The sequence below is a fragment of the Streptomyces sp. NPDC085524 genome (assembly GCF_044541755.1).
GTDB lineage: Bacteria > Actinomycetota > Actinomycetes > Streptomycetales > Streptomycetaceae > Streptomyces.
The window spans coordinates 1-57,010 of sequence record NZ_JBITTH010000009.1; the positions used below are offsets into that span (position 1 = coordinate 1).

Genomic DNA, 57,010 nt, shown 5'->3' on the forward strand with positions numbered 1-57,010 from the left:
CTTCGGCCAGGGCGAGGTCGCCCCCGTCACCCGCGAAGTCATCCGCGAGGCCGAACCCGACCGCTCCCGCCGCCCCCACGTGCACGCCGGCTGACCGCCACTCGGGAAAACCGGCCGGTCCTCCGCCGTGGCGGAGGACCGGCCGTGAACACGGACGCCACGGGCGCTGCCGCGCTATGCGCCGATGTCGCGCCGCCGCAGGTCCTCCAGGGTTTCGCGGCGGACCAGGAGCCGCGCACCACCCTCGTGGACCGCGACCACGGGCGGCCGGCCCACCATGTTGTAGCCGGAGGCCATGGACAGCTGGTACGCCCCCGACACCGGTACGGCGATCACATCGCCCGGGCGGACGTCACCGGGCAGCTCCACCCCGGCCGCGAGGACGTCCCCGGCCTCGCAGTGCCGGCCGACGACCGTCGCCGTCCGCGGGGCGGCCGCCGGGGCGCGGCCGATCAGACGGGGCGCGTAGCGCGCCCCGTACAGGGCGGGCCGGGGGTTGTCGCTCATACCGCCGTCGACGGCGACGAACAGCGTGTCCCCGGTGTGCTTGACGGCCAGGATCCGGTAGAGGGCGACCCCGGCCGGCCCCACGACGGCCCGGCCCGGTTCGACGGCCAGCCGCGGGACGGGCATCCCGGCGGCGGAACAGCTCACGGCGAGCTCGCTCCGCAGCCTGCGGGCGAGCGCGGTGACGTCCAGGGCCGCGTCGCCCGGCCGGTACGCGATGCCGTGGCCGCCGCCCATGTCCAGCTCGGGCAGGACGCGGCCGTGCGCGTCGCGGATGCGGGCCATCAGCCCGACCATGCGGCGCAGGGCGGTGAGGTAGGGCTTCACCTCGGTGATCTGCGAGCCGATGTGGCAGTGCAGGCCGGTCAGCTCCAGCCGGGGCTGGGCCAGGATGCGGGCCACGGCGTGCTGTGCGGAGCCGTCGGTCACGGACAGCCCGAACTTCTGGCCGTCGGTGCCCGTGCGGATCTTGTCGTGGCCGCCGGCGGAGATGCCCGGCACCACCCGCACCATCACCTTCTGACGCCCGTCGGGCCCGATGGCAGCGGCGATGCGGGCGATCTCCGAGGGGCTGTCGATCACGATCCGCCCGACTCCCAGCCGCATCGCGCTCTCGAGGTCGTAAGGCGATTTGGCGTTGCCGTGCAGCACGATCCGCTCGGGCGGGAACCCGGCCGCCACGGCCAGCTCCAGCTCTCCCGCCGAGCACACGTCCAGGCCCAGCCCCTCCTCCTGCACCCACCGCACCATCGCGCGGGAGAGGAACGCCTTGGCCGCGTAGAGGACCTCGGCCTCGGGGAACGCGTCCCGGTACGTCCGGCAGCGCTCGCGCACCTCTCCCTCGTCCAGGACGTAGACGGGCGTGCCGAACCGTTCCGCCACCTCTGCGAGCTCCACCCCGCCGACGGTCAGGCCGCCGTGCACGTGGCGGGCCGTCGACGCGGGCCAGACGGAGAGGTCCTCCGTGCCCGACTCGGGCGCGGGTATGACCGCAGTGGTCATGGTGTGCGTCCCCTCCCTCAGGCGGCCCGGGCCGCGGGGGCCGACGCCACGGCCGGTGGCACGGCCGAGGTGGGACGGGAGCCCGGGGCGCCGGCCGTCACGGACCCGGAGACCGCGGGAGCGGTGAGGGTCGGGTCGACGGTCAGCAGCTCCGCCCCGAGCGGCTCGGCCATGGCCCGCAGGGCCGTCGCCGAGAGCCGGATCCACGGCTGCTGCGCGCCGAACGTGGCGGCCAGCCTGCCGGGGTCGGTGAAACCGACGGCGGTGCGCGCGCCCAGCGGGGTGCGGAACATCCGCACCACCACCTGCGCCGTTCCCGGCCGGACGGGGACGTAGAGGAGCCCGGCCGGGACGCGTTCCTCGGGCTCGGGGTCGTCTTCGTACTGGAACAGGCACATGGGGTCCTCCTGGAGGAGCCGTGAATGCAAGACGGGGCCCCGGATGCGGGGAGGCGTTCCGGGGCGGTCCTCGAAAGCTATCCCCGGCCCGACGCCCCGGAGGACCACCCTTGACGGGACCTTGACGAGGACCGGCCGAGTCCATACGCATCGCTGACGACAGGCGCCTCCACGGTGCGGGGCACAGCCGACGCGGCCCGCCCCGTCCTGACCCGGCCCCGTCCCCACTGCAGGCCGTGCACGACACGGCCTGCAGTGGGTGAGCATCCTCGGCGAGCGCCACTGGGTCCACAAGCGCTTCCACGACCAGATCGCTGCCGAGGGCAGGGAGGCCGGCCCCACCCGATGAGCACGGCAGACCCTCCGGCCCGCCGTGCCCGGTGTCGGGTCGTACGGCCTCCGGGCCGCCGATCCGTCAATTGCCGGACGTCTGCCCTTCGGACTGTGCCGTGCGGCGCGACTGCCGGTGCGGCGGCGACGGCAGGTCGTGAGACGGCTCCGGGTCGGTGAGGAGGGCGGCGAGTTGGGTGACGGGTACCCGAGGGTTGCGTGCCAGCGCCCGGTCGATGAGGGCCAGGCGCATGGAACGATCGGGGTCGCGATGACGGCGGGCGGTTCGGGCCAGTGACCTCTCCGCGATGTACTCGGGCGTGCGGTGGCACCGGATCTCGTACAGCTTGGTCAGGCCGGTGAGTACGGCGAGGGCGCCGCTGATGCCGTACAGCAGCATCACCGGCATGAGGCCGGCCTCGGCCGGGAACTGGGCGGCGACGCCGCCGACCGCGGTGAGCACCGAGGTGCCGCCGGTCGCGGCCATCGCGCCGCGGAGGTTTGCGGTGTTCGGGTTCGCACGTGCCATGACCTGCTCTTCTCCTTCGAAGCCGGGGCTTGACGAACTCCATGCTGGAACGCGGGTATTGAATTGAGGAGTGCGTGGAATCCTGAATCCGGACAGGCCGCCGTACGACGCTTCACGGTTCGGTTCACGGTGTCGGGCGACCGCCCTCTCGAGGCGCCCGCCGGCCCCTACTGTTGACGCGTGAGCGATGTCGCCGAAGAGTCCCGTCTCGCCGTCAACGTGCTGGGCGAGCTGGAGTTCGTACCGAGCACACCGGCATTGGCCGAACTGAAGGGGAGGGCGCGACAGGTCCTGATCCTGCTGGTCGTCGCCATGACCGCGGAACGCACCGCGGAGGAGTTGTCGCGGCGGCTGCGTGCCGATCCTCCGCTCGACAAATCGACCGTTCACCAGTACCTGGGAGAGCTGCGGGCCGCCGGGATTCCCTTGAGACGGAGCGGCACCAAACCGGAGCGGTATTCATTGGATCCCGGAAGGGTGACGGTGGACGCCTGGCGATTGATCGAGGGGGTGGCCGCCGACCCCACCCCCGACGACATCGACCGGCTGGCGCAGCTGTGGCGCGGCGATCCCGAGACGGCGCACCAGGTCGAACCCTGGTCGTGGAGGCGGGTCCAGCGGGCTCGTGACGAACTGGTCCGCCTCATCGCCGGGCTCGCCCGTGCAGATCGTCCCCGCGACGCGGTACTCGGGCGGCTCGCGCCCGAACTCGTGGACAGCGCCTCGCCGGATGCACGCCGCACCGCCCTGCCTCGCGTCCTCGTCATCGACGATCTGCATGCCGAGACCGTCGCCCACCAGGTACTGGCATCCCGTTGTGAATGCCGGTGCGATGCGATCACCTCGTTCGGGGAATGGATCGAATTCAAGAACGAGGTCGATGTCGGCGCGGAGTACCAGGCGGCCCTCGTGGACCTGCACCTGAACAACGATCCCGCCGTGGACGACAAACTCGGCCTGCGGATCATCGCATGGCTGCGGGACCACACGGAGATTCCGGTGGCTGCGGTGAGTTCCGCACCCGGTTCGGGGCTGGACCGGGAACGCGACCAGCTGCGGGCCGAGTACCGGCTGGTCGCGATCGTGGACAAGGGGCGTGAGAACCGGTACCTCAACGACATCCCGGCCGTCGTCACCCTGTTGCTCGGCAAGCGTGATCCCAGTCGACGGGCGCGTCTGGAAACCTGGCTGATGCACGCCGAGCGGCACTGGCGGCGCGTCGCGTTCGAACAGCGCCTTCCCGGCGCAGAGTTGGACCGCATGAAGGACGAGTACCAGGCCGCCGACATGGCCGTACGGCACGGGGCGGTGGACGAGGCCGCCGAGCTCGTCGAGGCGTTCTGCCGGAAGTGGAAGACCGGCGAGGACGACGACTGTTCGTGAACTGCAGTCAGTCGCTGAACGACTCGCAGAGCGGCAGCCTCACTCGGAACCACGCGCCACCGAGGTCGCTGTTCCCGGCGGGGATCTCCAGATCCCCGCCGTAGCTCTCGAACCAACCGCGCGAGTGGAGCAGGCCGATGCCACGGCCGCGGGTGCTCGGTACCTGCTGCCTCGCCTCCAGGAGACGGCGACGCTCCTGGGGCAGGCCGCCTCCCGAATCGGCGATGTCGACCGTGCAGTGCGAGCCGTCCGAAGTGACGGTCACCCGCATCAGGCCGAGGTCCGCCCCCGTTTCCTGGATGGCCAGACGCCCGTTGTCGAGCATGTTGGCGAACGCCTGCCCGAGCAGCCACCTGTTGGCCATCACATGGAGGTTCGGCGGGCAGTTCAGCACGACCCTGACGACTCCGTGACTGCGCCAGCTCTGCGTTTCTCCCATGCCGGTCAGTAAGGGGCGCAGTGCGCACGGCTCCAGTGGCCGCATCGCGCGTTCGAACTGCTCGTCGAGATTCTGCCCGGTGTCGGCGTAGCGGCGCACCCGCGCCACGGCGGCCTGCAACTCCGGGTCCTGGGTCCGCTCGATCAGGGTGAGTTCGGTTTTGATCGCCGACATGGTCCCGCTCACCATGTGGCTGATCACCCGGATGACCTGGGCACCGATCTCGGCACGCTGTTCGGCGGTATCGGCGAGGTGCCGGCGGTGGGCTGCCACAGCGGCGTCCTCGGCATGCCGCCGTACCCCGCGGCCGTCGGGTCCCTGGGGCAGCAGGTGCCGCACCCCGTCGTCGGACAGCGCATATCCGGTCTCGGAACGGCGCTGGAAGAAGCCGTCACGGACCAGCCGCTCGGCGGCCGCGGGCAGGCCCGGGAGGCTCCTCAGCTGTGCGGCGGCCTCCCTGCTGGCGGCGACGGCGGCGATTCCCTCGCGTAGTTCGTCCACCGTGAAGCCGGCTTCCTGGTCGGCGTGGAACATGACGGCCACCAGGAGCAGCAGCCCGGCATGGTCGTCGCGGTAGGGCTCCAGGAGGGCCTCGAACGTGCGGGGCCACGAGGTGCGACGCGCTTCCTGGAGGGCCGCCGGGCCCATGCCTGCGCGTCCGCCGGGCTGGCACAGTGCTTCTGTCAGGAGATCGACGATGAGGCGGGGACGCCCACCGCTTTCGTAGTGGAGGACGGCCGTCATGTCCGGGGGTGCCGGAAGGCCGAGGAGATCGAGCAGTTCGGCGACCTCCGACAGGGAGAGGGCGCTTCCCTGATCCTTCACCACCTCGGGCACGGGAAGTTGTGAGCAGATGAGCCTGAGCAGTCCGTACAGGCGGGCGTCCGACCCCGTTTCGGTGAGGGCGAGGTCCAGCAGCTGCTCGCGAGTGATGCGTGCCAAGCCCGGCAGGGAGGGGGCGCTCACGTCGGCATCGGTGACGAACCAGGCAGCGGGAGCCGACCGAGCCGAGGGAGGACGGTTGCCCGGTGCGACCCACAGGTCCAGGCCCTCGCCGTCGGGAACGGCGAGCCATCGCGGCAGGCCCGGCCACTGGCAGCGAAGGCTGACGAGGACACCGTCCGAGGCGCCGCGCACCTGGTAGAGGGGGGCAGCCGCCCCGATCAGCCGGCCCAGAGCGCGCACGAAGTCGAAGGCCGTGTGTTCGGTGAGCCGATCCGCCATCGCGCTGAGTGCGATCGCCAGGGCGGTGCCCTGCTCGTCGAGGCCGGAGACGGGATCGCTGTTGTCGGGGTGCGGCTCCGGTCGGCCGGGACCCGCCGCCACCAGCCGACGGGACGTGGCCAGGTCTCCGGTGGCGAGGCTGGAGCGGATCTCGGCCAGCCAGAGGGTCGCCGCGCCGCCCGGGCCGGCGGCCGCGGTGGCAGTGGCCGCCGCCCACAGTTCACGTCGGACGTTGTTCTCCACCTCGCCGACCCGGCGCTCGGCGTCGGTCAGCTCGGCGGCAACGGGCGGGTAGGACCGCCTGGCCTGTTCCTCCAGCCGTGCCGCGTCGAGGCTGATGGGCCGGCCGGTGAGCTCCGCGCGCCGCCGCAGGGAGGCGAGCTCGTAGCGGAGGTCGGTGATGCCGCGCATCACGGCGCGGTCGAGGTCGAACGTCAGCTCGGCACGGTCGGCGGGCTCGATGGACTCCTCGGACAGCAACTGCCGCACCGTCTCGAATTCGCCCCGGCCGATCAGTCTTCGACAGGCCGTGACCGGAGTGTCCAACCGGCTCAGGTCCGTCAGGAACGCGTGGACCAGATCGCCGGACCGGGGAACGCCCCGGTCCTCGGCCACCGCCAGCATGGTCGCGGGGTGTCGCCACCGGGCCGGCCACGTGCGCAGTGCGGTCGCGAGGATCTCGGTCTGCAGGTCGGTCGTCATGGCACCTCTGGCTCGGTCATGCGGAACACCTGCTGGAGCGCGTGTACGGCGAGAGTGGTTTCCGGGTGGCCGAGACCGCAGGCGGCGGTGTTCAAACCGGCCGACAGGCCCTGCATGCGGGTCGCGAGCTCGTGCACCGCCTCCTGGTGCGCCGAGGCTGCGACGATCCCCGGCCGGCGGGAAAGGCTCTCCTCGGCGTCGAGCACCTCCCGGGCCGCTGCCACGATCGCCACGAGCCGCGCGCTGAATGCCTTGCGCGGGGATCCCTTCAGGGTGACCGGGCCGGCTGCCACCCCGAACCAGGCCTCGTCGATGATCGAATCGACGGTCAGGTCGTCGGAGTGGTCGAGCGCCGAGTGGGAGGTCAGGAACATCCGAACGGCGTCGCCGTCCCGCTTCGCGGCCGCCTCTTCCAGGGCGCCGAAGGGCCCCGACCTCTTGAACAGGGCCACCTGGAGACGTCTGAGGTCCACGAAGGCGGAATGCGTGCGCTGGGCGCGGTCGACGGCACGGGCCAGTTCGGTCCACGCGGAGCTCAGGCGCCGGGCACGGCCGGCGCGGTCGACGGCCGGTCGCAGCAGCAGCTCGGGGGGAAGGCCGCGTGCCACGGCGTGATAGCCCAGCACCGCGTCTCCCAGGTTCCCCCAGGGCGCCGGCACACGCGGGACCAGCCTCTTGAGGATGTCCATGTGGTCGTCATCGGCCGTACGCAAGGATTCGGCCGCGGCCACGCAGAGCAGGGCGGCGTCCTCGGCGGGGGAGCGGTCCGGGTCGTCCAACGCTGTCAGCAGGGCCAGCGTGGAGACTTCGGTGCCGAGCGCCGCCGCGACCACGGTGAGGGACGGGCGTGGCGAGGCGTCGGAGGGGTGACCGAGGCGGAGCAGAGCGGCCTCGGTGAAGCGGCCGGACAGCCACAGGTGCTGGATGAGCCAATTCCGCCAGCGGTCGAGGGTCGCGGTGTCGGTCCGGTCGGCACCGTGTGTCAGACACCACGCGACGCACGAGCAGAGCAAGTCGTCCGCGGAACCATGGGTGTGGAACGCGACGGCAGGGTCCGCAGCGGCCCCGTCCGTGAGCTCGTGTTCGGCATCGCCGCCGGGAGCGGACTCGGACGAGCCGGGTTGGAGCAGCGGCCCGCCGGGGACGGAGCTCCCCGCGAGGCAGTCCAGCACGGGCCATGGATTGTCTTCGGCTACCAGTGGCGCGAGAGCCTCCTCGGTCGTGCGGCCTTCGTGCCACCGGTTACGGATGCGCTGCGCGACGTTGAACGCCCTGATCCGGGTGAGCGGTTGCGGCGGGCCGGAGTGTGCGGACGGCCGGCCCGTGACGCGATCGGTCACGACGGACGGTTCACCCGTGGCCGCGGCGATCCGGTCGGCGATGGCCGCTCCGGTCAGCCACAGGCCGAGCGAAGACCGTCGGGGCCTGGCGGCCGATGCCGGAAGGGCCGGGGCCAGTGGGTCGGACGCAGGCAGTACGGAGTCATCGTCCCAGACGACGGCTCGAGCACCCCGTGGGGCCTCGATCAGGAGCAGCGTCTCCGGGAACTCGGCGGACAGCGCGTCGAGACCGGGTGGCCGTGGGTGGCGGGGCATGCTCGGGTGCGCCACGGTCACGATCACGCCGCGTTCCAGCCGGCCGCGCAACAGGGCGAGGAAGCGGTCGTCGACCACGCGGTCGGAGATCCGGTTCGAGGCGATCACCAGGCGCCGTTCGGCAGTGCGCAGAGCGTGCCACAGGAGGTTGTCGAGATGCACGCCGGTGACCCAGCGGATGTGGGGAAGCGAACGGGACCTCAGGACTTCCCCGTGCCCCTCCGAGTAGGCCCGCCATGCCGCCTCCCAGGCCGCGGTGGCCGCCCCGTCCGCATCGTCGGGCGGCGGCTCCGGGAGCCGGTCGAAGCCCGTGGCCCCGGCCGGGGCGCTGTCAGGAGCCTGCCAGGAAGGGCGGGGCAGGATCGCCTTGGCGGTGGTCCAGTCGGGGGCTTCCGTACGCACCCAGGACAGCAGCGCGCGGACGGCGGGGCAGACGCCGCCGCCAGGCGCACTCAGCCGCAGCCCGAGGCTGCAGTCTCCTCGCAACACGGTTCCGGCGAGGACCAGTGCCTCCTCGTCGTCCCGGATGACCAGCCCTGCGTGGGCGGCGGCGGGCTGCCGGGGCAGCAGCAGGGAAGCCCGGCGCTCCGGATCTGCCAGGGCCCACAGACGGGCCGATACGGGCACGTCGTTCTCGAGCAGCAGTACCACCTGAACGCCCCGGCGCACGGCCCTCGCCAGATGCGGTTCGAGCATCCGTGACGAGGGCGGGGCAAGCCGGGAGGCGACGATGACCACCTGGGCTCGGGCTTCGCCGATCAGTCGCGCCGCGGCGTCCACGAGGCCGTCACCAGGAACCGGTTCGACCGACGCCTCGTGCTCCATGTACGCCGCGACGCTTTCGTCGAGCTGGAGAGCGGCTTCGGTGAGCTGTTCGTGGTGCCTGGCCAGCTGACCGGCCGGCAGCCCGGCGAGCCGGCCGGTTCGCCGGGCCAGGGCATCGGCCAGCCCCTTGACGGTCGGCGCCGCAAGGGACTGGCTCACCGCTTGTGCGCGCAGGTGCCGCGTGAACGGTGCCTCGGGCCGGTCGGCCACCAGCTGGGTCAGCCGGGCCGAACCCGCTTCGCGGGCGGCCGGCGGCACCCGGGGATCGACGACGGTCACACCGAGCGTACCGGGGGACTGCCCGAGCCAGGGCCGCACCAGGACGGGGCGCCAGTACCGTCCCACCGGGCCCTCTGGGACGTGCACCTCCAGCACGCGGTGTTCCCGCACCGCCCGCTGAGCAGCCCTCCCCGAACCTGGTTCCGGATCCGTGCGCAGCGCCGCTGACGCCGCCCGGCGCAGATCGGCGGCGGAGATCTCGGCCAGATCGGCACCTCCGCGCAGCGGCTCCACGCGCTGGTCCTGCGGCGCTCGTCGGCCGGTCCCGGGCGGCAGTACCTGTCCCAACAGGGCGTCGACCACCAGCTTGAGCGTGCGTTCTTCGCGCACGGGTCCGCTCAGCACGCCCATGCGCCCGGTCACCACGGCGTCAGCGGTGTCGGGGGAGACGACCAGGACACCGCTGTCCGGTACGACCGTCAGATGGCCGAGGCGCCAGAGGGCGTGGACGACGTCCGCGACCACCGGCCGCGGGAGCCCGAGCAGCGTCGTGAGCTCCTCGACCGGCATCGGCTGGACGGTGAGCGCCCTGAGGACGATCTCTTCGACGGCGGAGACACCTGGGCCGAAGTCGAGCGTCGCGCGCGCGTGGACGACGGCGCAGGGGAGGTACAGCGTGACGGTGCCGTCGGACATTCACCCCTCCTCGGCCGGGAACAGCGCATCGGCCGGGATCACGGCCTGTTGCTCCACGACCGTGTGGCAGATCTGCCCCCAGACGGTCGTCCCGTGGGCCGCGAAATGCTCGAAGTCGCCGACGAGAACGAGCAGGCTGCGTGCCCGGCTCAGCAGCACGTTGACGAGCTGGGGCCGGCCCAGGTGGCCGAGGCTCTGCCACGGGCGGGTCTCCTCGGCCCCCTCGGTTCCCCGCCTGGTGTCGCGTACCAGCGACACGATCACCGTCTCGGCCTCCCGGCCCTGGAACGAGTGAGCGGTCCAGACGCGGCCCGCCAGCGCCGGCCAGCGCAGCAGCAGCTCCTGCTGTCTGCGGTACGGGGTCAGGACCGCCAGCCGGTCGAGTCCCTGTCCCGGTGCTGCGGAGGACTGCATGACCTGCTCGGCCAGGCGTGCGGTCAGGGCGGCCTCTCCGGGGTTGGCCCATGCGGGCATGTCCCGGCAGTCGGGGCGCCCGTGCGTGTTCACCCACACCACCGAGCGTCCCGCCAGCACGGCGGGGAGGCCGGGCGGCGAGCTCCGGGGCGGTCCGCCGTACAGCAGCCCGCTGCTGGCCGGCTCGCCGGCCGCGGCAGGAATGGGGTAGAACGCCTCGCCGACCAGCTGGGAGATGGGCCCTGCCATGCGGTACTGCACCGTCAGGCGCCGTACGGGACGGTCTGGCGAGGCAGGGCCGAATCCCGAGTCGAAGAGATTCCGGAAGAGATCGAACACCCGCCTGTAGGAATCACGGTCCTCCGGGGGGATTCCCACCTCTGCCAGCGACTTTGAGCCGAGGCTGCAGAGGAAGCGGTCCAATTCTTCTCTGCCGTGGGCGGGCAACTGGTGGTGGTCGCCGAGCAGGGTCCAGCGCGACGCCCGGGTGAGTGGCAGCGCCAGCTCGGTGGGCCAGGCCCTGGCCGCTTCCTCGACGATCACCCAGTCGAACGTGTCCCGCTCCCGGTACGGGTTCAGCACCGAGGGCCGTGACATGGCGCAGGTGGCGAACACCAGGTTGGCCGAATGCGCCAGACGGCCGGTCAGCTCGAGCACGGTACGGGGATCGGACGACAGCTCCTGCCAGCGCTGCAGAACCTCCTGCATGCCGGGTCGGACGCCGGCGGCGAGCGCCGAGGCGACCGTGGCCCGGCTGCGGCGGATCACGCGCTCGGTGAGTTCGGAACTGCTCCACGCACGCGTCGACGGACTGACCCGGTTGTCGTCGGCCACTGCCGGACGCCAGGCCAGAACAGTGTCGTCTCCCGTCGGGCGACCGCCCCGCTCCAGCGCGCCGACCTCGGTCAGTATGCGTTCGGCGAGGGTGTCCACCGCGGCGTTGGACTGCGCGGAGACGAGAACCCGGCTGTTGGGGAAAGCCCTCAGCCACGCGGCCACCGCCTTGGCGGTGACGGTGGTCTTGCCGGATCCGGGCGGGCCTTGAAGGGCATAGAAGGGCGAGGTGGCGAGTATCTCCCGGACCGCCACGGCGGCCTCGCCCGGCAGGGTCCCATCGGCGGAAGCCCATCGGTCACCGCCCAGGCGCTGGGACGTGGGCGCGCGCAGTTGGGACCGTAGCTGCGGCATCCGTCGGAGCTCCTCCACGGCAAGAGCCTGTGCCTTGAGCTGCGCCGCCGTCGCGGCGTCGTCGGCGGGGCGGATCCAGCAGTGCGCGGGGGGCGGCAGGTTCTCCGGATCCGCGGGGCGCAGCGTGACCCGGTCGGGACCGGTGGGCGCGGCGAACCAGCGGGATCTGTGACCGGATGTTGCGGGACGCCCGTTCAGGTCACCCACCAGTTCCACGACGGTCGGGCCGTCGGCTTGCAGGCGTGCCAGCAGGTCGCCGAGTTCCGGCCGGTTTCCCGGGAACCGCGAGTAGTGGAACAGCAGCGGGTTCTCGAAGAGCCGCGCGCGGTCGCGCTCCCGGTCGAGGCGCACTTCCATGGCCGGCCCGTCCCGGAACGCGATGCAGGCGTAGGACCGGGCCTGCGGGACCACCGCCTGATAGCGCATGAGCCAGGTGACGGCCTCCGTGAAGAGGGCGTCCTCGGGCGGGACACCGTCCCCGGGCATGCGCAAGAGCCGCGCCCAGGACGGCCGGTTGGCCAGAGTGGGCTCGTGCAACGGCTGTAGGGGGTGAAACGGCATGACATCGACCGCCGGGATCTTCACCCGGGGACTCCCGCGGAGCAGCGCGTCCAGCGCCTCGGAGGGGAGTTTCACGAGGTGCTTCAGCACAAGAGCGTCATCGCGGGGTGCAGCTTTCAGGCCGAAGGGCCCGTGATTCCAGAGCGGCCTGCAGAACCAGGCCACCGACTCGCCGATGAGGACGTACCGGGCCTCGCTTGCCCAGCGCGAACCGCCGGGCAGGAACGGGGCGGCCCCCCGCGGGGAGTACACGAGATGTCCCCGCCGCAGATCGGCAGCGATCAGGGTCAGCATGTCGTGACGCCCTTGCGGCGTTCGGGAAGTGCCTTCGATCAGACCCAGCTCGCCGTCCGGACCGCTCATCTCCTCCCACGGACAGAACAGCAGGTACGGGCTCCCGGTGCGAGGGACGTCGGCCACTGCGACCACGTGCTCCACTTCGCGGAGCCGCCCGGCCACCTCGGTCGCGGGAGGCCGCGTGGCAGCAGGGCCGAGCATCCGCGTCAGAAGCTCCTGGAGCACCGCCGGGACCACCCGCTCCGACGGCCCCGGCCGATCATGACGTGGAGTGGAGGCGGCAGACGATTCCTCCTGCGCCCCGCCGAGCCATTCCCGCGCGATCGCGGCCAGGCTGTAGACGTCGCTCCGGGCGACTTGCTCCGGCGGCAACGCTGTCGTGGCGGTGCGCATCTCGGGCGCCGCGTACGGGACGGCCTGTGCGGGAAGAGGAAGCGGACTCCCTGTGAGGCGTGCATGATTGGCGAGGAGGGAGGTCATCTCGAAGTGGGCCAGCCGGCATTGGACATGCGTAGCCTCCCAGCCCGTCGAGGCCACGTGTACGGCTCCCGGCCAGAGTGAGCCGTGCACCATCCCTTGGCCGTGCAGTTCGGCCAGCGCCTCGGCGAGCTGGGTGAACACCTGGACGGCACTGGTGCGATCACGTGCCATGTGGTCGGCGAGAGTCCAGTCGGCGGCGCGGGTGGCCACCACGGCCAGACCGTCGGCACCCGGCACGATCCGGCGGGTGTCCTCCGCGTCGACGAATCCGCCCTCCAGTACGTGCGGCAGACCGGGCGATCCGCGTCCGAGCTGCAGCAGCCTCCGCACCTCGAGATCCCACAGAGTGCGGGCGCCAGGACCAAGCCCGGCGCAGACATGCAGATCGATGGGCAGTCCGGCCTCATCGGCGACCCGGTACCGCCATGCACTGCCCGGCAGCAGCTCCGTCCTGAGGTCGTCATCCACCGGACCCCCGGGCGTGGCGTAGGGGCCGAACCAACTGCCTTGAGGCGCGCAACAGAAGAAGCGGACCAGAGCGTCGACGTCGGTCCGTGATGCCGTCATGACAGGGCGCCTCCAGGCTCGTACGTGCCGAGTCAACTCTTCCGCATCAAGAACACGGGCGAGCAGGAATCCGGACGATTCCCCGGACCTGGCCCCCGCCTCGGCGGCGGTCCCCACACCGGCAGGCGTGTTCCCCAGGTAGCCGCACACCTCACGGACGGCGCGTGCCACCACGCGGGTGCGTCGCGAGGCTGCCGCGCCGGCGATTGCTTCAGTGACGGTCCGGGCGACGGCCGCCATCGGCCACGGGCAGGTCCAGACCTGCCGGGCCGGCGGGTATCACGACATCGCGGACACGTGTCCGGTCCGCACCGGACAGCGGAGCGCCGTCCGTCCCGGCAGGGGTGAAGAGCTGCGGGGAGGCGCGCCGACCGCCCCCCGGCACCGAGGGAGGGGATGCCGAGGGGCGTGGCAGGTCGATGCGAACGGACCGGCTGGTGTGCCGCGGCGGGCCGCCCATCGTGGGCCCGTGGCCCCGGTCTCCGTCCGCTCGGTGCGGAAGCGCGGCACATCCGGCGTCTGTCCGCTCCTGCCGGTCTCAAACTCCGTCGCTGCGGGCCTCCGGAGCCAGTTCAGTTCAGTTCCTCCGCGAGGAGGTCCATGAGCAGGCCGTCGTGCCAGGTTCCGTCGGCGCCCCGTTCGTACTGCCGCATGATGCCGACGGGCCGGAAGCCGACTTTGGCGTAGCAGCGGATGGCGGCAGCGTTGTCGGCGGCCGGATCGATGACGAGCCGGTGGAAGCCCGCATCGCGGACGAGGTGCCGGGCGAGGGTTCTGACGGCGTCGGTGCCCAGACCCCGGCCGTGCACCGCAGGGTCCAGGAAGAGGTCGATTCCGGCGTGCCGGTAGTCGGGCTCCTCCTCGGCGTGCCACTGGATCATGCCGATGATCCGGTCCTGCTGGTGGATCGTCAGGCAGTGGGTGTCGGGATCCGTCAGGTCCTCTGCGATTTCGGCCTCGAAGTCGGGGCCGCCGCGCCAGCGGGCACGCACCTCGGGGGTGGCGCGGATCGCGGCCAGTCCGGGGACGTCGTGGGGCTCGGAAGGCCGGAGTTCGAGGGCGTCGCCGCGCAGCACGGTCATGTCGGGGAGCCTACGGTTTCCAGCCCGGCAGGACCGATGCGGAGCGTCGCCGTCGGCCGGGGTGGGCGTCAGGCTCCGGTCAGGTGGGTGCCGGTGACGGCCATGCCCTTGGCCGTGTAACGCCGTCCCGTTGGGCGTGTAACGCCGTCCCGCAGTGATCCCATCCGGCAAAAGTTGAGGATTGTTCACTTTCCATTGACAGGGCGGGCCCCGGGACCCGAGAGTTCCGTGAGCAGCACGTCCGGCAGCACCTCCCCGCACCCGAGCCGGGGATCCGCGCATCCCGACCGAAGCGAGTCCGCATGACAGTGCCCGTACCCCAGTTCCCGGCCGGCTTCCTCTGGGGAGTCTCCGCCTCCGCCTTCCAGATCGAGGGCTCGCCCGCGGCCGACGGCCGGGGCCCCTCCTCCTGGGACGCCTTCACGGCGGAGCAGGGACGCGTCAAGGACGGCTCGAACGCGGAGGTGGCGACCGACCACTACCGCCGCTACCGGGAGGACGTGGCGCTGATGGCCGAACTCGGCGTGGACGCCTACCGGTTCTCGGTCTCCTGGTCCCGCGTCCTGCCCGACGGGCGCGGTCCGGTCAACCGCGCCGGCCTGGACTTCTACGACCGGCTCGCCGACGAGCTGTGCGCCGCCGGCGTCGCCCCGGTGCCCACGCTCTTCCACTGGGACACCCCGCTCGCCCTGGAGGAGCGGGGCGGCTGGCTGGAGCGCGACACCGCCGAGCGGTTCGCCGCGTACGCCTCGGTGGTCGCGGAGCGCCTTGCCGACCGCGTGCCCATGTGGATCACCATCAACGAGCCCGCCGAGGTCACCCTCCTCGGATACGGACTGGGCGAACACGCCCCCGGCCGACAGCTCGTCTTCGACGCCCTGCCCGCCGCCCACCACCAGCTCCTGGCCCACGGGTTGGGCGTACAGGCCCTGCGCGCGGCGGGTGCCGGCCGGATCGGCATAGCCGCCTCGCACAGTCCCGTCTGGGCCGCGAGCGAGAGTGACGAAGACCGCGCCGCCGCCGAGCTGTACGACACGCTCACCAACCGCCTCTTCGCGGACCCGATCCTGACCGGCGCCTACCCGGACGGCCTGGACGCCCTCCTGCCCGGCCCGGTGGCGGAGGACCTCAAGGCGATCTCGGCCCCGCTGGACTGGTACGGGGTCAACTACTACAACCCGATGCTCGTCGGCGCGCCGACCCCGGCCGGCGCCTCCGCCTTCGGCGGCATCGAAATCCCCTCCGGACTCCCCTTCGCCATCCGGGAGATCGAGGGGTACGAACGCACCGACTTCGACTGGCCGGTGGTCCCGGACGGGCTGCGCGAGCTGCTCGCCACCCTGCGCGAGCGCTACGGCGACCGGCTGCCGCCCCTGTACATCACCGAGAACGGCTGCTCGTACGGCGACGGACCGGACCCCGGCACCGGCAGGATCGAGGACGCCCGCCGGATCGCCTACCACGACGGCCACCTGCGCGCCCTGCACCGGGCGATGGCCGAGGGGGTCGACGTACGCGGCTACTTCATCTGGTCGATCCTCGACAACTTCGAATGGGCGGAGGGCTACCGGCAGCGGTTCGGGCTCGTCCACGTCGACTACGAGACGCTGGTGCGGACGCCCAAGGAGTCGTACGCCTGGTACCGCGACCTGATCAAGAGCGGCAGATGACCGCCGAGCCGAAGCCCGCCGACGCCGGGGCAACGGGCGCTGCGGGAAAGGGGCCTTGGGGAGCGGACGCCGAGGGGACCGGCACTGCGCCCGGCGGCCGGTGGGTGGGTGCGCTGTCCCTCGCCAACATCGGGGTGTGGGTCGGCTGGTTCGGCCCTCTGCAACTTCTCCTGGCGCGCCAGGCCGAGCAGCTCACCCCCGAACACAAGGCATCCACCCTCGCCCTGGTGACGGGATTGGGCGCGGCCGTCTCGATGGTCGCCAACCCGGTCTTCGGAGCGCTGTCCGACCGCACGACGGCGCGTGTGGGCCGCCGGATCCCCTGGGTGGTCGCCGGGGTGGCGGGCGGCGCCGCCGGCCTCGTGCTCCTCTCCCTGGCGGTGAGCGTACCGGCCGTGATCGCGGGCTGGTGCCTGGTCCAGCTCGCCCTCAACGCGGCGTTCGCCGCACTCACCGCCGCCGTCCCCGACCAGGTACCGCCCCGGCAGCGCGGCCTGGTCGGCGGCTGGCTCGGGGTCTCCCAGGTCGTCGGCATCCTGGCCGGCACGGCGCTGGCCACGGTCGCGGGCGGGATCACCGCCGGCTACCTGGCCTGCGCGGGCTTCTCGGTGCTCGCGGCCGTGCCCTACGTGCTGATGCGGCGCGACTCGACGCTCGCCCCCGCCGCCCGGCCCGCCTTCCGGTGGCGGACCTTCCTCACCGGCTTCTGGATCGACCCCCGCCGCCACCCCGACTTCGGCTGGGCCTGGCTCACCCGGTTCCTGATGAACCTGTCGTACTCCATCAGCACGATGTACCTGCTCTACTACCTGACCGACGCGGTGCGCTACGGGGGCGACGCGGACACCGGCGTACTGATCCTCACGGCGCTCAACGCGCTCACCCTGCTCTCCACGGTGGTGATCAGCGGCATCCGCTCGGACCGCAGCGGCCGCCGGAAGTCCTACGTGATCCGGTCGGGGCTGGTCATCGCCGCGGCCACCCTGCTGCTCGCCGTCTGGCAGACGTGGACCGGTGCGATCGTCGCTTCGCTCGTTCTCGGCCTCGGCTTCGGTGTGTACACGGCGGTGGACTTCGCCCTGCTCACGGACGTGCTGCCGAGTGCGGAGGACCGAGGCCGGGACCTGGGCGTGATCAACATCGCCAATGCCCTGCCCCAGGTCCTGGCCCCGGTGATCGCGGCTCCGGTCGTCACCCACCTCGGCGGATACACGGCCCTCTACGCCCTCGCGGGCGGCCTGGCCCTCGCGGGCTCGGTCCTGGTGCGCCGTATCCGCTCGGTGCTCTGACCGGGCCTGCGGTGCCCGGCCGCCCCGGGTGACCGCCACCCGCCGTCATGGCGGGACGGCGGCCGGCGCGGCTTTCGGGCGGGTGTCAGGCGAGGGTGAGGAAGAGCTTTTCGAGTTCTTCCTCGGTCATGGGTGCCTGGCTCTCGTCGGAGTTGTTCATGCACTGGCGCATGCCGCTGGCGACGATCTTGAATCCGGCGCGGTCGAGTGCCTTGGAGACGGCTGCGAGCTGGGTGACGACGTCCTTGCAGTCGCGGCCGGCTTCGATCATGGCGATGACGCCCGCGAGCTGTCCCTGGGCGCGGCGCAGTCGGTTGAGGACTGAGCTGACCGCGTCGTCGTCGACCTTCACCGGGTACCTCCTGCTGGGTGTGCTGTCCTTCCATGGTACCCCAGGGGGTATCCGTCCTCGGGGTCAGCGGTCGAGCAGCGCCGCGAGCGCGGCATCGATGTCGGCGCGCCGCGGACGGTTGTGGGGGAGCCGGGCGAGGACGGCCGCCATGCCGCAGCTGTCGGTGAGGGCCGAGTAGGCCAGGCCGGCGGCGACGGCGGCGGAGACGAGCCGGAAGGCGGGGCGGACCAGGCCGAGCCCGAGGCTCGCGAGGACGAGGGTGCCGGCGGTCAGGCGGACCTGGCGCTCCATGCCCCAAGTGGTGCGCGGGGCCTGCTCGGCGCGGCGGAGTTCGTGGCCCGCCGCGGCCCAGGCGCCGGTGCCCCCGGCGAGGGAAGCGGTGTCGATGCCGTGCTCGGCGAGCGTCCTGCGGGCGCTGTCGGAGCGTGCTCCGGAGGCGCAGACGACCAGGACGTCGCCGCGGTCGGCGGCGTGGCGGATGGCGGGGAGGGCGCGTGCGATCCGATCGAGCGGGATGTTCAGGGCGCCGGGCAGATGACCTGCGGCGTATTCGCCGGGAGTCCGGACGTCGAGGACCGTGAGCTCGTGCAGGCGGGGGAGGGCTTGTTCGGTGGTGAGGGCGTGGGGGGCGGTCATGGCGGAATGTCTCCTGGTGGGTGTCGGTGGTGTCCGGGCGCGGAGATCGCCCGGGCTGTGGGGTGTGGGGCTGTGGTCGTCGGGCGGATCCGCCGTCAGCGGATCGCATCGGTGAGCATGAAGGCCGCGACGCACAGCAGCACGACTGCGAAGATCCGTTGCAGGGTCGGGCCCTCGATCGCGGCGGACAGGCGCTTCCCGTCCCACGCGCCGAGGACCGCCGCCCCGGTGAAGGGCGCGACGACGGCCCAGTCCAGAGGCGTGGCGCCGCCGGTGCGGACGGTGAGCGCGGCGAGCGAGTTGACGGTGATGACGAGCAGGCTGGTCCCGACGGCCGCCCGCATCCTCAGGCCCAGCACTCCCACGAGGGCGGGGACGGCGAGGAATCCGCCGCCGACGCCCAGGAATCCGGTGACCGCGCCCAGGCCCGCGCCCGCTCCGGCGGCCCGTACGGGGCGGACCGGCCGGAACTCGTGCCCGGGCGCGGGCGACTTGAGCATGCGCAGGGCTGCGAGACCCGCGACGGCCGCGAACCCGGCCGTCAGCACGTGTCCGGGCAGCCGTGCGGCGAGGGCGGCCGCCGCCACGGCCGGGGGGATGCCGGCGGCTGCGAAGAGCAAGCCGGTCATCCAGCGCACGTTGCCGGAGGCGGCGTGGGTGTAGAGCGCGGTGGCGGACGTGGCGGTGACGATGATCAGTGACGCGGTGGTCGCCGCGGCCGGGGTGAACCCCAGCAGGTAGATCAGTGCCGGGACCGCGAGCACGCTGCCGCCGCCCCCGAGCGCGCCGAGTGCCAGACCGACGACGGCTCCCGCGATCAGGGCGAGGACGAGCGCGCTCACGCTATCGAGCCGTTGTTTCCGCGGTCGTCGACGACGGGCAGTCCCGCTGCGGCCCAGGCGTTCATGCCGCCCTTGACGTCGACGGCCGCCGCTCCCCGTCCGGTCAGGAGTCGCGCGGCCCGCTGGGACCGGTGCCCGGAACGGCAGATCACGATCAGCGGCCGTCCGCGGGCGGCCGACGGCAGGCCGGCGCCGGCCAGCAGGGCGGACAGCGGTGTGTGCACGGCGCCGGGTGCGTGACCCGCCGCCCACTCCGCAGGCTCGCGTACGTCGAGCAGTACGGCGCCCTCGTGACGGGCGCGCCGGTGGGCATCGGCCGGAAGCACGCGGGCGGGGCCGCGCCGGAAGGGGAACATCATCGGGTCCTTCTCTCTTCGGGATCGGGGAGGGGGGCGGTCATCCGGCTGTCATCCGGCCGTCAGCCGCGGGAACCGGGTCCGGTGGCCATCGGCAGGCCCGCGCCGCGGGCGGCGTCGAAGGAGTCGTCGACGGCCACGACGTCGCGGCCGGCGGCGTCGAGCAGGGAGGCGGCGATCCCCGCGCGCATTCCGCCCGCGCAGTGGACCCAGACGACACCGGCCGGCACCTCGCCCTGGCGCCGGTGGAGCTGGTGGATCGGGATGTGCACCGAGCCCTTGATCCAGCCGTCCGCGCGTTCGGAGTCCCGCCGCACGTCCAGCACGATCCGGTGCTCGGAGGCGCCCAGGGCCGCCAGGTCGGCGAACGTGGCCCGCGGGAAGCTCCGCAGCTCTTCGTCCGCGGAGATCCACTCGGCAGGATCACCGGTGGCAGCGGCGGCGGGGCGGTCGATGCCGACGCGGGCCAGTTCCCGCTGGGCCTTCGCGAGCTGCTCGGGGGATTGCGCGAGGAGCGTGACGGGCTTGCCCCAGGGGATCAGCCACGCCAGGTAGGTCGCCAGCTTCCCGTCGGCCTCGAAGTTGAACGACCCGGCCACGTGCCCCTGGGCGAACGCGATGCGGTTGCGCAGGTCGACCACCCACTCTCCGGCGGCCAGACGGGCGGCGATGCCGGCGGCGTCCGCCACCGGAGGCGCGGTGAGGTCGACCGGAGCCGGACCCGCGGCGTTCGCCGGGCCCATGTGGGCGTAGTAGGCGGGCACGTCGTCGAGCCCGGCCAGCAGGGCGGCCACGAAGGCGTCGACGTCCTGGACGAGGGCGTCGTTGCCCGCCTTCTCCTTGCCGATGGTGGTGGAGTCCCCGTCGGCCTGCGCGGAGGAGCAGAAGCTGCCGAACCCGTGGGTGGGGAGGACCGCGGTGTCGTCCGGCAGTTCACCGGCCAGCCGGTGCGCGGAGGCGTGCTGGGCGCGGGCCAGTTCCTCGGTCAGGCGGGGCTCGACCAGGTCCGGCCGTCCGACCGTACCGATCAGCAGGGAACCGCCGGTGAAGACGGCGACGGCTGCTCCGTGTTCCTCCAGCACGTAGGAGGTGTGGTGCGGGGTGTGGCCGGGAGTGGCCAGGGCCCGCAGCGTGATTCCCGCGTCCACGGTGAAGGTGTCGCCGTCATGGACGGGAGTACGGGCGAAGGACACCCGGGCCGCGGCGGGCACGTGGTGGACCGCGCCGGTGAGGCGGGCCAGCTCCAGGCCGCCGGATACGTAGTCGTTGTGGACGTGCGTCTCCACGACGTGCGAGATCCGCACCCCGCGCCGGGCCGCCAGGGCGAGCACCTGGTCGACGTCGCGCGGCGGATCCACCGCCACGGCCGTGTGGGTGCCGCCCGCCAGGTAGCTGCGGTTGCCGAGCCCTTCCAGTTCAAGGGTGTCGATGAAGAACACGCTCTCGCTCCTTCTCGTGAGAATTACCCCCGGGGGTATGTGTTCGAGCGTAACACTAGTACCCCCGGGGGTATTTTCGACCGGGATCCGGGGCCGTTCCCGGCGCACTGCGCGCCGGCCCGGGTCGGACCAGGACGGCTTCCCCGGGCCTGGGCACGACGGCCGTCCAGCCCGGCTCGCGTGCGGGGGGATCCGGTTCCCGCCGTCGCATCGCGCGGGAGGGCCGGCAGGGGCCGACAGGCCCCGTCGGGGGACCGACCGGCCCATACGCGGGCGGCCGGGCCCGGGTGAGCCTGGCGGTGGAACCCGGACACGGATGCGGCGGCCGTGCGGACGTAGAACCCGAACGGCCGGCCGAGCACGTGGAACGGGCGCAGCCGGCCGACGACATCGCCGACGGGCTGGGCGACGTGTACCCCGTGCCGCCGGCACCGGCGCGCTCGAGGTCGCGCCCGGGGACCACGGCACGACGTGGCCACCGTCCCGCCCGCCCGCGCGGCCGTGACACCGAGAGGACGTCAAGACGATGAGCAGGACCCAGCACGGACCGGGCGCCGCGGAGGCGCCGGCCGGACGCACCGACCTCGGGCGGCGGATCGCCATGCGCCGCGAGGAACTCGGCCTCACCCGTGACCAATTGGGTGAGCGCTGCGGGACCGACGGCGCGTACATCACCTACCTGGAGGAACACGCGGCAGCACCGGAGATCGGCTCCCTCCTGCGCCTCGCCGACGCGCTGGGGACGACCACCGCCGAGCTCTCCGGCGCGACGGCGGAGTACCCGCCCGGCAGGGGAACGGCCGCGCTGGACGCCGAGATGGTCGACCTGTCCGACGGCGAGTGCCGGCGGCTGCTGTCCACGCACGGCGTCGGCAGGATCGCGGTCTTCACCCCGGACGGCCCGGCGATCTTCCCGGTCAACTACGTGGTGGCGGGCCGCGACATCGCCTTCCGGACCTCGGGCGACGCGGTGCTCGCACGGGCCGCCGGGACGGAGGTGGCCTTCGAGGTCGACCACGTCGACGACGTCACACGGCTGGGCTGGAGCGTCATGGCCGTGGGCGGGGCGGAGGGCGTCACGGACGCCGAGGAGCTCGGCAGGCTCGACGCCGTCGCGTACTCCCTGCCCTGGGGCGGTGGTCCGCGGACCCATTGGATGAAGGTCACGGCGGTACGGATCACCGGACGCCGGGTGATCCGGCGCTGAGCCCGCTGCGAGCCGTGGAGTCGGCCGAGGCCGGCAGGGTGCGCGCTGCCCGGGTGCGCCCGGGAAGGGAGGACAGGCCCTCGGGGAGGGACCCTCGGCCCTTTCGCGTGCCTGCCCGGCCCGAGGAAGGTGGATCCCGGCGGCGCCCGGGCATCCGTGAGCGCAGCTCACGGCACGCGCTCACCCCGTCGCCGTCCACCTCGTCGGGCGGCCCGGCTCCCGGAGGCAGGCACCGGCAGGCACCGGCAGGTACCGGCAGGCCCTGGGGAAAGGGACCTTCGGCCCTGTCCGCAGGGCCTGCCGGGCCATTCCCGGCGTGCGCGGCACCCGATGAACTGATGGCGCAACGGGAACGGCGCGACTCCACGGAGCCGCACGCAGCGCGGAGGACGTCATGACGACCGCTTTGATCGACCTGAAGACCGTGGCACGGGACGACCGCGGGCTGAGGATCGCCCTGGCCGGAGAGCTCGACTTCTACACGGCCGGGCGCGTGGCGCCACGCCTGCGCGAATTCGCCGGATCCGGCCACCGGAACATCGTCATGGACCTGTACGGCCTGTCCTTCTGCGACAGCGCGGGCATCGACCTCCTCACCCGTTTCAACCACCACTGCCGTGCGGCGGGAACGCGGCTCTTCCTGTGCGACGTACCGCCCTTGGTGGTCAAATCCATCCGGGTACTCGCCGCCGACCGCGACCTGACGCTCGTCGCCTCGTGAGCACGGCGCCGTCCGGGCCCGGGGCGCGGAAGGGGACCGTTCGGCCCTGGTCCCACTGGTGGAGCGAGAGGGAGGCTGAGGGAACGGAAACCGTCACGACCGGGAGGGGCCGGACGAAGGTGCGCACCATGGACCACGAAGGCGTACGGCGACCCGCCGACCGGACCGGCGGCACGACGACCGCCCGGCACATGCGGGAGCTGGACAGGGACGAGGCCTTGGGGCTCCTCGCCACGGTGTCGCTGGGGCGCATCGTCTTCACGCAGCACGCGCTGCCCGCCGTCCGACCGGTGAACCACCTCGTCGAAGGCGAGGACGTCATCATCCGGATCCACGAAGGCGGGGCGCTGGCCTCACTGGCGGCACCCGCCGATGGCCCCGGCGTGGTCGTGGCGTACGAAGCGGATGCCATCGACCCCGACACCCACCTCGGCTGGAGCGTCGTCGTCACCGGCTACGCACGCCCGGTCTCCGACGCCGAGGACACCGACCGGTACGCGGATCTGCTGCGCCCCTGGGTGGGCCGGCCCATGGCCGGTACCTTGCGGATCCGCCCCGATCTCGTCACCGGATTCCGGCTTGAGGCCGCACCGCCGCCGGCCCCGGCGATCCGCGGCTGACTCCGCCCCCGTGCCGTCGCCCTCAGCTGCTGCGGGCGAGCGGCGCCCGCCACACGAGCCTGCTGCCACCCTCTTCGGGAGCCTCGACGGTGAAGGTCCCGCCCACGCTCCGGGCCCGCTCGTCGAGGTTGCGCAGGCCGCTCCTGCGCCCCTGCGGCGGAACGCCCGTACCGTTGTCCGAGACGGTCAGCGCGATCTCGCTCTGCCCGGCCTTGAGGGTCACCGCGACCTGGGTCGCCTGCGCATGACGGGCGGCGTTGCTGAGGAGCTCGCCCAGCACCGCCACCACGTGGTCGGCGATCTGCGGAGGCACGTCGGTGTCGAGGAGTCCCTCCATGCTCAGGTGCGGCGGGTGGCCGAGCGAGAGGGCCGCGTCGCCGACGGCGCGTGCGGTGCGGGCCCGCAGCCCGGGTCCGCTCTCGCGGTCCTTGGTGCGGAGCCCGAAGATCGTCGAGCGGATGATCTTGATGGTCTCGTCCAGGTCGTCCACCGCCCGGCCGACCCGCTCGGCAGCCCCTTCGTGTTCCACGAGCCGGGCCGCGCTCTGCAACGTCATGCCGGTGGCGAAGAGCCGCTGGATGGCCAGATCGTGCAGGTCGCGGGCGATCCGGTCACGCTCCTCCAGGATGGCTATCTGCTCGGCGTCCCGACGCCGCTCAGCCAGCTCCAGAGCGATCGCGGCCTGACCCGCGAAGGCGACGAGCGGCTCCAGCTCGCCCTCGCCGAACGCCGGATCTCCCGCAGAGCGCGACAGCAGCAGGACGCCACGGCTCCCCCCGCCCCCGGTGCCCAGCGGGACCGCCACCGCCGGTCCCAGACCGATCCGCCCCTGCGTCCCGACCTCGGCCGTGTAGCGCCCGTCGTCCGAGGCGTGCAGCGCCGTCACGGGCTTGCCCGACAGGTGCGCGGCCCCGGAGAGCGTGCCCTCGAAGGGGATGAGCAGGCCCTGCCACGCGGCCCGGTCCGCACCGGCCGCGAACTCCACCACCAGGCCGTCGGCACCGTCCACCGGGACGGCGATGTTCGCGAGCCGCGCCGCGGTGATCTCCTGGGCGCGTCGGGCGATGAGCTCCAGCACCGCCGGGCGCGAACTCCCGGACAGCAGGCTCTCGGTGATCTCCGCATTGGCCCTGAGCCATCGCTGCTGGCGCTGCGACCCCTCGTAGAGCCGTGCGTTGTCGATCGCCACACCCGCCGCAACCGAGAGGGTGGAGATCACGGTCTCGTCCTCGGTGTCGAAGTCGACCCCGCCCCGCTTGTCGGTCAGGTAGAGGTTCCCGAACACCTCGTCGCGGACCCGGATCGGCACGCCGAGGAAGGTGCGCATGGGCGGGTGACAGGCCGGAAATCCGTGGGAGGAGGAGTGCGCTCCGAGATCGGTCAGGCGCAGCGGCTCGGGATGGTGGATGACCTCACCGAGCAGCCCGTGGCCGGCCGGCATCGGGCCGATGGCGGCGATCTCGTCATCGGTGAGCCCCACGGTCAGGAACTGCGCGAGCCTGCGCCCGTCGGGGCCGATCACGCCCAGGGCGCCGTACTCGGCGTCCACCAGCAGGGCGGCCGCCTCCACGATGCGCCGCAGCACCTGGGCGAGATCAAGCTCCCGCCCCACCGACACCACGGCCTCCAGCAGGCTGTGCACCCGGTCGCGGGTGCCCCGCACCTCGTCGATGCGCACCTGGAGTTCGTCCAGCAGTTCGTCCAATCGCATCCGCGGCACCTGTGTCAACGGATCCCCCACACCCACGCGCTACTCCTCCGCCCGCCACCCGAAGGCCGACCCGCGGTCAGCGTATCGACACGCCGGGCCCCGGAGGACATCGTTGCGCGCGGAAGCCCGCCGTGACTGACTTGATCAATGCGCCCGACGACGATGGGGAGGGTACGGACATGACACTCGGCAAGGTGGTCTACGAGGCTGAACTGCTGCGACTCCAGACGGAGCTGATCAAGCTTCAGGAATGGGTGCGCGCGGAGCGGGCCAGGCTGGTCGTCGTCTTCGAGGGCCGCGACGCCGCGGGCAAAGGGGGCACGATCAAACGCGTCGCCGAACACCTCAACCCCCGCGTGGCACGCATCGCGGCCCTTCCGAAGCCGACGGAGCGGGAGCGCACGCAGTGGTACTTCCAGCGCTACGTGGAGCATCTCCCGGCGGCCGGGGAGATCGTCCTGTTCGACCGCAGCTGGTACAACCGTGCCGGAGTCGAGCACGTCATGGGCTTCTGCACGCCTGCGGAACACCAGCTCTTCCTGCGGCAGTGCCCGGCGTTCGAGCGGATGCTCGTGGAGGACGGGATCCTGCTCCGCAAGTACTGGTTCTCCGTCAGCGACGCGGTCCAGGAGGAGCGCTTCCGCCGGCGTGCGGAGGATCCGCTGCGGCGCTGGAAGATCTCCCCGATGGACCTGGAGTCCCTCACGCGCTGGGAGGCGTACTCGCGGGCCAAGGACCAGATGATGGTCCACACGGACACGGCGGACGCCCCGTGGTACGTGGTCGAGAGCGACGACAAGCGCAGCGCGAGAGTGAACATGATCGCCCACCTGCTCTCCTCGGTCCCCTACGAGGACGTGGCCCTGCCGCCGCTCGTGCTGCCGTCCCGGCCCCCGTCGACGGGGTACGAGCGGCCGCCCAAGGAGCTCCAGACCGTCGTACCCGATCACGCGGCGTCACTCCGGAAGGAGTGAGCCGGGGCAGTGCCGGGTCACGTTCGGGGCGAAGACGTTCCGGTGGCTCCGGACGTCGGGCTGCCCGGGCCGCGCACGGCGTGCTCGCTCACCGCGATCCGGGCCAGCTTCGTGAGCATCATGCCGTTGCGGACCGCGACGACGTAGTCCACGGGGAGGCCGTGCATCCGGGTGCCGGGGCCCCGGAGGGGGTGCCAGTCGAGGGTGAAGAGGGTGTGCTCGCCCCACGGGAGCAGCTGCATGGCGATGCGAGCGGCACCGAAGGGTCCCGCCTTCGCTTCCAGTTGCAGGCGGTGCAGCGGTTCGCAGATGCGGACGACGCAGGTGTCGTCGAGGGTGAGCGGGCCGATGCCGACGCGGACCTTCAGCCGTGCGCCGACGTCCGGCCAATGCGGGTCCACGGCGAGGACCTGCCGGGTTCCCGTCACCCATTCCCCGTAGCGGTGGCCGTCGGACAGCAGGTCCCAGACTTCGGACGGCGAGCTGAGGATCAGACGGCGGGTCCGGGCCATACGTCACGCTCCTGGAGGAAGGGCAGCATGGAGCACACCCGGGCGTCCCATGGTCTTGGTTTCCAGCGTCGTGTCGACCCCGGCGTCCGGACAGTCCGAGGCCTCCGGACGAGTGACGAGCGCCGCCTGCCGTGTCCAACCTCGCCCATGAGACCCCCGCGCCCGACCGCCGGTCCGACCATGGCCGCACGGTCCACGCGGCGCGGGGCGGCGCCGGCACCCTCGGCCCGCGTTCCGACTCGCCCGGATGGTCCCGGGCGCGACAGCATGGAGAGAGGGCCGCCGGCGGAATGCCTCGGGAGGAGGCGATACGGGCAGTGACCAGTGATGGCTTTGCGTTCTGCGGTGCCGAACTTGCCGCTGTCTACGTGGCCGCCGACCAGGGCAGGGAACTGCATCTGGCCGAGCTGACCGGCAACCTCGGTGTCCTCTACGGCCTGCCCGCGGTCCTCGCCGTGGCCGGCCATTCGCCCGCCGCCACGGCCTTCCGCTCCGGCCGCCCGCTCTGGCTGGCTCCCGAGGAACTCGCCACGTTCATCGAGGACGATCCCCACCACGTCCCCACCCGGGTCCGGGACGGTGGCCCCGAGTCGCCTGCCAGGACCTCGCTGGGCGCGCTGCCCCTGGGACACGGCGACCAAGACCTCGGTTGCCTGATCGTGGCGGGCGAGGTGCCGGGCGGCTTCGGCGCCGACGAGCGCAGCCTCCTGGAGCTCTACGCCGATCAGGTCGCCGCCGGACTCCAATCGGTCGCCGCCCGCTCCGCCGGACGCGCAGCCCCACAGGTGCATCTGGGACAGTCCCTGGTGCCGGATCAGGGCGGCGCATTCATCCTGGAACTGAGCACCGGCCGCATGGAGGCCCATGCACACGTGCTCGAACTGCTCGGCCTGCCTCCCGAGCGGTTCGACGGGCAGGTGGAGACCCTGCTCGCCTGTGCCGTCCCCGACGACATGCCCGCCTTGATGGCGATCGTGGAGCCGGACCGGCTGGTCGCCGACGGGCAGCAGCTGGCGTTCCGTATCCGCCGCCCGAACGGCGAGCTGCGCTGGCTCGGTCTGCGGTGCCGCGTGGAGGTGGACTCCGGGGGCACTCCGCAGCGCGTCCTGGGTGTGGTGGCCGATGCCGCCTACCTGAGGCCCAGCGCCGACGAGGTCTCCCTCGTGCAGCGGCTGTCGGCCGCACTGGCGGGAGCGGCGTCCGTCCGGGAGGTCAGCCGACTGGTGGTCGCCGCGCTGCGCGAGCCGCTCGGCGCCTCCCGGGTCGCGGTCGGTGAACTGGAGCCGGACCGGCTCATCGTCACCGCCCTCGACCCGCCGGAGCCCGATGCCTGGCCCGAGGTCTGGCGCTCGGAATGGCGGTCCGTGTGGCCCGACGTCCCGCTCGGATACCTGCCCACTCTGCAGAGCGCGCTGCGCGAGGGGCACATGAGCCTGTGGCCGCCCGGCGCGGCTCTCGAACCCGGCTTGCTGGGCGTGGGGCCCGGGGGCCTCGCGGTGCTGCCGCTGCCCGCCGAGGGCAGGATGACGGGCGCGTGTCTGGTGGGGTGGGACGCGGAGCACCGGTTCGGACCGGAGGAGCGCTCGCTGCTGACCGCGACAGGGGGGCTGGTGGGGCAGGCGCTGGTGCGCGCCCGCGCCCTGAACGCGGGCCACGAACTCGCCAGCATGCTCCAGCGCAGCCTGCTGCCCCGCAAGCTCCCGGAGCTGCCGGGCGGGGTCGCGGTGGCCCGCTATCTCCCCGCGACGGCGGGACTCGAAGTGGGCGGCGACTGGTATGACGTCATTCCGCTCCGTGACGGCCATGTGGCCTTCGTCATCGGGGACGTACAGGGGCACAGCGCAGCAGCGGCCACCATCATGGGCCAGATGCGTACGGCAGTCAGGGCCTACGCGGTGGAGGGCCACCCGGCCGATGTGGTGGTCGCGCGGGCCAACCGGCTGCTCGTGGGCATGGAGACCGATCTGTTCGCCACCTGCGGGTACGTGGACCTGGACATGGAGGAGGGCATCGCCAAGGTCGTACGTGCGGGCCATCTGCCGCCGGTACTGCGCCATCCCAGCGGCGTCACCGAGGAGTTGGCGGTCGAGGGCGGGCCTCCACTGGGAGTGCTCGCGGAAGCCGAATTCCCCATGACCGAGGTGGGGCTGGTCCCCGGAACCCTGCTCATGCTGCTGACGGACGGACTGGTCGAGTCCGCCAGGCTGCCTCTGGAGAAGGGCATGCGGCGGGTGCGCGATGTGCTCGCCGCGGCCAACCCGGTCGATGTGGGAGGGGTCGCCGACGAGTTGGTCGTCACCGTGGGCCGTCGGCACGACGACGTCGCCCTGCTGTTGCTGCGCTACGACGGCACACGGGACCGGCCGATGCGGAGCCACTGGACGGTCTGGCGGCTGCCCGACGCGGTCATGCACGCGCGCCGCTTCACCGCCCGCACCCTGCGGTCCTGGGGAGTGGCGGAGGAACTCGACGCAGCTCTGCTGGTCGTGTCCGAGCTGGTCACCAACGCCATCGCCCACACGCAAGGCGCAGTGGGAATGGATCTGACCCTGTCGGACGACCGGCTGCGGATCGCCGTGAACGACGCGTCGCCGCGCAGCCCCGTCAAACCGATCTCGGTGAGCTGGGAAGAGACCGGCGGCCGGGGGCTGCTCATCGTCGAGGCGATGACGATGGCCTGGGGCTCGGTGCCGCTCAGCGGAGGCAAGCAGGTGTGGGCCGAGATCCCCTGGCACCGGGCGAGCGTCTGACGCACAGGGCGCCGTAGTGAAGCCGCCGACGCGAGGGGTGCGGCTCCCGCGCGCCGGTACGGCAGCGTGCCGTGCCGTGCCCCTCGTCCCCCCGGGCGGGCTCCTCCGGAAAGGGGCCCTCTCCTTGCAGGGGCGTCCTCGATGGGGTCAACCCTGTGCCCGGCGACGGCCGTTGGAACCGAAGGGGAAATCGGGAGCGTGGGGTGACCCCGGGACATAACATCGCCCGATGCGGAAGATCGACACGCTGATACCGGAGCGGGGGCAGCCCGACACCGCCGCCCTGCACGCCCACGACCCCGACGCCCTCGCCCGTTACGTCCTGGACACCGGCAAAGCCTGGTGGCGCCGACGGATCTGCACGCACGCGCTCGCCGGCCGGGTCCCGGAAGCCCGGGTGCCCGGCCTCGTCGACCGGATCCGGGACGAGGACGAGACGGCCGAGGTGCGCATCGCGCTCCTCGACCTCCTCGCGGGCCGGACGGAGCTCCTGCCCTGGCTGCGCGACGAGGAACGGCACGGGGACGGTTCGTACGGCGTCGCAGAGGCGGTCCTGAAGGCCCGTGGGCTGCTCGGCGACCGAACCGCCGCCCCCGGCCTGGCCACCCTCGCGGCCTCGCCCTGGCAGCGGTGGCAGGAGATCGGGGAAGCCGGTCTCGACGGCCTGGTGGAACACCACGGCGCCGACGCGGTCCTGGCCGAGCTCGGCGAGGACCGGCCGGAGGACCGCCGCTTCGCGCTCCGGACGCGGCACCGTACGGGGCGGGACGTGACGCATTACCTGGCCGACCCGGACCGCGGCATCGCCCACCTCGCCCAGTCGCTCGCCACGGATCCGGACCGGCTGCGCGCCTTCCTGGGCGAGGAGCCCGCCCCCGAGGCCGCCGTGCGGGCCGCCTGCGCCCTGCACCGGCTCACCGAGGACACTGCGGAGACCCGCAGGATCGACGAACGGCTCGGCAGCCCGCGGACCGAGGTCGACGGCCTGGACGAGGAACTGCGCCGCGCGATCGTCCGGGAGTACGTCCCCTGGTGCGAACGGCAGAGCGACCCCCGATGGCTCCTCGAGGCCCTGTGCACCGAGCCGCCCGGCCGCCAGGAGGCGCCCGACCAACTCCCGCGCGCGATGGCAGCGTTGACCGCGGCCGGTCTCGCCCCTGACCCGCCGGTCTCCGCCGGCGACCACCACCAGCAGGGCGACGGCACCTACCACGTGATCTCGTGCGGTGACGAGGACATCCACGTCAGCACCCTGGGGCGGTTCGTCACGGGCCATGACGACGGGCATCCCGCCCGGCGGGCGCTGGAGGAGGCCGGATTCCGCTGGATCGACGGTGCCACCGGCAGCATCCGGGTCACCGGCCTGTGCGTGTACTACTTCGGCAGCCGCGACCCCCTCCCCGTCGACACCCTGCTGTTCTACTGGCAGGACTGAGCGACAGGACCGAGAGGCCCCGCACACCGGATCCGGTGTGCGGGCCGCGTCGGCGGGGGCCGGCGGGGTGGATGGACGTGGGGCCGGACACCAGGCGCCTCCCGGTCAGAGACGCCTCATGGAGGACGGCGGGACGCCGAAGGCGCGGGTGAACGCGTAGGAGAACGCGGCGGGGGAGGCGTACCCGAGGAGGGTGGCGACTTCGGTGACCGGTTTGTGGCGCAGGAGGGGGATCGCGGCGAGCAGCCGTGCCCGGGAGCGCCAGGCGGCGGGGCTCGTCCCCGTGAGCTGCCGGAAGCGCCGGCTGAGCATCCGTTCGCTCATCGCCGCGGCGCGCGCCCAGTCGGTGTTGGTCACCGTCACGTCGGGGCGGGCGAGGTAGCCGCGGCACAGCGCGGAGAACGGCTGCTGGTGGGGGAGGGCCACGTGCAGGGGAACCTCGGAGAGCTCGGCCGTCTCCAGCAGGATCAACGAGACCACCGCGCTGTCACGGCGGTCCACGGTGTAGTCCGCGTCCAGGTCGGCGGCGGCGAGCAGCAGTTCCCGCAACAGCGGCGGGACCTCCACGACCCGGCACGCGGTGGGCCACCACGGAACGGCGGACGGCTCGATGTAGAGGCTGGAGGTCCGCACGTCCAGCATCCGTACCTGGTGGCGGACCCGTGGCGGGATGAGCACCGCGCGTTCGCCGGGCACGGTCCAGGCCCCGTCGTCGGTCTCCACGAGCATCGTGCCGGTCGCGGCGTACAGGAACTGCGCCCGCCGGTGCTCGTGCCAGGCGAGGAGGGTGTCCGGCGGGTAGTCGGTCGCGATCGGCAGCACCTGCGCGGGGAGGTGGTCGACTCGCGCGAGGGGCACGTTGCGCATGCGAGCAGTCTATGGCCGGAACTCGAAAGGACCGGGCTGCCTGTCGATCGTCGGCACACGACGTCTCGGCTGAACTGGACGCATGAGTGCTGCCGTTCTTGTAGTGGTCGGGGTCCTGACCGGGTTGACCACCGTGCTGTTCGGTTTCGGAGGGGGCTTCGTCACCGTCCCCGTCATCGTCTGGGTGGACGTCGCCGCGGGCCCGGCCGCAGCGACCGTCGCGGTCGCGACCTCCTCGCTGGTCATGGTCGCCGGCGCGGTGGCGGCCACCGCGGCCACGCCCCGACCGGTCCTGCGCCGCCTGCGGGGAGCCGGCCCGCTGCCGGCCATGCTCGGCATCGGGGGGCTCGCCGGGGCGTTCGCCGCGAGCTTCGCGCCGGCCGGGCTGATCCACTGGGGATTCGTGGTCTACCTGGCGGTCACCGTCGTCGACGTGCTCGCCCGCCCGGGGTTCCTGCGCCCGAACTCCGACGCTGGTGCCGCCGCCCGGCACCGCACGTTCGCGATACCCGCCGCGCTCGGGATGCCCATCGGCGCGATCGCCTCGTTCCTCGGTGTCGGCGGGAGCGTCATGACCGTACCGCTGCTTCGGCGTTCGGGGCTCCCGATGGGCACCGCGGTGGCGCTGGCCAACCCCCTCACCGCCTGCATCAGCGTCCCCGCGTGCGTGGTCTTCCTCAGCAGCCACGGGGCGGACGGCGAGGCGGGCGTGCCGGTCGTCGGCTCCGTCGACCTCGGTGCCGCCGCCCTGCTCCTCCTCGGCGTCCTCCCGGTCGTCGCCCTCCTACGCCGAAGGCCCCCGCGCATCGCGGACCGTCTCCACGCCTGGGGGTACGTCGCCCTGCTGTGCCTGGTGCTGACCGCCATGGTGGCCCGGGCGGCGTGAGGGCGGGGGAGCGGCGCTTTACCAGGACGACTTGGTCACTCCCGGCAGGAACCCGGCGTGCGCCTGCTGTCGTGTCCGTACGCGAGAGAGTCCGAACGTGCGCAGGTAGCCGCGGGGGCGGCCGTCCACGCTGTCGCGGTTGCGTACCCGAGTGGCGCTCGCGTTCCGCGGCTGCCGGCGCAGCTCCGCGTGGGCGGCGTCGCGTTCCGCCGCGCTGGAGGACGGGTTCCGGATGATCTGCTTGAGCTCCGCCCGCCCGGCGGCGTACCGCTCGACGGTCTCCTTGCGCTTCTCGTTCTGCGCGATCTTGCTCTTCTTCGCCATCAGACCTTCCCTCCCCGTGCGCGGATCCGCGCCACTGCGGCCTCGATGCCGATCGCGTCCACCGTGTTGACGGCCTTGGCGGTCAGCGTCAGGCGGACGTGGCGCCCCTCGCTGGGCAGCCAGTAGCGCTTGTGCTGGATGTTCGGGTCGAAGCGGCGGGGGGTGCGCCGGTGCGAGTGGGAGATGTTGTTGCCGAATCCCGGCTTCGCGCCGGTCAGTTGGCAATGCGCTGACATGGGGTCGTGTCGCCTCTCTTGTTGGGAATGAAAATCAGTGTCATATATTAGCGGCATGGCACGCAACGAGATTCGCCCGGTCATCAAGCTCCGTTCCACGGCCGGCACGTGGACTTCCGCGAAGAGCGCTGACCCGCCCACCATCCGTCCCACCGTCGAAAGGTTCCTGCCGTGAAGCCCGGCATCCATCCCGCCTACGGGCCGGTCGTCTTCCGCGACACCGCCTCGGGCACCGCTTTCCTCACCCGTTCCACGATGACCAGCGACAAGACCGTCGACTGGGAGGACGGCAACGCCTACCCGGTGGTCGACGTGGAGATCTCCTCCGCGAGCCACCCCTTCTACACGGGCACCGCCCGCGTCCTCGACACCGCCGGACGCGTCGAGAAGTTCCGGCGCCGCTACGGAGCACGGTGATGGAGGAGGGACGCACGCTCCCCGTCGTGATCGTCGCCGGGATCCACGCGGACGCCCGCAGTGAGGTGGTCGACCACCTCCTGCGGTCCGTACCGGGCAGCGTGGCCCTGCACCACGACCTCGCCGACGCGGCCGACGGGGCCGTCCGCAGGATCGTCCGCGACGTTTCCGGCGACATCTCCCAGGACGAGACGCCGCTGGTCAACGACTGTGCGTGCTGTGCGCTGCGCGAAGACCTGGTCCCGGAGTTGGAACGGCTGGCGGGCAGCGGGCTGACCACGCTCGCGGTGGTCGAGCTGTGGGACTCGGTCGAGCCGAAGGCCATGGCCGAAGTGGTCGCCGCGCACGCCGGCGACCGGATGGTCCTGACGAACGTGATCACGGCCGTGGACCCCGCCCTCGTCCTGCCGTACCTCGCCAACGGCGACGACCTCGCCGAGGCAGGCCTCGCCGCAGCCCCCACCGACCGGCGGACCGTCGGCGGCACCTGGGCCCGCCAGCTGGAGTACGCCCCCGTCCTCGCCGTCGTCGACGGTGACGACGCCGACGACGAGGACCGCGCACTCCTCGCCCAGCTGCACCCCACGGCCCGGCGCGTGCCGGCCGGTTCGGGCGAGCTCGTGCAGGCGGCCTTCGCCGGCTTCGATGTCGAGGCCGCCGCTGCCGCACAGCACCCCGCGTGCGCGCTGCTCCCCCAAGACGCCGACGAGGCGGGCGTGGCCACGCTGGTCTGGCACGGCAACCGGCCCTTCCATCCCGAACGCCTCTGTCAGGCACTTGAGGAGCTCTGCTGCGCCGCTGCCCGAAGCCGCGGACGCTTCTGGCTCGCCGACCGCCCCGACACCCTTCTCGCATGGGATGCGGCAGGCGGAGCCCTGTGCGTGGAGAGCGCCGGCCCCTGGCTGGCGTCGCTGCCGGACGCGGCCTGGGAGATGGTCCCACCCGTGCGCCGGGCGGCGGCCGCGCTCGACTGGCACCCCGACCACGGCGACTGCTGCCAGCACCTGGTCTTCACGTCGCCGGGCCTCGACCGGGAGGGGCTTGAACGCCTCCTCGACTCGTGCCTGCTGACGGATGCGGAGTACGCGTCGGGGCGTGAATCCTGGTACGACCTCTGCATGCCGTCACGGCGGCCGGTCGAGATGACATTGCGGATCCGGCGGGTCTTTCAGGCTCATGGCGGCAAGTCAGGTGCAAGTGCCCTGCAATCGGCCTCCGAAGACTGGGCCACATGACCACGAACGATGTTTCAGACTCCCCTGCCCACGCTTACACCCGCGAGATGGCGATGATCCACCAGGTGTTCCGCCGCGAGTCGCGGCTGCTGGCCGAACTCGTCCAGGAGGTGCGGCCCGCCGACACGGCACGCGCCCGGATCCTCGCCGAGCACTGGCGGCTCTACACCATCGGGCTGCACGCGCACCACACCGGTGAGGACGAGATGCTCTGGCCCGCGGTCCTGCCCCACCTGGATCTCGATGCCGAGTACGTGCTGGCGATGGAGGCGCAGCATCGCGAGCTCACCGAAGGGATCGGTGAGGTCCGGATGCTGATGGACCGGTGGCAGGCACGGGCTCTGGCCGAGGACCGGGACGAGCTGGCCGAGGCCTTGCGCAGGCACCACCGGCAGCTGTGCGCCCATCTCGACGAGGAGGAGCGGGAGGTCATGCCGCTGGTCTCGCTCCACGTGACCGAGGAGCAGTGGCGCGCAGTCGGGGAGCGGGGGCTCGCCGAGACGCCCCGTGACCGCCTGATGATCGCCCTGGGCGCCATCCTGGAGGACAGTTCGCCCGAGGAGCGCCGGGAGTTCCTCACCCGGCTGCCGGTACCGGCGCGGGTGCTGTGGAAGCTGCTCGGGCAGCGCCAGTACCGACGTGAGACCCGGCGGATCCGTGGCCGGCGCGCCGGCGCATGAGGTGCGGCCCGTCCGCCCGGGCGGGCGCCCCGGGCGCCCCGGGCGCCCCGTCCGCCCGGGCGGGCCGTCCGCCTCGTCCCTCCCGTACCGACCGAGGAGTCCTCACCGATGCGCATCGGATTCTCCGTCCCTCAGTTCGGCCCGTTCGCAGACCCCCATCGCTCGGCCGGGATGTGTACGGCCATGGAAGCGCTCGGCTGCGACAGCCTCTGGGTGGCCGACCGGCTCCTGGCCCCGGCCGTCCCGCCCGAGGGGTACGCGGGCGGGAAGCCGATGCCCGTGCGGTACGGCACCCATCTCGACCCGCTGCTCGCGCTGGCCGCGGCGGCTTCGGCGACCGAGCGGGTACGCCTGGGCAGCAGCACGCTCAACGCCCTGTGGCAGCCGCCCCTCGTGCTCGCCCGGGCCCTGACGACCCTCGATCTGATCAGCCGCGGACGTCTGGACGTGGGCCTCGGCCTGGGCTGGATGCACGAGGAGTACGAGGCCGCCGGAGTGCCGTGGCGGGGGCGCGGCGCCCGGCTGGAGGAGACCCTGGACGTCCTGGAGGCCGTGTGGAGGCCCGGGACGGTGGTGCACACCGGCGCCCTGTGGAGGATCGCCGAATCGACCGTGCTGCCCAAACCGTGTCAGACGCCGAGGCCGCCCATCCTGCTGGGCGGCTTCACCGCGGCCGCTCTGGAGCGGGTCGGCCGGCGTGCGGACGGATGGCTCGGGGCGTCCATGCCGCTGCCCTTCTTCCACGGTCTGTGGGCGGTGGCCGTCGAGGCAGCCGGGCGGGCGGGACGCGACCCGGCGGCACTGCGCCGGGTGTTCCGCGTGAACCCCGAGGTCACCGCGACGGAGGCCGCGCCCGGGGAGACCCATCAGCGCGGGACGGTGCGCCAGATCTGCGACCACCTCAGAGTGATGTGCGGGGCGGAGACCGACGAGGTGCTCGTGGACCTCCAGCTGACGACCGATTCGCCCGAGCACTTCCTCGACCTGGCCGCGCAGTTCCTCGCCGAGCTGGGCGGGCCCGCTGCGTCACGGCCTTCCGGCCCGCCCCGGCCCTGAGACCTGTCGTCGGACTCCCTCCGCCCCGCGGGGCCGCCCTCCGGGCTACGACGGGAGTCCGACGACGGGCCCCAGCCCTTCGAGGGCGCTGCGGGCGGCCTCCGCCCAGAGGGGGGACTCCCAGGCGGCGGCCACCTCCGCGGCTTCGAGGTAGTGGCGCCGGGCGTCTTCGGGGCGCCCGAGGAACCGGGCGAGGTCTCCCAGGGTCTGCGCGACGGGGCGGAAGACGAGGCTGAGGCTGCTCGCGCCGCCCGCCAGTGCGTGCAGCGGCAGCAGGTCCCGGTAGACCTCGTCGGCCGTCGTCCGGTCACCGAAGGCGATGGCGGCGGCGCCGCGCAGCCCGGCCAGGATGGAGTAGGCGAAGTCGCGCCGGAGCGGCACGCGCAGGCCGAAGACCTCCCGGGCCTCCTCGGGGCGCCCCGCGGCCTGCAGTGCGAGTGCGGCCAGGGCTTCGTTGTGGGGCTTGTACTGCTCCCACACCGCGAGGAGCACGGGCAGCATCTCGGCGAGCCGGCCCTGCTGCACCCGCATGCATCCGATACCCAGGGCGGCGAGCCCGCTGAGGTCCACCGCTCCGCGGGCCCGCAGCTCCGCGACCGCCGTCCCCATGGCGTGCTCCGCCTCCTCGAAACGGCCCTGGGCCATGGCGAGCATGGGACGGCGCAGCCGGGCCACGGCGAACGCGCCCTGGAGCCCGTACGTGCGGGCGATCTCGTCCGATCGCGCGAGACACCGCTCCATCTCCGCAGGGTCGTTGCGGGCGGCGGCGATCCGGGCGGCGACGTAGGCGCTCATCCACGCGTACTCGGGGCCGTCCTGGGCCTCGGCCACCTCGGTGAGCTCGCGGTGGAGCTCCCCGTAGGCGGCCGGTTCGAGTTCGCCGTCGACCTTGCGCAGCAGGGAGGTGAGGGTCAGTCCGCGCAGCCGGGGCTCGCCGACGGCCCGGGCGAGCTCCACGGCCCGGCGCGCCTCGGCCACGGCACGCGGATCGGTGTCGTCGAGCGCGTCGGCCAGCTGGTCGAGGAGCAGGCACCGCTGCCGGTCGGTCAGTCCCGGGTCCTCCAGCAGGACCTCGAGTTCGGCGACGGCCTCCGGGTCGGACGCCGCGTAGGGGCGCACGCGCCAGGGCGTCGGCTCGGTCCAGGTCGTGTAGGCGGCGGTCAGCAGGTCGGCCCGGCCCTCCTCGCGGGCCACTGCCACGGCCTGCTCCTGTGCCTCGCGGGCGGGTACCACGGCGCCCATCCGGATCCGGCAGTCCACCAGCTGGCCCAGCAGCGTCACGCGCAGCAGAGCGGCGTCCTGGTCCGCGAAGGCCGCCGGATGGTCGGCGAGGAGTCCGAGGGCCGCGTTCAGGAGGTGCTCGGCGTTCTGCGGCGCGTAGCGGCGTACGGCCTGTTCGCACGCGAGCCGGGCGTGGTGGACGGCGGGCGCCGCGTCGGCGGTCACGACCGTGGCCGCCCGCAGCAGGTGGTGGGCGGTGGCGGCGACGTCGTCGGTGCCGAGCGCGATCAGGCTCCTGCCGAGCCGGGAATGCATCCGGGCCAGCCGCAGCCGGGTGAGGTCGGCTTCCAGGGCGTCCCGTACGAGGGCGTGGCTGAACCGGACCGTGCCGGGACGCGGCTCGGTGAGCAGACCGGCGGTGACACCGGCCTCCAGGGCGTCGAGGAGCTGATCGGCATCGCTGTCGGCGGCATGGACCAGCAGCGCGACCGGTGCCTCCCGGCCCGCCACGGCGGCCAGGCGCAATCCGGCCGTCACGGTCGGCGCGAGCAGGGCCAGCCGTCGCCGCAGGACGTCCTGGACCCCCTGCGGGATGCGGGCCAGCGCCTGCTGTTCGCCCTCGCCGGCCAGGAGCAGGGAACTCTCCCGCAGGTAGAAGGGGTTGCCCCCGGCCCGTTCGGCCAGAGCCGTCGCCGCCCGGTCGGTCATGCCGGCCGCGACACGGCGCAGCAGTGCCTTCGCCTGGGCGTCCGAGAGGCCGCCGAGGGCCAGTCGTACCGGAGAGCAGGCGGCCAGGCGCGCCAGCGCCTCGGTCAGGTCTCCCTCGCCTGTGCGGTACGAGCCGACCAGCAGCAGCGGTACGTCGCGCAGCTGTTCGGCGCAGAGCAGGAACAGCTCGATGCTCTCCCGGTCGCCCCGGTGCAGGTCGTCCAGGACGATCGCCAGCGGCTGCCGCAGGGCGGTGTCCCGGAGCCATCCGAGCAGGGCCCTGTGCAGGCGGAAGCGCTGTGCCGGGCTGCCGTCCGTCCGCCCCGGGGCGGACGTCGTGCCGGGGGCCAGGAGCGGGGCGAGCTCGTCGGCGTACGTTCCCGGTGGGGCGGTGCGTGCGAGATCCGGCAGCATGTCGAACCAGGCCCGGCCGGGCGGGGCGCCCTCGGTCTCCGGGCACTGTCCGGAGCCGACCAGCCAGCCCTGTCCGGGCAGTTGGCGCAGGGCGGCGTCCAGGAGGCTGGACTTGCCGATTCCGGCCTCACCGGAGACCAGGACCACCTGGGCCCGGCCGGTGTGCGCCCGGTCCGCCGCGGCGGCGAGCAGGGCCAGTTCTCCGTCGCGGCCCAGGAGCCGGTCGGCCGCCAGAACCGTGGGCGCCGCCGGCGCCGGGGGCCCGACGGCCGGGACGGGGGGCTCCACCGGCACCACGGCGGGGTCCGTGCCCGTGCGTACAGGTGCCGTGGTCGAGCGGTGGAGCAGGTCGAGACGCTGGTGCAGGAGCGCCTGTTCGAGTTCCAGCAGGGCGGGCCCGGGCTCGACACCGAGTTCTTCGCCGAGGACGTGCCGGGCCTGCCGCAGCGCGGCCAGGGCGTCCCCCTGGCGGTCACGGGCCCACAGCGCCAGGGCCAGCAGCCGCCAGCCCTCCTCGTGCAGCGGCTGCTCCGTCGTCAGGGCACCCGCGTCGGCGACCGCTTGCGCGGCCTTTCCGCAGGCGAGCCGCGCGGCGGCCAGCCGTTCGCGGGCGCTGCGGTGCAGCTCCTCCAAGCGCGTGCGTTCGCTCGCGGTCCACGGCTCGTCCGCGAACTCCGCGTACGGCTGTCCGCCCCACAGGGCGAGGGCCCGCGTCAGCTGCTCTTCGGCGAGGTGCGGCGGTGTCCCCGCCGCCGAGCAGGCTGCCACCCGGTCCTCGAACACCCACGCGTCCACCGCTGCCGGGTCCAGGGCCAGGGCGTAGCCGTAGGGGGCGCTGACCAGGATCCGCGCGGGGGTCCGCGGTGCCCGTTCCGGTTCGAGGGAGCGCCGCAGGCGCGCGACGTAGGCGTGGAGCGAGGCCTGGGCGCTCGGAGGGACGCTCGTCGGCCAGAGCCTCTCGATGATCCGTTCCGTGGGTACGACGGCTCCGCGGGCGAGCAGCAGTTGGACCAGGACCATCCGTGCGAGCCGGCCACGCGCTTCGGCCGGACGGCCGTCGACCTCGGCCCGGAACGGGCCGAGCACCTTCAATGTGATCATGACAAGAACATCGTAATCGGCACGCGGTGGTCCCACCGACGCCGGACGGACGGACGGACGGACACCGCCGCCTCCGTCCGGCCCGGACCGGCTCCTCGGCGCTCAGTGGTGCGGAGACCCCGGCACCGTCGGATGCCACCCGGGCCCCGCCCCCGGCGCCGGGTCCGCCAGGGCGCGGAACTGGTCCCACTGCACCTTCGGGCGGCGCAGACCGCGCCGTTCGAGGTACCGGTCGGTGGACCGCTTCGTCCGGCGCAGGACGCGCAGGGCGTCGGCGGCCCGGCCGGAGCCCATGGGTTCGATCACGGTGGACGGCACCATCAGCCAGCCGGCGTCCGTGCGGCGCAGGTCCCCTCGTACGAGCGCGTTGTACATGCGGTCGAGCCGTTCGTCGTGCCGGTGCACCAGGAGGCCGGCCGGGCCCCGCTCGACGGGGCAGTCCACCGGCACCTCGACCAGGTAGCCCGCCGGTGTCGGCCGCGGCCGGGTGCGGGCGAGTACCGGTGCGCCCGAGGCGTCGCGCGCCGCCAGCACGGCAGTGGGCAGGCTCGCCAGCTGCGCTGCTCCGGGCAGGGCCACGGTTCCGGTCGCGGGTGCCGGCACTCCGTGGGGCGGCAGTTCCGCGAGGGGCGGCCGGACCAGCACCAGTTCGGGCTCGACGGTGATGAGCAGGCGCAGGTAGTACCAGGACATCACCGGCCTCATGGGACGCAGCAGGTACGCGCGGCTGTGCGGCTGCCGCTCGAAGAGCCTGCGCCAGTACTCCTCGGCCCCCCGCGGACCGGCCATGACCTTGTCGGGGCACTGGGCGCGGCCGCCGACGAAGATCTGCGGGGCGTGGTCGAGACCGCTTCCGGTCGGGTCCGAGAAGAGCAGCCCGACCCGTCCGTCACGACGGATGTTCAACGCCTTCTGCGCGAACGCGAGTGAGGTGGTCAGCAGGAGGGTCCCGTCGTCGCGGCGGGCGACGGCCGTCGGCCAGGCCAGCGGGGTCCCGTCCTTCGCCAAGGTGACGAACTCGCAGGTCCGGTAGGCGTCCAGGACCTCGTGCGGAGCGGAGTCGATGACCGTCATCGGGCCGCTCCGGCGTCGAGCGGGGCGGGCATGATGCGGGCATCGGTACGGACCTTGCGGAGGGCGCGCCGGGCCGCATCCGTCCCATGGGTGTGGAGGCGTTCGGAGGCACTGCTGGGGGACATGCTCGGGTACTCCTGGATCGCTCGTCGGCAACGGATACAGAACGGTGCCCGCAACCCCTTGGCGCCGACTTGGCATCGACTTGCCCCGGCACTCCGTGGCCGTCACCTGCCCCACCGTCCCGAAACCGTCCCGTCGTCCGGTGCACCCGCCCGGCGACCCGAGACCGTCACCGTCACCGTCAGAGGGTGAGGACCGCGGTGGCGAGGACCGCGGTGTACCAGTACTCGAACAAGCGGTACGTGCGGTGGTCGTAGGCGGGGCCGCGGCGGCGCAGGACGCGCCGGGCGGAACGCGGGCCGGCAGAGCCGGCGTTGCCTGCGGTGCCGGTCGTGGGGACAGGACGCCGGCCCGTCCCCCACGATCTCCCGGGCCCGGTCGAAGAACGGGCCGCCCTTGTCGAAGGGAGGCAGGGGAGGCAGGGGCCGTGAAGGCACACCGGCCGGGGGAGTCACCGCCCGGTCGCGGGGTGCGGGCATCCCTTCAGCGCCGGGCGGTCCTTCGTGCGGACGGCGGGGAGCCACGCGGTGGCGGGAGTGGAGCCGGGCGGGAGGCGGACGTGGAACCAGCGCGTGGACTGCAGGTCCGCCTCGTCGATGACGGCCCGGCCGTCGGGCAGCTGGCAGTCGACGGCGAGGACGTCGTCGTGCCACACCCGGGACGGTACGACGTTGTCCGCGGCGTACTGGCGCATCGGGTCGATCGCCAGGCCCAGACTGCACTGCGGGTCCCGGTCGGCCCGGTCCTGGCAGCCCTTCTCCGCATTGAACACCCGGATCGTGCCGGCCGCCACGCCCTCCCGGCCGTCCAGTGCGGAGGAGCTCGCCCGTGCCGCGTCCGACCACAGGGTCGTACCGGCGATCCCGCAGAGCGCGGTGGTGAGGATCGCGGCGCGGGCCCGGCCCCACAGCCGTCCCGCGCCCCTCCCGCCCGCCTCCTGTTCGGCGGTGATGCGGGCGAGGAGGCTCTCCGCGGTGTGCTGGGCACGTGCCGCGTGGGTCGGGGCGAGGCAGTCGGCGGCCAGCGCGCGCCAGAACGGCGGCACGGCCTGGTCCATGCGCAACGGCGCGCGCCCTTCTCCGTACTCCTGGACGGCAGCACCCCGTGCCATGGGTGTGGCGCCGGAGAACGGGGAGGCGCCGGAGCCGAACACCTCGTGGATGATGATGCCCAGGGCCCAGATGTCGGCACTCGGCCGGACCTTCACGCCCAGCTCTCCGAGGGGTGCGCGCCATCGTTCGGGCGGCAGGTAGTCCAAGGTGCCCATGGGGGGCGCGTACCCGAACGTACCCGTCATCTGGGTGGCGAGCCCGAAGTCCGAGAGCTTCACGGAACGGCTGCCGTCCAGCAGGACGTTCTCCGGCTTGAGGTCGGCGTGGACCCAACCCGACCGGTGGAGGTGGGCGAGTCCCTCGCAGATCCCCGCGATCAGCCGGGCGCGGTCGGCCTCGGCCACCCCCGCGTCGAGGAGTTCCCGCAGGCTGCCCACGGCCCGCTCCATGACCAGCACGATCGCGCCGTCCAGGGCGGGGCGGTCCGGTGCCTCGAGGACGAAGGAGTCCAGGAGGCGGATCAGCCGTGCGTGCCCGGCCCGGCGTCCCAGTTCGACCTCGCGGCGGGCGGATTCCACGATCCTGCGCGTCTGGCGCGGAGCGTACCCGGCGGTCGGCATGATCTTGAGCGCGATGTCGGCCCGTGCCGCGGACGGGGGCGCGGGGGCGCGGCCCGTCCGGTCCGGGTGGCCGTCCGCGGGCCGTGCGGCGTAGACCGTGGACCAGCCTCCGGCCCCGATCAGGTGGGTGATCGTCCAGCCCCGCACCCGGTGGCCGGGTGGAAGCAGGTCGTTGCCGTCGCTTTCCGTGAGGTCGTGCAGGGAAGGGGGCGTCGTCATCGCGCGGTCTGCCGCTCCCGTCCGCCGGCCCCGGTCAGCGGTGGCAGGAGCGCCAGGTGCTCTTCGTGCACGAGCCCGAAGCGCAGGGCGAGCCCGACGATCTCCTCGCGCTTGCCGTTGCGGCGGTCGCCCTTCCCGGGTTCGCGAGGGTCCGCGGCGCCGATGCGCAGCTTCTCCTCGGCGAGGTAGTCGATGTGCGAACTGACCGCGCGCGCGGTGAGGGTGGCGCAGGCGGTGTGGCCCTTGAGCCGTTCGACGATCTGGGGGGTCGTGGGGACTGCGACGCGGGACTGGTCGCGCAGGCGCGGCTCGCAGAGGGCGACGAGGACGAGGAAGTACGTGGCCGTCTCGTCCAGGGAGTACGCGGTGACCGTGAGGCGGCCCACGAGGGCGCCCATGGCTTCCGGATCCAGGTAGACGTGGTCGGGTGCGAACACCTGGAAGGAGACGGGGACATCGCTGCGGGTGGGCAGCACGACGCGTGAGAACTCGAACGGGACGGGTGCCCCTACGCGGCGGGGCGGAACCCTCAAGTACTCGCCGGCTCCCTCCGGGTTCTCCACGAGGTAGCTGTGGGTGGTGCTGTGGTTCGTCAACTGCCAGTGGTCGTCGGTCACCCGGATCTCTCCGGCGAGCCGGGAGATCGCCGCGTCGGCGAGGCGGAGCTCTACGGGGATCGTCGCGGAGCCGCGTCCGAAGCGGGCGACTTCGCCCGGTCCGAGGCGTAACGTCACCGCGTCACCGTTCGGTTCGCCGCCGTCGGCGCCGCTGCACCCCTGCGGCAGATGGACGACCACACCGCTCACCGCACACCCCGTTCCACGCGTCGTGCCTGACGTGAGGGGAACAATACTCATCTTCAAGGGGAGTTCAGCGGCGCACTTCAGCCACTTCGGCCGGGACGGTCCGCCGGGTCCGACTGCCCGGGCTCACCGCCCTCACAGGCTGTCCCGGGCGGCTCCCGAGGGCCCGGTCCGGGAGGTTCCCCGGCCCCCTCCGTGCGGTCGGCGCCGCTGTGTCCCGGGTCACCCCGACCCCGTGTCGGCGGTGGCGGTTTGGGGTCGTTTGCGATTCTCTGCCGAGGGGATCGGAGGAGGCCGTCGTGCCTCGGCGGGCGAGGACGGCGTACCCCCACCGTCCGCGCCCCGCGAGGGATCCGCCCCCTGCCCCGGCCGTGGAGGCCGGGTCCGGGACCTGCCCGGGTGGGGAAGGTCACCGTGCCCCGGGGGCGACGGCGCCGCGGGAACCGGCCTTCAGCCCCTTTCGCTTGGCGCGATCCGCACTCCCGTCTCAGAGTGCGGGACTGCCCGATACGACGGGTGCGACCGTCCGGTCGCCGAAGGCCGTCCACGGCCGCCAGCCGCCGCTCGGCCGGGCCTGGACGCGGGTGCGGATCCGGCCTTCGGTGGTGACGGCGAAGACGTGCAGGCGTCCGGTGGGGTCGAGCGCGGTCGCGGGCGGGGCGGCGAGCCTGATGCCGGGCTCACCGAACTCCTTGCCGGCATCCCAGCCTCCGCCGGGGGCGGTCTGCCAGCGGTGGTCGAGCCGGGCGCCACCGGGAGTCAGAGAGAAGGCCTCCAGCCGGCCGTCCGCGTTGGCGGCGAACGCCGGGGCGGCGGCGCTCCAGCCGAACATCGGCAGCCATTCGTCCCAGCCTCCGTTCGGAACGGACTGGCACCGGCTGAAGGTGCCCATGCCCGACGGTCCGATCGCGGCGACGGTGAGTCGGCCGCTGCCGTCCCTGGCCACCCGCGGTGCGGCTCCGGCGGCGGTGCCGAAGCGCTGCCAGGAGGCGGTCCAGGCACCGCCCGGAGTCTCCTGCCACCGGTGGAAGATCCCGGCGCCGCCCGGCGAGAGGGCGAACACCTCCAGCCGGCCGTCGGCGTTCGCGGCGACCACCGGTGGCGCGCCCGCGGCCCCGCCGAAACCCGCTTCCCACGGTTCCCAGGCCGCGGATCCCGGGGCCGCCTGCCGTCGCCGGGCGACGGAGGCGCCGCCGGGGCTCAGGGCGAACACCTCCAGCCGGCCGTCGGCGCCGCGGGCGACGGCCGGGGCCGCGCCGGCCGGGCCGCCGAACTCCTCCCAGTCGTACCAGCCGCCGTCCGGACGCTGGGCCCGGTGGTGCAGGTTGGCGCCCTGCGGGGCGAGCGAGAACACCTCGAGCGCACCGTCGGCGTTGCGGCCGACCGTGGGGACCGCACCGGCCGGCCCGCCGAACTCCTCCCACTGCGACCAGGTGTCGGCGTCCGGGTCGAGCTGGACGCGCCGGAGCATCGAGCGGTCGGAGGCGTCGAGCACGAAGACGACGAGGCGGCCGGCGGCGTCGAGGCCGGCCACGGGGTTGTCCGTGCTCTGCCACGGCATCGGCGTGTCCCGCCACTGGAGGGGCGCCACGTGCAGCCCGCCCCGGAACCAGCCCGCGGCGCTCGCGTACCAGGTGTCCCCGTCGGCGAACACTTCCACGGCGTGACCGGGTACGTGGCCCGCGTAGCCGGAGAGGCCGAAGTGGAAGGGGTCCCGGGACGCCAGCACGTCCGTGCCCTCGTAGCCGCCCCGCGGCCCGATGAACAGGTAGTACCAGCCGTCCCGTTCCACGACGTACGGAGACTCGGTGACCGAGACGGTCGTGTCCGTGGTCGCGTCGGTGAACACGGTGTCCGGCTCGCTCCAGTGCACCAGGTCCGCGGACCGGCGGCAGGCCACGACATGGCGGCCGCCCGGGCCCGAGAGTTCGGTGTAGTACATGACCCACTCGCCGCCGACCCGCAGGACCATCGGGTCACGCGCCGCGAGCCCGCGGAACAGCGGACCGGAGGGCTCGCGCGTCCAGGTGAACAGGTCGGACGAGGTGGCGAGGTTGATCGCGGCGCCGCTCGCGCCGCCGGCCGCGTAGAACATCCAGAACCTGCCGCCCGCCTCCACGACGTGGGGCGCCCACAGGTGCTCCTCGCCGAAGTAGGCCGGGGCGACGGTGAGTGCGTCGGCGTGGGTGGTCCACGGCCCGTGCGGGCTCGGCGCGGAGGCGTGGGCGAAGGAGGTCTCCCTCGTGCTGTCGGGGGATTCACCGCGCGGCGCGCTCCGTCCGACGATGCTGAACAGGTGCCAGCGGCCCAGCGCCTCGATCAGCGTGTGGTCGTTGAGATAGCGCGGGCCGTCGAAGGTGGAGGGGTCGTAGACGTAGCTGAAGGGTCCCGCTCCGACCCATCGAGCGGGCGGCGCGGTGTCGGAGGCCCGGGCCTCGGCCCGGCCATGGCCCAGGAGCGGGACCGCGCCCGCCCCTGCGGCGCCCAGCAACAGGTTCCGTCTGCTGATCGGAAGCATGCGTCTCTCCAGGGAGGCCCCCTGGTCGGCCGGGCCCTCGGGACGCGGCCGACCAGGGGTCGGGTGGGGGCGGGTCGGAGGGCGTCAGCCGACGGCGGGGCCGGCCGTGGTGTTGAGCCAGACCCAGTCGGACCAGCTGGAGAAGCCGGTCTGCCACCTGTGGTACGTGCCGGCGTGGCTGGTCCCGAAGACCTCGATCCGTCCGTCGGCGTTGGCGGCCGCGGTGACTTCGGTGCCGCCGCCGCCGAAGGCGGACCAGTCGCCGTAGGACGCGTTGACGGCCGTCTGCCAGGCGTGCACGGCCGTACTGCCGTTCATCGCGAAGACTTCGACCCGTCCGTCCGCTGTGCGCGCACTGGTGAGCTGCGCGTCGGCGGGACCGCCCGTCGGCTCCCAGTTCGACCAACTGGTCGCATTGGTCTGGTACTTGTGGAACACACCCTGTGAGCCGGAGGCGAAGACCTCCAGGCGGCCGTCGGCGTTGTGATCGACGGTGAGGTCGTGGCCGCCGCCTCCGAAGGCGTCCCAGTCCGACCAGCCGCCGTTGGGAGCCGTCTGGTACTTGTGCTGGAAGGCGCCGCTGCCCAGGGCGAAAACCTCCAGCCGGCCGTCGGGCGACTTCTCCATCTCCACGCGGCCGTTGGCAGGGCCTCCACCGGTGGGCTCCCAATCCGACCAGCCGCCGTTGGGGGCGACCTGGTACCTGTGGAAGATGCCGGACGGGTTGGAGGCGTAGACCTCGATCCGTCCGTCGGCGTTCACGCCGGCCGCCGTGTCACTCCCGCCGCCACCGAAGGCCGCCCAGTTCGACCAGCCGCCGGAGGGGGAGAGCTGCCAGCGGTGCTGGAAGGTGTCGCCTGCCAGGGCGAACATCTCCAGGCGGCCGTCGGCATTGGGGGCGATGGCCAGTTCGGCGTTGCCCGGCCCGCCGAGCGGCTCCCAGGCCGACCAGTTGCCGTTCACTTCCTGCTGCCAGGCATGCTGCACACCATCGGCGCCGGCTGCGAACACCTCCAGGCGCCCGTCCGCCGACCGCGCCGACACCACCCGGCCCGACTCCTCCGGATACACCAAGGGCTTGGGCCGCGGACCGCCGCCCGGGGTGCACGGCAGCACGACGCCGCGTTCCGCGAGGTAGGCCTCGGGGTCGATGCCCCAGGAGGCGGACTGGTCCCCCCAGATCCGCAGGTGGAGGTGGGGGCCGTCGACGTTCGTGCCCTCCGCGCCCACCAGGGCGATCTGCTGGCCCGCCACGACGTGGTCGTCCTTGAAGACGTCCCGCCTGGACATGTGCCCGTACTCGGAGATCCTCCCGTCGGGGTGCAGGATGCGGATCCACTGGCCGTAGTCGCCGACGTAGCCGGAGATGGTCACCACGCCGTCGCCCACCGCGTAGATCGGTGTCCCGACGTCGGCCGCGATGTCGACGCCGTTGTGGCCGCTGTGGAAGTGCTGGGACACGGGTCCGGTGGTGGGACAGGCCGCGGTGAGATCGGCGGTCCGGGCCTCGGCCGGCCCCGTGGAGGCCAGCGCCGAGAGCGCCGGGAGGAGGAGGACGGCAGTCGCCGCGAGAGCACGGCTCAGGAGGCCTTTCACGCCTTGCGCAGCCGGTCGATGACGCCGTTGATGTCGTCCTCCAGCAGGTTCCGGCGGACCCAGTGGCCGCCCTCCACCTCATGCTGCTCGTAGGGGATGCCCGCACGGTCGAGGTTCCACTTGAACTCCCGCTGGGTGGCGAGCACCAAGGTCTCGTTGGCGTAACCCTGGATGTCCTGGGGGCTGGTGCCCGCGACCAGGAAGACCCGCTTGTTCCGGTAGCTCTCGACGCGCTCGCACGGGTTGTCCGCGCTGACCCGGGCCTGGTCCCACAAGGGCATGCCGTAGACGCTGCCGCCGCCCAGTTCCACCGCGGCGGAGGAGGCGTTGGCCCAGTGGGTCACCAGATCACCATTGCCCCCGCGCAGGTTGGCCGGGCCGGAGTGGGCGCTGACGGAGGCGAAGTGGCCGTAGTACTTGGCCGCGTACTTCAGGGCGCCGAAGCCGCCCATGGAGAACCCGGAGACGGCGCGGCCGTCGTACTCGGCATAGGTGCGGAAGTTCGCGTCGACCCACGGGATCAGCTGGCCGATGTGGAAGTGCTCCCAGTTGCGCGCGCCGTAGTTCGAGCTCACCGCGTTGGAGTACCAGCCCGCGCGCCCGCCGTCGGGCATCACGACGATGATGTCCTTCCAGGCCGTCAGACCCCGGATGTCGTGGAACCGGTCGAAGGTGATGAAGTCCTCCAGGCCACCATGGAGCAGGTAGAGGACGGGGTAGCGGCGCCCGCTGGTGTGGTAACCGTCGGGCAGCAGCACGTTGACGGCCGGGGTCCAGCCGCCGATGGCGGAGGTCTGGAACCGGTAGTACCACATCCGGGGATCCTGCTCGCCGCGTTCCGTGATGTGCAGGCCGGGGATGTCACCGACGGCGGAAGCGGTCGAGGCGGCGGCGAGGACTCCCGCGCCACCCATGGCCATCGCGGCCGAGAGGCCGCCGGCGGTCTTCAGAATGCTCCTACGGCTGGGGTGCTGCGCGCTCACTGTGGCCTCCTGGTCGGGAACCTGACGATGCGTCTGGAAGGTAGCAACGGAGCGCGGCCCGCAGACCCCGGAAGCTTCCGGACTGACAGGCGCGGGCACGTCGACTAGGGCGTCGTGGACGTACTCGGATGCTCCGGCCGTGCGGTGCCCGGGCGGCCCGGGCCGGGCGAGATCCGACAGAGACGGCGTAGGTGTGTTGTCCGGGCAGGGGCTCCCCCGCGGAACGGATCCCGTGCCCGGGCGCACAAGTGGGCCGACGCCCGGCCGGCCGATGCGGCCGACAAGGTAGTCGTGGGGGCGCCGCGGAAGCATCCGGAACGATCCGGAGTGACACGGGCGATGGCGCCGGATGAACTCTGTGTGCCCGGACTCCACCGGCCGGTGCCCGCCGCGCGTCGAGCGGGTCGGCGGCCGAAGGCTGCGCGGATGCCGCGTACTTCACTTCACGACAGAACAGAGGGGAACCTCCATGGCGATATCCGGCTGGTGCCGCATGGCCACCAGACTGGCCTTCGCGGCCACCATATGGGCGCTGGTCATCGGCATGACGGCCTCGGTCGCCTCCGCCGCGTCGCCCAGGCCCGCTCCGGGCCCGGGCGGTGACCGCTCCGGTGTCTCGCGGTACTTCAGCGGTCCACAGGGCTTCGCCATCCCGACCGTGCCGTGCGATCCGGCCGGCCCGTCGGCCACCGACGGCATCATGGCCGGCCAGCTCAACCCCCAGTTGCACGCGAAGATGGCCGGCTACCTGGACGCCTACAAGGTGTCCTGTGCGCGGATGGTCACGCAGGCGGTGAAGGCCAGGGGCCTGAACCAGAGGGCCGCGGCCATCGCCATCGCCACGGTCATCGTGGAATCCAGCCTCAACAACTACGCCCAGGCCGTCGACTACACCAGCCTCGGGCTGTTCCAGCAGCAGGACTGGTGGGGCACCCGGGAGGAGCGTCTGGACCCGGTCCACGCCACCAACGCCTTCTTCGACGAGGTGGAACGGATGTATCCGGGCGGCTCGTGGAACGACGAGGCGATCGGAGACGTGTGCTGGAACGTTCAGCGCCCGAGGGAGGACCTGCGCGGCCTGTACGCCATCGAGGCGGGCGACGCGGCACTCATCGCCAACGCCCTGTGGGCCGGTACGGGTGCGAGCGGCCCCAAGCACCCGTACGCGCCGGGCCGGGTGACCACCGGGCGGTCCGCGGACGGCCGGCTCGAGGCCTTCGCCGCCGGCGCGGACGGCGTGTACCACGCGTGGCAGACCGCGGTGAACGGCGGCTGGTCGCAGTGGCGCTTCGAAGGGGGGCCGCGCAACGCGCAGTTGGCCGTGGCATCCAACGCGGACGGCCGACTGGAGGTGTTCGCGCTGTCGGACAGCACCTTCGACCACATGTGGCAGACCGCGCCCGGCGGGAGTTGGTCGGCCTGGGCGAACTTCGGCGGAGGAGGGTACCGACTGGCCGCGGGCAACAACGCCGACGGCCGCATCGAGGTGTTCGCCTCCAACGCGACGGGCGTGTTCCACCGGTGGCAGACCGCGCCCAGCGGCGGCTGGGCCGGCTGGGAGGGCACCGCCGGCGGCCCGGCGAACTCCCGGCTCGCCATCGAGACCGCGCCCGACGGGCGCCTCGAGGTCTTCGCGCTCTCCGACTCGACCTTCGAGCACCTCTTCCAGACCGGAGTCAACGGCGGCTGGTCCGCCTGGGAGAACTTCGGCGGAGGCGGTCACGACCTGTCCGCCGGCTACAACCAGGACGGCAGGCTCGAGGTGTTCGCCTCCAATGCCGACGGCGTGTTCCACCGCTGGCAGACCGGCCCGACCTCGTGGTCGCAGTGGGCGGGCATGGGCGGTATCACCAATGCCGAACTGACCGTCGCGCGGACGGCCGACGGCCGGGTCGAGGTGTACGCGATCAATGCCGACACCGCGAGCCACGCCTGGCAGACCGGCCCGAACGCCCCGTTCTCGCAGTGGGAGACGTTCGGCGGCGGCGGCACGGAGATCGTCGCCGGCAACAACGCCGACGGCCGCATCGAGGTCTTCGCCACCAGTCACGCCGGCGTCTACCACAAGTGGCAGACCGGCTTCGCCACGTGGTCGGAATGGGCCTGGCTGAACAATGCCGGGCCGGCGATCACCTAGTACTCGGGCCGGGACTGACGTGCCCGACCTGCTGGTGTGGCCGCCACAGCACCAGCCTCACGGAAGGGAGGACCACCGTGCGATCCCTGCTCACCGGCCCGGCCGGCTTCCGCGCCGCGCCAGGGGTGTTCGGGCGCTTCGCCTTCCTGTCCGGGGCATCGACTTCGGCCTGTGGGAAGTCCGTGCCGCCCGCCCCGGCCCTCGCCGACTGCATCCCCCGCCTCGCGAACGATTTCGCCCAGGCCGGCTGAACCACACCGGGCCCGCACCAGCGGGTCCGGTGCGCCGGCCTGCGGCTTCGCCGCCCTCGGACGGACGCGGCCGGCACGGGACCAGCACGGTCACGAGCGGACCCGCTGCGGATGGCGGAGGGGCACGGGAATGCTTCAGGACCTCGTCGACGACCGATCTGCCGGCATGGGGGATGTCGCGCAGGCCCTGGCATCGAGTGCCGCAGGCCATGCCGGGCCCGGAGTGTCCGCACGGTGGGGGAGGAAGTTGCACAATCGAGAGTGAGGAGCGCCGCATCCGCGCTCCCGCTGGAGGGCGGCCAGATGCCTGGGAACCGGTCTCGTTCGCACTACGTCCCGGACAAGGGACTCACCACCCGCATGGTGACGACCATGTTCCTCATCGGGCTGCTCTACGTCGTCTTCGTGGGCACCCTGCTGGCCCTTTACCGGGGCTCGTGGCCCGCCATTCTGGTGATCGCGGGGGGTCTGTTCGTCGCGCAGTTCTGGTTCAGCGACCGGATCGCGGCCTCCAGCATGGGTGCCCGCGAGGTCACCCAGGAGCAGGCGCCCGAGCTGCACGGTGCCGTGGACCGCATCTGCGCCCTCGCCGACATGCCCAAGCCCCGGGTGGCGATCGCCGACAGCGACGTGCCGAACGCCTTCGCCGTCGGCCGGGGAGAGCGCACCGCACTGGTCTGCGTCACCACGGGGCTGCTGCGCCGCCTGGAGCCCGAGGAGCTGGAGGGTGTCCTCGCGCACGAGCTGTCGCACGTCGCCCATCGCGACGTCGCGGTGATGACCGTCGCTTCGTTCCTCGGTGTCCTCGCGGGAATCATGACCCGCATCGCGGTCTACAGCGGACTCGGCCGCAACAGCCGCGACAGCAGCACCGCCATCGTGGCGGTGCTGATACCCCTGGTCAGTGCCGCCGTCTACGTGATCAGCTTTCTGCTGACGCGGCTGCTGTCGCGCTACCGCGAGCTGTCCGCCGACCGTGCGGCCGCGCTGCTGACCGGCCGGCCGTCTGCACTCGCCTCCGCGCTCACCAAGGTGACCGGTGAGATGGCGAGGATCCCGAGCCGGGATCTGCGCAAGGCGGAGCCGTTCAACGCGTTCTGGTTCGCACCCGCGTTCTCGTCGAAGGAAAGCCTGAGCAGGCTGCTCTCCTCGCACCCCACGCTGGAGGAGCGGTTGGACCGGCTGGGCAGGATCACGGAGCAGCTCGGCCGTCCCTGAACAGCCGGACTCATCACCGGCAACGGAGGTTCGTACCGTGGGACTCCTCGACGCCATCCTCGGCCGCAGCAAGCCGGTACTTCCCGGCCTCGACCGGCTCTTCGGCCTGCCCAGCGCCGCGATCACCCTGCAGGCGGGTGCCGGGTCCGCTCCGACCGGCGTCGGCTCGGTGTGCTTCGCCAGCGTCGAAGGCGGCACCTTCTATCCGTTCGCGCCGCTTCCCGCACAGACCGGGACGACCGGGGAGACCTGCAAGCGCGACAACGCCGCGGAACTGCAGATCAGGGCGCTGCTCGCGGACGACCTGCCCATAGAGCCGGACCTCGGCCGCTGGTTCCCGGTGTGGGGCGCTCCTGGGCTCGGCTGAGCGCGAGGCGCTCCGGCGGCGCGGGAAGGTCGGCGAAGGAGTCGAGGACGTGGCCCGGCGTCCCGTCGGCCGCCCGGTGCGTCTCGGGCAGGTACTTTCCCGTCTTCACGCGTACGCCGCTGATTGCACGGCGCTGGGCCGCCGGCACATCGGATTCGATGCCGTAGCCCGGGTGGCGCCACGGAGTGCGAGGGCGGAGGCGACGAACGCTGCGGCCGGTCTGCCGGTGATCTCCGCCTCGGCCCGGGCGGCTCGTTCCAGCCCCAGGAAGAAGGCCCCGGAGTCGCGGTCGAGGCCGGTGCTGGTGCGCCATGACGCGCCGGCAGGGGGCTTGCGGTCGCTCTGCTGGGCGCGGGCGAGCCGCAAACAGCCCCGCGAGGCCGGTCGGCGGGCCAGGCCTGCGCGTTGCCTTTCAGGAGCACGAGGCGCTGGTCGAGGGAAGAGCCGGCGCGTTCGACGCGCTGCACTGGGGACGGAGCATTTTCCGTGCTCCGTCCCCCAACGCCGACGGCCTGCATCAGGACCGTCCGCCGTGGTGCTGCGGGGAGCTCCACCTGAGCGGCGAGCCACCGCACGGCTGGTGGTCAGCCGCCTGTCAGTCCGGAGGCAGGTCGGTTCCTTCCGCAGACGCCTCGGTGGTAGGCCGATGCCGCTGAGCCACGCATGCGTCGTCGGCGGGCCGTCGGGGCCAGACGTGGTGTCACACGGTCACCGCTGCCTGTTCCTCGGGCTTGTCGCCGACCGGTCGTGCGGCGTCCTCGGCGAGGAGCCTGAGGTACTCGGCCATGCCCTGTCCCGAGTCGTCGAGCACGTAGGGGGCCTCACCGGAGACGGCCGCAAGGTCGGCCTTCCTGCCGACCGCCGACCAGGCGAGCGCCAGCGCGACCAGCGACCACCAGTTGCTCCCGTCGACCGCCAGCCAGGCCTCGATCTGCTCGCCCTTGCGGACCGGCACCGTGATGTTGTACTCGGACCCGCCCCCGACCTGCCGGAGCATCGGGGCCGCGCAGTAGTGATAGCGGCCGCCGATCTTCAGGGTGAGGTTGGCCTTGTACCCGATGTTCTTCTCCATGCTGGTGGCGTCGAACTGCTTGACCGAGCAGGTGAGGATGCCGTCGGTCTGCGCGGTGGCGGTGAACTTGTTGCCGGAGCCGGGGGCCTGCCCCTTGTTCCAGAACCGGATCTGCGCGCCCTGGAAGAGCTGGGTCGTCCCCGACAGGACGGTGCTGCCGGACAGGGTGGTCGCCCCGCTCAGCGTGGTCGTTCCGGTGAGCGAGGTGGCCCCGGCCACGGTCATCGCGGCGTCGACCTTGAGGCCGGCGGGCTGGCTCACCCGCAGCGGGTTGGAGCCCGAACCCCGGACCGAGCCCAGCACGGTGAGTGTGGTGGTCTGCGTCCCGGCGACGCTGACGTCGTTGTTGAACGTGCTCGTGCCGTCGACCGAGAAGACGCCGGCCACCTGGGCCTTCGCGTCGACCTTGAGCCCTGCGGGCTGGCTCACCCGCAGGGGGTTGCTCCCCGCACCGCGGACGCTGCCGGCGACGGTGAGGTCCTTGGCGGCGTTGCTGAGGCTGACCGCGTCGGAGAAGACCGCGGGCCCCTGAACGGTCAGGTTGCGCACGACCAGGTCGGGGATGCGGACGGTCACCGCCGTGGTGAGGGTGTGCGTCAGCGTGGTGCCGCCCTCGGAGACCTCGGCGCGGAGCATGAAGCCGGTGACGGTGCTGAGCCCGACGGGGGTGGTCCAGGTGCGTTCCTTGTCCAGTGGCACGCCGGCGGGCGCGTCGCCCCAGTACATCGTGTACTTCGCGTCGGAGCCCTCCCAGCGGAGGACGGCGGCCTCGCCGTTCTCGACCATGATCTTCTCCGGTGCGAAGTTCCGGAACACGAACCCGGCGGGGAACTTGTCGACTTCGACGGCGGCGGTCCTGTCGGTGAAGCTCCCGTTCGTGGGGGAGGAGCTCTCCACGATGTCGATCGTGACCCGGCCGGGGGCCCGGTTGACCTCGATGTTGGACAGGGTCAACGAGATGATCTGCCCGGTGAACTGGACCGCCCGGGTCGGTGTGAACGTGATCACGGCGAATCCGCTGACCACGCTGGGCGCGGACGGGGTCCAGCCGGTGCTGGCGCCGGTCCTGATGCCCGCCCCGTTGTCGGTGAGGTGTCCCGCGCCGGACCCCAGCGGCACCCGCACGGTGATCTTGTTGCACCAGGCGGGGGTGGTGATCCCGCCGCCGACGTTGATGTTGATGGAGCCGTACTCGGTCTCCTCCGCGGAGCTGACCCGGAGGGGGTTGGGGTCGGTGGACGGCTCGTAGGGGAGCAGGTTGTCGGAGTTGACCATCAGGATGCCCATGGCGTCGCCTTTCCGGACGGGCGGTTCAGGAGGTTTCGGTGGCGTCGAGCACGAGGTATCCGTACCGCGCCTGGGGCCCCGGATCGCCCGGGTGGGCCGATGCGTCGGCCGGCAGGACGGGCAGCTCGGCCCACTCCGTTTCCGCTCCCCGGGGTTCGGCCCAGGACCAGGCGCCGTGCCAGGAGGCGGGGCGGGGAAGGACCACCCCGTGGGCCGGGGGCTCCTCGGAGCCGTCGAAGAGTTCGGCACCGTCGGTGCGTTCGGGGGCGAGCAGCGGGCCCAGCCGGAAGGTCGCGCGGATGCGCCGCAGCGCGTCGGACACGAGGTCGTCGGGGAGTCCGACCCGGGTCACCGGGAGGATGTCCGTGGTTGCGTGCACGGGCGCGTACGGGTCCATCATCAGCGTGAGGTGGTGGGTCACCGGCTCGTCGGGAGTGCGGGCGGGCAGGGCCAGGCCGTGGCCCTCGCCGATGGGTTCGACGTAGCCGTCCCCGCCCTGCGGCAGGATCGCGTGGAAGACCTCGTACGAGGTGTCCTGGTCGGGTCCGGTCGCGCCGCTGAAGTAGCCGACGAGCCCGTCGCCGAGGAGGCGTTCGCTGCCCAGCCGGACGGCCCAGCTGTACGTGTCGTACTCCTCGGCCGTGTCCTCCAGTACGGAGTCCCAGCTCGGGCTGCCGACCAGCGGGCCCTCCAGCTCGATGCCGAGGTCGGCGCGGACGAGGGCGAGTGGGCGCCCCAGCAGGCGCAGCGGGGAGCCGTCGTCCTGGGCGGCCGGGTCCGTGATGGTGTCCAGCGCGGTGTCGATGGTCTCGAGCAGTGCGGCGAACGCGGAGGCCGGCTTGGCCAGCAGGGGCAGCAGGAAGCCGGCCAGGTGGGGGAGGGCGGCGGCGAAGGAGTCCGTCTCCGGGTCGGGGTGTGGGGAGCCGGGCAGTGGCAGCCAGACGGTGTCGTCCTCGCCGGCCGAGTTCCGTACGATGCGCAGCTCGCCCAGGGCCTGTCCGCCGGGCGCGTGCACGATCAGGGTCTGGTCGAGGTGGTTGAGCAGGACCCAGCCGGCCAGCGGGTTCTCCGGCGTGCCGGCCCGGGCCATGGGGGACAGGGCGGCGCCGTCGGTCGCGCGCACGGTCTCCAGGCGCAGCCGGGCTCCCTGGAGCAGCCGGGGGCCGAGCTGGACGAACCTGGCCCGGCCGATCAGGTCGTCGTCGAGCACGGCGTCGGGCGTGACGCTGTCCGCGAGGGTGAGGCTGACCGATTCCATGTTGCGGTTGTTGACGATGTCGAAGCTGCGGCCGAAGCGGTCGACGATGCGCAGGTCCTGGAAGAAGAACTGGCCGGCCCGTACGGGCTGGTAGGCGCCGCCGGGGTGTCCGGTGGGGGGTTCGACCGGGCCCGGGTCGGGTACCCGCTGGACGTCGCCGACGAGGCGCGCGGCTTCGGCGGGGACGTGCACGGTCGTGCGGGCCGCGCCGTCCTGCTGGAGCAGCCAGTCGTGGAAGCCGTCGAGCCGCTGGGAGAGCAGGGCGGGGTCGCCGAGTTCCTCCTTCAGTGCGAGGAGGCCCTCGGCGGGGGCGTCGGAGTAGGTGTCCAGGTACC

Annotated in this window: 46 protein-coding genes and 1 pseudogene (1 of these 47 cut by a window edge); 19 read left to right on the forward strand and 28 right to left on the reverse strand. The window is 72.7% G+C overall.

Annotated features, from left to right (window positions below; genetic code table 11):
- Positions 1–174 precede the first annotated feature (174 nt).
- The 3 genes from lysA to ACIGFK_RS15460 all read right to left on the reverse strand — a co-directional run bounded on the left by lysA (position 175) and on the right by ACIGFK_RS15460 (position 2,766).
- Positions 175–1,509 carry a diaminopimelate decarboxylase gene (gene lysA / locus ACIGFK_RS15450; protein ID WP_400052106.1) on the reverse strand — a complete coding sequence of 445 codons (1,335 nt, stop codon included), beginning with the start codon at positions 1,507–1,509 and terminating at the stop codon, positions 175–177.
- A 17-nt stretch (positions 1,510–1,526) separates the two neighbouring features.
- Complete coding sequence (locus ACIGFK_RS15455) at positions 1,527–1,907, reverse strand: SAV_915 family protein (protein WP_400052108.1); 381 nt, start codon at positions 1,905–1,907, stop codon at positions 1,527–1,529.
- A gap of 415 nt (positions 1,908–2,322) precedes the next feature.
- Positions 2,323–2,766: a hypothetical protein gene (locus ACIGFK_RS15460; RefSeq protein WP_376654967.1), complete on the reverse strand. Its 444-nt coding sequence runs from the start codon at positions 2,764–2,766 to the stop codon at positions 2,323–2,325.
- 180 nt (positions 2,767–2,946) lie between these two features.
- Between ACIGFK_RS15460 and ACIGFK_RS15465 the strand changes: the two genes are divergently transcribed.
- Positions 2,947–4,149 carry a hypothetical protein gene (locus ACIGFK_RS15465; protein WP_376654966.1) on the forward strand — a complete coding sequence of 401 codons (1,203 nt, stop codon included), beginning with the start codon at positions 2,947–2,949 and terminating at the stop codon, positions 4,147–4,149.
- Between the two features lie 7 nt (positions 4,150–4,156).
- Here the strand turns inward: ACIGFK_RS15465 and ACIGFK_RS15470 are convergent, their stop codons facing one another.
- From ACIGFK_RS15470 to ACIGFK_RS15485, 4 genes are all read right to left on the reverse strand, one after another.
- The gene (locus tag ACIGFK_RS15470) at positions 4,157–6,514 is read right to left on the reverse strand and encodes a sensor histidine kinase (RefSeq protein WP_400052110.1); all 2,358 of its coding nucleotides are present in this window, start codon (positions 6,512–6,514) and stop codon (positions 4,157–4,159) included.
- Positions 6,511–9,849 (reverse strand): hypothetical protein, encoded by a 3,339-nt coding sequence (locus ACIGFK_RS15475; protein WP_400052112.1) that lies wholly within the window; start codon positions 9,847–9,849, stop codon positions 6,511–6,513. The genes ACIGFK_RS15470 and ACIGFK_RS15475 overlap by 4 nt, the downstream gene beginning before the upstream one ends.
- The gene (locus ACIGFK_RS15480) at positions 9,850–13,356 is read right to left on the reverse strand and encodes an AAA domain-containing protein (protein WP_400052114.1); all 3,507 of its coding nucleotides are present in this window, start codon (positions 13,354–13,356) and stop codon (positions 9,850–9,852) included.
- A 572-nt stretch (positions 13,357–13,928) separates the two neighbouring features.
- Positions 13,929–14,438 carry a GNAT family N-acetyltransferase gene (locus ACIGFK_RS15485; protein ID WP_400052116.1) on the reverse strand — a complete coding sequence of 170 codons (510 nt, stop codon included), beginning with the start codon at positions 14,436–14,438 and terminating at the stop codon, positions 13,929–13,931.
- Positions 14,439–14,740: 302 nt separating this feature from the next.
- Between ACIGFK_RS15485 and ACIGFK_RS15490 the strand changes: the two genes are divergently transcribed.
- Both ACIGFK_RS15490 and ACIGFK_RS15495 read left to right on the forward strand, forming a co-directional pair.
- Complete coding sequence (locus tag ACIGFK_RS15490; protein WP_376654961.1) at positions 14,741–16,108, forward strand: GH1 family beta-glucosidase; 1,368 nt, start codon at positions 14,741–14,743, stop codon at positions 16,106–16,108.
- Complete coding sequence (locus ACIGFK_RS15495; RefSeq protein WP_376654960.1) at positions 16,105–17,397, forward strand: MFS transporter; 1,293 nt, start codon at positions 16,105–16,107, stop codon at positions 17,395–17,397. Before ACIGFK_RS15490 ends, ACIGFK_RS15495 begins: the two co-directional genes overlap by 4 nt.
- A gap of 85 nt (positions 17,398–17,482) precedes the next feature.
- Here ACIGFK_RS15495 and ACIGFK_RS15500 read toward each other — a convergent pair whose 3' ends face one another.
- From ACIGFK_RS15500 to ACIGFK_RS15520, 5 genes are all read right to left on the reverse strand, one after another.
- Complete coding sequence (locus ACIGFK_RS15500) at positions 17,483–17,749, reverse strand: metal-sensitive transcriptional regulator (protein WP_376654959.1); 267 nt, start codon at positions 17,747–17,749, stop codon at positions 17,483–17,485.
- A gap of 63 nt (positions 17,750–17,812) precedes the next feature.
- Complete coding sequence (locus tag ACIGFK_RS15505; RefSeq protein WP_400052119.1) at positions 17,813–18,385, reverse strand: rhodanese-like domain-containing protein; 573 nt, start codon at positions 18,383–18,385, stop codon at positions 17,813–17,815.
- A 95-nt stretch (positions 18,386–18,480) separates the two neighbouring features.
- Positions 18,481–19,227: a sulfite exporter TauE/SafE family protein gene (locus ACIGFK_RS15510; protein WP_386462649.1), complete on the reverse strand. Its 747-nt coding sequence runs from the start codon at positions 19,225–19,227 to the stop codon at positions 18,481–18,483.
- Complete coding sequence (locus tag ACIGFK_RS15515) at positions 19,224–19,583, reverse strand: rhodanese-like domain-containing protein (protein ID WP_386463088.1); 360 nt, start codon at positions 19,581–19,583, stop codon at positions 19,224–19,226. Before ACIGFK_RS15515 ends, ACIGFK_RS15510 begins: the two co-directional genes overlap by 4 nt.
- Positions 19,584–19,645: 62 nt before the next feature.
- Positions 19,646–21,022 carry a rhodanese-like domain-containing protein gene (locus ACIGFK_RS15520; protein ID WP_376654956.1) on the reverse strand — a complete coding sequence of 459 codons (1,377 nt, stop codon included), beginning with the start codon at positions 21,020–21,022 and terminating at the stop codon, positions 19,646–19,648.
- A gap of 526 nt (positions 21,023–21,548) precedes the next feature.
- Between ACIGFK_RS15520 and ACIGFK_RS15525 the strand changes: the two genes are divergently transcribed.
- The 3 genes from ACIGFK_RS15525 to ACIGFK_RS15535 all read left to right on the forward strand — a co-directional run bounded on the left by ACIGFK_RS15525 (position 21,549) and on the right by ACIGFK_RS15535 (position 23,570).
- The gene (locus ACIGFK_RS15525) at positions 21,549–22,229 is read left to right on the forward strand and encodes a helix-turn-helix domain-containing protein (RefSeq protein WP_386462655.1); all 681 of its coding nucleotides are present in this window, start codon (positions 21,549–21,551) and stop codon (positions 22,227–22,229) included.
- A 394-nt stretch (positions 22,230–22,623) separates the two neighbouring features.
- Positions 22,624–22,950 (forward strand): STAS domain-containing protein, encoded by a 327-nt coding sequence (locus tag ACIGFK_RS15530; RefSeq protein ID WP_376654954.1) that lies wholly within the window; start codon positions 22,624–22,626, stop codon positions 22,948–22,950.
- 128 nt (positions 22,951–23,078) lie between these two features.
- Positions 23,079–23,570 carry a pyridoxamine 5'-phosphate oxidase family protein gene (locus tag ACIGFK_RS15535; RefSeq protein ID WP_400052122.1) on the forward strand — a complete coding sequence of 164 codons (492 nt, stop codon included), beginning with the start codon at positions 23,079–23,081 and terminating at the stop codon, positions 23,568–23,570.
- A gap of 22 nt (positions 23,571–23,592) precedes the next feature.
- Here the strand turns inward: ACIGFK_RS15535 and ACIGFK_RS15540 are convergent, their stop codons facing one another.
- Positions 23,593–25,281 (reverse strand): GAF domain-containing protein, encoded by a 1,689-nt coding sequence (locus tag ACIGFK_RS15540; RefSeq protein WP_400052124.1) that lies wholly within the window; start codon positions 25,279–25,281, stop codon positions 23,593–23,595.
- 179 nt (positions 25,282–25,460) lie between these two features.
- Between ACIGFK_RS15540 and ppk2 the strand changes: the two genes are divergently transcribed.
- Entirely contained in the window at positions 25,461–26,255 is a 795-nt protein-coding gene (gene ppk2 / locus ACIGFK_RS15545) for a polyphosphate kinase 2 (RefSeq protein WP_400052126.1), read from the forward strand.
- A gap of 17 nt (positions 26,256–26,272) precedes the next feature.
- Here ppk2 and ACIGFK_RS15550 read toward each other — a convergent pair whose 3' ends face one another.
- Entirely contained in the window at positions 26,273–26,767 is a 495-nt protein-coding gene (locus tag ACIGFK_RS15550; protein ID WP_376654950.1) for an SRPBCC family protein, read from the reverse strand.
- A 317-nt stretch (positions 26,768–27,084) separates the two neighbouring features.
- On the opposite strand from ACIGFK_RS15550, the gene ACIGFK_RS15555 reads away from it, so the two are divergent.
- Positions 27,085–29,517, forward strand: a complete 2,433-nt coding sequence (locus tag ACIGFK_RS15555; protein WP_376654949.1) for a SpoIIE family protein phosphatase — start codon at positions 27,085–27,087, stop codon at positions 29,515–29,517.
- A gap of 229 nt (positions 29,518–29,746) precedes the next feature.
- Complete coding sequence (locus ACIGFK_RS15560) at positions 29,747–30,952, forward strand: hypothetical protein (protein WP_376654948.1); 1,206 nt, start codon at positions 29,747–29,749, stop codon at positions 30,950–30,952.
- Positions 30,953–31,057: 105 nt separating this feature from the next.
- Here ACIGFK_RS15560 and ACIGFK_RS15565 read toward each other — a convergent pair whose 3' ends face one another.
- A complete protein-coding gene (locus ACIGFK_RS15565; RefSeq protein WP_386462669.1) occupies positions 31,058–31,819 on the reverse strand; it encodes an AraC family transcriptional regulator in 762 nt (253 codons plus the stop codon).
- A gap of 82 nt (positions 31,820–31,901) precedes the next feature.
- On the opposite strand from ACIGFK_RS15565, the gene ACIGFK_RS15570 reads away from it, so the two are divergent.
- The gene (locus ACIGFK_RS15570; protein WP_400052130.1) at positions 31,902–32,705 is read left to right on the forward strand and encodes a TSUP family transporter; all 804 of its coding nucleotides are present in this window, start codon (positions 31,902–31,904) and stop codon (positions 32,703–32,705) included.
- A gap of 18 nt (positions 32,706–32,723) precedes the next feature.
- Here ACIGFK_RS15570 and rpsN read toward each other — a convergent pair whose 3' ends face one another.
- The gene (gene rpsN, locus ACIGFK_RS15575) at positions 32,724–33,029 is read right to left on the reverse strand and encodes a 30S ribosomal protein S14 (RefSeq protein ID WP_376654945.1); all 306 of its coding nucleotides are present in this window, start codon (positions 33,027–33,029) and stop codon (positions 32,724–32,726) included.
- Positions 33,029–33,265 carry a 50S ribosomal protein L28 gene (gene rpmB, locus ACIGFK_RS15580; RefSeq protein WP_376654944.1) on the reverse strand — a complete coding sequence of 79 codons (237 nt, stop codon included), beginning with the start codon at positions 33,263–33,265 and terminating at the stop codon, positions 33,029–33,031. Before rpmB ends, rpsN begins: the two co-directional genes overlap by 1 nt.
- A gap of 55 nt (positions 33,266–33,320) precedes the next feature.
- Between rpmB and ACIGFK_RS15585 the strand changes: the two genes are divergently transcribed.
- From ACIGFK_RS15585 to ACIGFK_RS15605, 5 genes are all read left to right on the forward strand, one after another.
- Positions 33,321–33,440: a 50S ribosomal protein L33 gene (locus ACIGFK_RS15585; protein ID WP_400052132.1), complete on the forward strand. Its 120-nt coding sequence runs from the start codon at positions 33,321–33,323 to the stop codon at positions 33,438–33,440.
- On the forward strand, positions 33,437–33,682 hold the full coding sequence (locus tag ACIGFK_RS15590) for a type B 50S ribosomal protein L31 (protein ID WP_400052134.1): 246 nt from the start codon (positions 33,437–33,439) through the stop codon (positions 33,680–33,682). Before ACIGFK_RS15585 ends, ACIGFK_RS15590 begins: the two co-directional genes overlap by 4 nt.
- Positions 33,682–34,917: a CobW family GTP-binding protein gene (locus ACIGFK_RS15595; RefSeq protein ID WP_400052136.1), complete on the forward strand. Its 1,236-nt coding sequence runs from the start codon at positions 33,682–33,684 to the stop codon at positions 34,915–34,917. The genes ACIGFK_RS15590 and ACIGFK_RS15595 overlap by 1 nt, the downstream gene beginning before the upstream one ends.
- Complete coding sequence (locus ACIGFK_RS15600) at positions 34,914–35,597, forward strand: hemerythrin domain-containing protein (protein ID WP_376654940.1); 684 nt, start codon at positions 34,914–34,916, stop codon at positions 35,595–35,597. The genes ACIGFK_RS15595 and ACIGFK_RS15600 overlap by 4 nt, the downstream gene beginning before the upstream one ends.
- 108 nt (positions 35,598–35,705) lie before the next feature.
- Entirely contained in the window at positions 35,706–36,653 is a 948-nt protein-coding gene (locus ACIGFK_RS15605; RefSeq protein WP_376654939.1) for a TIGR03619 family F420-dependent LLM class oxidoreductase, read from the forward strand.
- Between the two features lie 45 nt (positions 36,654–36,698).
- Here ACIGFK_RS15605 and ACIGFK_RS15610 read toward each other — a convergent pair whose 3' ends face one another.
- The 8 genes from ACIGFK_RS15610 to ACIGFK_RS15645 all read right to left on the reverse strand — a co-directional run bounded on the left by ACIGFK_RS15610 (position 36,699) and on the right by ACIGFK_RS15645 (position 49,085).
- Complete coding sequence (locus ACIGFK_RS15610; protein ID WP_376654938.1) at positions 36,699–40,097, reverse strand: BTAD domain-containing putative transcriptional regulator; 3,399 nt, start codon at positions 40,095–40,097, stop codon at positions 36,699–36,701.
- A 102-nt stretch (positions 40,098–40,199) separates the two neighbouring features.
- Entirely contained in the window at positions 40,200–41,171 is a 972-nt protein-coding gene (locus tag ACIGFK_RS15615; protein ID WP_376654937.1) for a pyridoxamine 5'-phosphate oxidase family protein, read from the reverse strand.
- Complete coding sequence (locus tag ACIGFK_RS15620) at positions 41,168–41,296, reverse strand: hypothetical protein (protein ID WP_376654936.1); 129 nt, start codon at positions 41,294–41,296, stop codon at positions 41,168–41,170. Before ACIGFK_RS15620 ends, ACIGFK_RS15615 begins: the two co-directional genes overlap by 4 nt.
- 449 nt (positions 41,297–41,745) lie before the next feature.
- A complete protein-coding gene (locus ACIGFK_RS15625) occupies positions 41,746–43,185 on the reverse strand; it encodes a serine/threonine-protein kinase (RefSeq protein WP_400052139.1) in 1,440 nt (479 codons plus the stop codon).
- The gene (locus ACIGFK_RS15630; RefSeq protein WP_376654934.1) at positions 43,182–43,991 is read right to left on the reverse strand and encodes a serine/threonine protein kinase; all 810 of its coding nucleotides are present in this window, start codon (positions 43,989–43,991) and stop codon (positions 43,182–43,184) included. The genes ACIGFK_RS15625 and ACIGFK_RS15630 overlap by 4 nt, the downstream gene beginning before the upstream one ends.
- Positions 43,992–44,475: 484 nt before the next feature.
- Positions 44,476–46,506, reverse strand: a complete 2,031-nt coding sequence (locus ACIGFK_RS15635) for a family 43 glycosylhydrolase (RefSeq protein ID WP_400052141.1) — start codon at positions 46,504–46,506, stop codon at positions 44,476–44,478.
- Between the two features lie 84 nt (positions 46,507–46,590).
- A complete protein-coding gene (locus tag ACIGFK_RS15640; RefSeq protein WP_400052143.1) occupies positions 46,591–48,102 on the reverse strand; it encodes a peptidoglycan DD-metalloendopeptidase family protein in 1,512 nt (503 codons plus the stop codon).
- The gene (locus ACIGFK_RS15645; RefSeq protein ID WP_376654931.1) at positions 48,099–49,085 is read right to left on the reverse strand and encodes an alpha/beta hydrolase-fold protein; all 987 of its coding nucleotides are present in this window, start codon (positions 49,083–49,085) and stop codon (positions 48,099–48,101) included. Before ACIGFK_RS15645 ends, ACIGFK_RS15640 begins: the two co-directional genes overlap by 4 nt.
- A gap of 493 nt (positions 49,086–49,578) precedes the next feature.
- Between ACIGFK_RS15645 and ACIGFK_RS15650 the strand changes: the two genes are divergently transcribed.
- From ACIGFK_RS15650 to ACIGFK_RS15665, 4 genes are all read left to right on the forward strand, one after another.
- A complete protein-coding gene (locus ACIGFK_RS15650; RefSeq protein WP_376654930.1) occupies positions 49,579–51,222 on the forward strand; it encodes a peptidase M23 in 1,644 nt (547 codons plus the stop codon).
- A 77-nt stretch (positions 51,223–51,299) separates the two neighbouring features.
- A complete protein-coding gene (locus ACIGFK_RS15655) occupies positions 51,300–51,473 on the forward strand; it encodes a hypothetical protein (RefSeq protein ID WP_400052145.1) in 174 nt (57 codons plus the stop codon).
- A gap of 303 nt (positions 51,474–51,776) precedes the next feature.
- A complete protein-coding gene (htpX, locus tag ACIGFK_RS15660) occupies positions 51,777–52,691 on the forward strand; it encodes a zinc metalloprotease HtpX (RefSeq protein ID WP_376654974.1) in 915 nt (304 codons plus the stop codon).
- Between the two features lie 37 nt (positions 52,692–52,728).
- Complete coding sequence (locus ACIGFK_RS15665; protein ID WP_400052147.1) at positions 52,729–53,058, forward strand: hypothetical protein; 330 nt, start codon at positions 52,729–52,731, stop codon at positions 53,056–53,058.
- On the opposite strand, the pseudogene ACIGFK_RS15670 reads toward ACIGFK_RS15665, so the two are convergent.
- The 3 genes and pseudogenes from ACIGFK_RS15670 to ACIGFK_RS15680 form a co-directional block, all read right to left on the reverse strand.
- Positions 52,973–53,370: pseudogene (locus ACIGFK_RS15670) on the reverse strand (TIGR01458 family HAD-type hydrolase); the annotation flags it as partial. The gene ACIGFK_RS15665 and the pseudogene ACIGFK_RS15670 sit on opposite strands and share 86 nt — an antisense overlap.
- 388 nt (positions 53,371–53,758) lie before the next feature.
- Entirely contained in the window at positions 53,759–55,417 is a 1,659-nt protein-coding gene (locus tag ACIGFK_RS15675; RefSeq protein ID WP_400052149.1) for a hypothetical protein, read from the reverse strand.
- Positions 55,418–55,442: 25 nt separating this feature from the next.
- Positions 55,443–57,010 carry the end of a hypothetical protein gene (locus tag ACIGFK_RS15680; RefSeq protein ID WP_400052151.1) on the reverse strand. Its footprint extends 2,056 nt past the window's final position, so the window shows 1,568 of its 3,624 coding nt (coding positions 2,057–3,624); its start codon lies beyond the right edge, outside the window; its stop codon occupies positions 55,443–55,445.

What these genes read in the sequence shown, in the direction of transcription:
- lysA (WP_400052106.1), bottom strand. Translation starts at nt 1,509, where the DNA reads ATGACCACTGCGGTCATACCCGCGCCCGAGTCGGGCACGGAGGACCTC.
- ACIGFK_RS15455 (WP_400052108.1), bottom strand. Translation starts at nt 1,907, where the DNA reads ATGTGCCTGTTCCAGTACGAAGACGACCCCGAGCCCGAGGAACGCGTC.
- ACIGFK_RS15460 (WP_376654967.1), bottom strand. Translation starts at nt 2,766, where the DNA reads ATGGCACGTGCGAACCCGAACACCGCAAACCTCCGCGGCGCGATGGCC.
- ACIGFK_RS15470 (WP_400052110.1), bottom strand. Translation starts at nt 6,514, where the DNA reads ATGACGACCGACCTGCAGACCGAGATCCTCGCGACCGCACTGCGCACG.
- ACIGFK_RS15475 (WP_400052112.1), bottom strand. Translation starts at nt 9,849, where the DNA reads ATGTCCGACGGCACCGTCACGCTGTACCTCCCCTGCGCCGTCGTCCAC.
- ACIGFK_RS15480 (WP_400052114.1), bottom strand. Translation starts at nt 13,356, where the DNA reads ATGACGGCATCACGGACCGACGTCGACGCTCTGGTCCGCTTCTTCTGT.
- ACIGFK_RS15485 (WP_400052116.1), bottom strand. Translation starts at nt 14,438, where the DNA reads ATGACCGTGCTGCGCGGCGACGCCCTCGAACTCCGGCCTTCCGAGCCC.
- ACIGFK_RS15490 (WP_376654961.1), top strand. Translation starts at nt 14,741, where the DNA reads ATGACAGTGCCCGTACCCCAGTTCCCGGCCGGCTTCCTCTGGGGAGTC.
- ACIGFK_RS15495 (WP_376654960.1), top strand. Translation starts at nt 16,105, where the DNA reads ATGACCGCCGAGCCGAAGCCCGCCGACGCCGGGGCAACGGGCGCTGCG.
- ACIGFK_RS15505 (WP_400052119.1), bottom strand. Translation starts at nt 18,385, where the DNA reads ATGACCGCCCCCCACGCCCTCACCACCGAACAAGCCCTCCCCCGCCTG.
- ACIGFK_RS15515 (WP_386463088.1), bottom strand. Translation starts at nt 19,583, where the DNA reads ATGTTCCCCTTCCGGCGCGGCCCCGCCCGCGTGCTTCCGGCCGATGCC.
- ACIGFK_RS15525 (WP_386462655.1), top strand. Translation starts at nt 21,549, where the DNA reads ATGAGCAGGACCCAGCACGGACCGGGCGCCGCGGAGGCGCCGGCCGGA.
- ACIGFK_RS15530 (WP_376654954.1), top strand. Translation starts at nt 22,624, where the DNA reads ATGACGACCGCTTTGATCGACCTGAAGACCGTGGCACGGGACGACCGC.
- ACIGFK_RS15535 (WP_400052122.1), top strand. Translation starts at nt 23,079, where the DNA reads ATGGACCACGAAGGCGTACGGCGACCCGCCGACCGGACCGGCGGCACG.
- ACIGFK_RS15540 (WP_400052124.1), bottom strand. Translation starts at nt 25,281, where the DNA reads ATGCGATTGGACGAACTGCTGGACGAACTCCAGGTGCGCATCGACGAG.
- ppk2 (WP_400052126.1), top strand. Translation starts at nt 25,461, where the DNA reads ATGACACTCGGCAAGGTGGTCTACGAGGCTGAACTGCTGCGACTCCAG.
- ACIGFK_RS15550 (WP_376654950.1), bottom strand. Translation starts at nt 26,767, where the DNA reads ATGGCCCGGACCCGCCGTCTGATCCTCAGCTCGCCGTCCGAAGTCTGG.
- ACIGFK_RS15560 (WP_376654948.1), top strand. Translation starts at nt 29,747, where the DNA reads ATGCGGAAGATCGACACGCTGATACCGGAGCGGGGGCAGCCCGACACC.
- ACIGFK_RS15565 (WP_386462669.1), bottom strand. Translation starts at nt 31,819, where the DNA reads ATGCGCAACGTGCCCCTCGCGCGAGTCGACCACCTCCCCGCGCAGGTG.
- ACIGFK_RS15570 (WP_400052130.1), top strand. Translation starts at nt 31,902, where the DNA reads ATGAGTGCTGCCGTTCTTGTAGTGGTCGGGGTCCTGACCGGGTTGACC.
- rpsN (WP_376654945.1), bottom strand. Translation starts at nt 33,029, where the DNA reads ATGGCGAAGAAGAGCAAGATCGCGCAGAACGAGAAGCGCAAGGAGACC.
- rpmB (WP_376654944.1), bottom strand. Translation starts at nt 33,265, where the DNA reads ATGTCAGCGCATTGCCAACTGACCGGCGCGAAGCCGGGATTCGGCAAC.
- ACIGFK_RS15585 (WP_400052132.1), top strand. Translation starts at nt 33,321, where the DNA reads ATGGCACGCAACGAGATTCGCCCGGTCATCAAGCTCCGTTCCACGGCC.
- ACIGFK_RS15595 (WP_400052136.1), top strand. Translation starts at nt 33,682, where the DNA reads ATGGAGGAGGGACGCACGCTCCCCGTCGTGATCGTCGCCGGGATCCAC.
- ACIGFK_RS15600 (WP_376654940.1), top strand. Translation starts at nt 34,914, where the DNA reads ATGACCACGAACGATGTTTCAGACTCCCCTGCCCACGCTTACACCCGC.
- ACIGFK_RS15605 (WP_376654939.1), top strand. Translation starts at nt 35,706, where the DNA reads ATGCGCATCGGATTCTCCGTCCCTCAGTTCGGCCCGTTCGCAGACCCC.
- ACIGFK_RS15610 (WP_376654938.1), bottom strand. Translation starts at nt 40,097, where the DNA reads ATGATCACATTGAAGGTGCTCGGCCCGTTCCGGGCCGAGGTCGACGGC.
- ACIGFK_RS15615 (WP_376654937.1), bottom strand. Translation starts at nt 41,171, where the DNA reads ATGACGGTCATCGACTCCGCTCCGCACGAGGTCCTGGACGCCTACCGG.
- ACIGFK_RS15620 (WP_376654936.1), bottom strand. Translation starts at nt 41,296, where the DNA reads ATGTCCCCCAGCAGTGCCTCCGAACGCCTCCACACCCATGGGACGGAT.
- ACIGFK_RS15625 (WP_400052139.1), bottom strand. Translation starts at nt 43,185, where the DNA reads ATGACGACGCCCCCTTCCCTGCACGACCTCACGGAAAGCGACGGCAAC.
- ACIGFK_RS15635 (WP_400052141.1), bottom strand. Translation starts at nt 46,506, where the DNA reads ATGCTTCCGATCAGCAGACGGAACCTGTTGCTGGGCGCCGCAGGGGCG.
- ACIGFK_RS15650 (WP_376654930.1), top strand. Translation starts at nt 49,579, where the DNA reads ATGGCCACCAGACTGGCCTTCGCGGCCACCATATGGGCGCTGGTCATC.
- htpX (WP_376654974.1), top strand. Translation starts at nt 51,777, where the DNA reads ATGCCTGGGAACCGGTCTCGTTCGCACTACGTCCCGGACAAGGGACTC.
- ACIGFK_RS15675 (WP_400052149.1), bottom strand. Translation starts at nt 55,417, where the DNA reads ATGGGCATCCTGATGGTCAACTCCGACAACCTGCTCCCCTACGAGCCG.